General features: G+C 71.9%; 46 protein-coding genes (2 of these 46 only partly in view). 28 read left to right on the forward strand and 18 right to left on the reverse strand.

The genetic code is table 11. The features are described from left to right. On the reverse strand, nucleotides 1-65 hold the 5' portion of the coding sequence (locus BC793_RS28405; protein ID WP_109598027.1) for a TIGR00725 family protein. 430 nt of this gene lie to the left of the window's left edge; 65 of the gene's 495 nt are visible here — the first part of the coding sequence; the start codon lies at nucleotides 63-65; its stop codon lies off the left edge, out of view. Between the two features lie 129 nt (nucleotides 66-194). Here BC793_RS28405 and BC793_RS28410 point away from each other — a divergent pair, with 129 nt between their 5' ends. Genes BC793_RS28410 through BC793_RS28420 form a run of 3 tightly spaced genes read left to right on the forward strand, consistent with a single transcriptional unit; the run spans nucleotide 195 to nucleotide 3,617 of the window. Continuing rightward, nucleotides 195-2,234: an NADPH-dependent 2,4-dienoyl-CoA reductase gene (locus BC793_RS28410; RefSeq protein WP_109598034.1), complete on the forward strand. Its 2,040-nt coding sequence runs from the start codon at nucleotides 195-197 to the stop codon at nucleotides 2,232-2,234. Nucleotides 2,235-2,247: 13 nt separating this feature from the next. After that, nucleotides 2,248-3,045 (forward strand): crotonase/enoyl-CoA hydratase family protein, encoded by a 798-nt coding sequence (locus tag BC793_RS28415; RefSeq protein ID WP_109598041.1) that lies wholly within the window; start codon nucleotides 2,248-2,250, stop codon nucleotides 3,043-3,045. Between the two features lie 11 nt (nucleotides 3,046-3,056). Further along, nucleotides 3,057-3,617 (forward strand): PadR family transcriptional regulator, encoded by a 561-nt coding sequence (locus BC793_RS28420; RefSeq protein WP_109598043.1) that lies wholly within the window; start codon nucleotides 3,057-3,059, stop codon nucleotides 3,615-3,617. Here the strand turns inward: BC793_RS28420 and BC793_RS28425 are convergent. Next, nucleotides 3,614-4,378 (reverse strand): CDP-alcohol phosphatidyltransferase family protein, encoded by a 765-nt coding sequence (locus BC793_RS28425; RefSeq protein WP_109598045.1) that lies wholly within the window; start codon nucleotides 4,376-4,378, stop codon nucleotides 3,614-3,616. The two genes, BC793_RS28420 and BC793_RS28425, sit on opposite strands and share 4 nt — an antisense overlap. Before the next feature lie 86 nt (nucleotides 4,379-4,464). Between BC793_RS28425 and BC793_RS28430 the strand changes: the two genes are divergently transcribed. The 5 genes from BC793_RS28430 (at nucleotide 4,465) to BC793_RS28455 (ending at nucleotide 9,578) form a co-directional block, all read left to right on the forward strand. Further along, nucleotides 4,465-5,430, forward strand: coding sequence for a zinc-dependent alcohol dehydrogenase (locus tag BC793_RS28430; protein WP_109598047.1), 966 nt, complete (start codon nucleotides 4,465-4,467; stop codon nucleotides 5,428-5,430). A gap of 57 nt (nucleotides 5,431-5,487) precedes the next feature. Then, nucleotides 5,488-5,886: a 6-pyruvoyl trahydropterin synthase family protein gene (locus tag BC793_RS28435; RefSeq protein ID WP_106322853.1), complete on the forward strand. Its 399-nt coding sequence runs from the start codon at nucleotides 5,488-5,490 to the stop codon at nucleotides 5,884-5,886. A 317-nt stretch (nucleotides 5,887-6,203) separates the two neighbouring features. Beyond that, nucleotides 6,204-7,331, forward strand: coding sequence for a glycosyltransferase family 4 protein (locus BC793_RS51635; RefSeq protein ID WP_239169930.1), 1,128 nt, complete (start codon nucleotides 6,204-6,206; stop codon nucleotides 7,329-7,331). A gap of 168 nt (nucleotides 7,332-7,499) precedes the next feature. Beyond that, nucleotides 7,500-8,435 carry a class I SAM-dependent methyltransferase gene (locus tag BC793_RS28450; RefSeq protein ID WP_109598049.1) on the forward strand — a complete coding sequence of 312 codons (936 nt, stop codon included), beginning with the start codon at nucleotides 7,500-7,502 and terminating at the stop codon, nucleotides 8,433-8,435. 51 nt (nucleotides 8,436-8,486) lie between these two features. Next, complete coding sequence (locus tag BC793_RS28455; RefSeq protein WP_109598051.1) at nucleotides 8,487-9,578, forward strand: lysylphosphatidylglycerol synthase transmembrane domain-containing protein; 1,092 nt, start codon at nucleotides 8,487-8,489, stop codon at nucleotides 9,576-9,578. 53 nt (nucleotides 9,579-9,631) lie between these two features. Here BC793_RS28455 and BC793_RS28460 read toward each other — a convergent pair whose 3' ends face one another. Next, nucleotides 9,632-10,324 carry a RibD family protein gene (locus tag BC793_RS28460; RefSeq protein ID WP_109598053.1) on the reverse strand — a complete coding sequence of 231 codons (693 nt, stop codon included), beginning with the start codon at nucleotides 10,322-10,324 and terminating at the stop codon, nucleotides 9,632-9,634. A 125-nt stretch (nucleotides 10,325-10,449) separates the two neighbouring features. On the opposite strand from BC793_RS28460, the gene BC793_RS28465 reads away from it, so the two are divergent. Genes BC793_RS28465 through recQ form a run of 3 tightly spaced genes read left to right on the forward strand, consistent with a single transcriptional unit; the run spans nucleotide 10,450 to nucleotide 15,424 of the window. After that, the gene (locus tag BC793_RS28465; RefSeq protein ID WP_109598055.1) at nucleotides 10,450-11,097 is read left to right on the forward strand and encodes a GTP cyclohydrolase II; all 648 of its coding nucleotides are present in this window, start codon (nucleotides 10,450-10,452) and stop codon (nucleotides 11,095-11,097) included. Between the two features lie 50 nt (nucleotides 11,098-11,147). Beyond that, nucleotides 11,148-13,076 carry a SpoIIE family protein phosphatase gene (locus tag BC793_RS28470; protein WP_239169931.1) on the forward strand — a complete coding sequence of 643 codons (1,929 nt, stop codon included), beginning with the start codon at nucleotides 11,148-11,150 and terminating at the stop codon, nucleotides 13,074-13,076. A gap of 53 nt (nucleotides 13,077-13,129) precedes the next feature. Next, a complete protein-coding gene (gene recQ, locus BC793_RS28475) occupies nucleotides 13,130-15,424 on the forward strand; it encodes a DNA helicase RecQ (RefSeq protein WP_373871210.1) in 2,295 nt (764 codons plus the stop codon). Between the two features lie 320 nt (nucleotides 15,425-15,744). On the opposite strand, the gene BC793_RS28480 is transcribed toward recQ, so the two are convergent. Beyond that, the gene (locus BC793_RS28480) at nucleotides 15,745-16,416 is read right to left on the reverse strand and encodes a YceI family protein (RefSeq protein WP_239169932.1); all 672 of its coding nucleotides are present in this window, start codon (nucleotides 16,414-16,416) and stop codon (nucleotides 15,745-15,747) included. A gap of 783 nt (nucleotides 16,417-17,199) precedes the next feature. Here BC793_RS28480 and BC793_RS28485 point away from each other — a divergent pair. Then, nucleotides 17,200-17,613 carry a DUF4259 domain-containing protein gene (locus BC793_RS28485; RefSeq protein ID WP_109598057.1) on the forward strand — a complete coding sequence of 138 codons (414 nt, stop codon included), beginning with the start codon at nucleotides 17,200-17,202 and terminating at the stop codon, nucleotides 17,611-17,613. Between the two features lie 85 nt (nucleotides 17,614-17,698). Here BC793_RS28485 and BC793_RS28490 read toward each other — a convergent pair whose 3' ends face one another. Beyond that, nucleotides 17,699-18,103: a VOC family protein gene (locus BC793_RS28490; RefSeq protein ID WP_109598059.1), complete on the reverse strand. Its 405-nt coding sequence runs from the start codon at nucleotides 18,101-18,103 to the stop codon at nucleotides 17,699-17,701. A gap of 170 nt (nucleotides 18,104-18,273) precedes the next feature. Between BC793_RS28490 and BC793_RS28495 the strand changes: the two genes are divergently transcribed. Continuing rightward, complete coding sequence (locus BC793_RS28495; RefSeq protein ID WP_109598061.1) at nucleotides 18,274-20,097, forward strand: hypothetical protein; 1,824 nt, start codon at nucleotides 18,274-18,276, stop codon at nucleotides 20,095-20,097. Nucleotides 20,098-20,643: 546 nt separating this feature from the next. Here BC793_RS28495 and ppdK read toward each other — a convergent pair. Together ppdK and BC793_RS28505 are read right to left on the reverse strand one after the other, a co-directional pair. Beyond that, nucleotides 20,644-23,322, reverse strand: a complete 2,679-nt coding sequence (gene ppdK, locus BC793_RS28500) for a pyruvate, phosphate dikinase (RefSeq protein ID WP_109598063.1) — start codon at nucleotides 23,320-23,322, stop codon at nucleotides 20,644-20,646. A gap of 321 nt (nucleotides 23,323-23,643) precedes the next feature. After that, nucleotides 23,644-24,339 carry a hypothetical protein gene (locus tag BC793_RS28505; protein ID WP_109598065.1) on the reverse strand — a complete coding sequence of 232 codons (696 nt, stop codon included), beginning with the start codon at nucleotides 24,337-24,339 and terminating at the stop codon, nucleotides 23,644-23,646. Between the two features lie 80 nt (nucleotides 24,340-24,419). Between BC793_RS28505 and BC793_RS28510 the strand changes: the two genes are divergently transcribed. From BC793_RS28510 to BC793_RS28525, 4 genes are all read left to right on the forward strand, one after another. Then, nucleotides 24,420-25,868 (forward strand): FAD-linked oxidase C-terminal domain-containing protein, encoded by a 1,449-nt coding sequence (locus BC793_RS28510; RefSeq protein ID WP_109598066.1) that lies wholly within the window; start codon nucleotides 24,420-24,422, stop codon nucleotides 25,866-25,868. 40 nt (nucleotides 25,869-25,908) lie between these two features. Further along, nucleotides 25,909-27,168, forward strand: a complete 1,260-nt coding sequence (locus BC793_RS28515; protein WP_239169933.1) for an FAD-binding oxidoreductase — start codon at nucleotides 25,909-25,911, stop codon at nucleotides 27,166-27,168. Further along, entirely contained in the window at nucleotides 27,168-28,712 is a 1,545-nt protein-coding gene (locus tag BC793_RS28520) for a (Fe-S)-binding protein (RefSeq protein ID WP_239169934.1), read from the forward strand. Before BC793_RS28515 ends, BC793_RS28520 begins: the two co-directional genes overlap by 1 nt. Before the next feature lie 437 nt (nucleotides 28,713-29,149). Next, entirely contained in the window at nucleotides 29,150-30,217 is a 1,068-nt protein-coding gene (locus tag BC793_RS28525; RefSeq protein WP_109598068.1) for a cellulose binding domain-containing protein, read from the forward strand. Nucleotides 30,218-30,308: 91 nt separating this feature from the next. Here the strand turns inward: BC793_RS28525 and BC793_RS28530 are convergent, their stop codons facing one another. Beyond that, nucleotides 30,309-33,617: a hypothetical protein gene (locus BC793_RS28530; RefSeq protein WP_109598070.1), complete on the reverse strand. Its 3,309-nt coding sequence runs from the start codon at nucleotides 33,615-33,617 to the stop codon at nucleotides 30,309-30,311. Between the two features lie 271 nt (nucleotides 33,618-33,888). Here BC793_RS28530 and BC793_RS28540 point away from each other — a divergent pair, with 271 nt between their 5' ends. Genes BC793_RS28540 through BC793_RS28555 form a run of 4 tightly spaced genes read left to right on the forward strand, consistent with a single transcriptional unit; the run spans nucleotide 33,889 to nucleotide 36,124 of the window. Continuing rightward, nucleotides 33,889-34,326, forward strand: a complete 438-nt coding sequence (locus BC793_RS28540) for a DUF1801 domain-containing protein (protein WP_109598072.1) — start codon at nucleotides 33,889-33,891, stop codon at nucleotides 34,324-34,326. Nucleotides 34,327-34,347: 21 nt separating this feature from the next. Further along, complete coding sequence (locus BC793_RS28545) at nucleotides 34,348-34,641, forward strand: hypothetical protein (protein WP_109598074.1); 294 nt, start codon at nucleotides 34,348-34,350, stop codon at nucleotides 34,639-34,641. After that, a complete protein-coding gene (gene smpB / locus BC793_RS28550; protein WP_109598075.1) occupies nucleotides 34,634-35,113 on the forward strand; it encodes an SsrA-binding protein SmpB in 480 nt (159 codons plus the stop codon). The genes BC793_RS28545 and smpB overlap by 8 nt, the downstream gene beginning before the upstream one ends. 9 nt (nucleotides 35,114-35,122) lie before the next feature. Continuing rightward, nucleotides 35,123-36,124 (forward strand): LLM class flavin-dependent oxidoreductase, encoded by a 1,002-nt coding sequence (locus BC793_RS28555; RefSeq protein WP_109598077.1) that lies wholly within the window; start codon nucleotides 35,123-35,125, stop codon nucleotides 36,122-36,124. An 860-nt stretch (nucleotides 36,125-36,984) separates the two neighbouring features. On the opposite strand, the gene BC793_RS51640 is transcribed toward BC793_RS28555, so the two are convergent. After that, the gene (locus BC793_RS51640; RefSeq protein ID WP_239169935.1) at nucleotides 36,985-38,877 is read right to left on the reverse strand and encodes an MFS transporter; all 1,893 of its coding nucleotides are present in this window, start codon (nucleotides 38,875-38,877) and stop codon (nucleotides 36,985-36,987) included. Between the two features lie 66 nt (nucleotides 38,878-38,943). Between BC793_RS51640 and BC793_RS28565 the strand changes: the two genes are divergently transcribed. The 3 genes from BC793_RS28565 (at nucleotide 38,944) to BC793_RS28575 (ending at nucleotide 42,985) form a co-directional block, all read left to right on the forward strand. Then, nucleotides 38,944-39,924: an ArsR/SmtB family transcription factor gene (locus BC793_RS28565; RefSeq protein ID WP_109598079.1), complete on the forward strand. Its 981-nt coding sequence runs from the start codon at nucleotides 38,944-38,946 to the stop codon at nucleotides 39,922-39,924. Between the two features lie 203 nt (nucleotides 39,925-40,127). Then, a complete protein-coding gene (helR, locus tag BC793_RS28570) occupies nucleotides 40,128-42,248 on the forward strand; it encodes an RNA polymerase recycling motor ATPase HelR (protein ID WP_109598081.1) in 2,121 nt (706 codons plus the stop codon). A gap of 11 nt (nucleotides 42,249-42,259) precedes the next feature. Continuing rightward, nucleotides 42,260-42,985 (forward strand): alanyl-tRNA editing protein, encoded by a 726-nt coding sequence (locus tag BC793_RS28575; RefSeq protein ID WP_109598083.1) that lies wholly within the window; start codon nucleotides 42,260-42,262, stop codon nucleotides 42,983-42,985. Nucleotides 42,986-43,013: 28 nt separating this feature from the next. Here the strand turns inward: BC793_RS28575 and BC793_RS28580 are convergent, their stop codons facing one another. The 5 genes from BC793_RS28580 to BC793_RS28600 all read right to left on the reverse strand — a co-directional run bounded on the left by BC793_RS28580 (nucleotide 43,014) and on the right by BC793_RS28600 (nucleotide 48,953). Then, nucleotides 43,014-44,150 carry a sugar ABC transporter substrate-binding protein gene (locus BC793_RS28580; RefSeq protein ID WP_109598085.1) on the reverse strand — a complete coding sequence of 379 codons (1,137 nt, stop codon included), beginning with the start codon at nucleotides 44,148-44,150 and terminating at the stop codon, nucleotides 43,014-43,016. Nucleotides 44,151-44,312: 162 nt separating this feature from the next. Next, a complete protein-coding gene (locus BC793_RS28585; RefSeq protein ID WP_109598087.1) occupies nucleotides 44,313-45,179 on the reverse strand; it encodes a carbohydrate ABC transporter permease in 867 nt (288 codons plus the stop codon). Beyond that, nucleotides 45,179-46,078: a carbohydrate ABC transporter permease gene (locus BC793_RS28590; RefSeq protein WP_109598089.1), complete on the reverse strand. Its 900-nt coding sequence runs from the start codon at nucleotides 46,076-46,078 to the stop codon at nucleotides 45,179-45,181. The genes BC793_RS28585 and BC793_RS28590 overlap by 1 nt, the downstream gene beginning before the upstream one ends. Next, nucleotides 46,075-47,433, reverse strand: coding sequence for an ABC transporter substrate-binding protein (locus BC793_RS28595; protein WP_109598091.1), 1,359 nt, complete (start codon nucleotides 47,431-47,433; stop codon nucleotides 46,075-46,077). The genes BC793_RS28590 and BC793_RS28595 overlap by 4 nt, the downstream gene beginning before the upstream one ends. A gap of 92 nt (nucleotides 47,434-47,525) precedes the next feature. Next, a complete protein-coding gene (locus tag BC793_RS28600) occupies nucleotides 47,526-48,953 on the reverse strand; it encodes an NAD-dependent succinate-semialdehyde dehydrogenase (protein WP_109598093.1) in 1,428 nt (475 codons plus the stop codon). 151 nt (nucleotides 48,954-49,104) lie between these two features. Between BC793_RS28600 and BC793_RS50330 the strand changes: the two genes are divergently transcribed. From BC793_RS50330 to BC793_RS28610, 3 genes are read left to right on the forward strand one after another with little or no spacing between them, the layout of a single operon-like run. Next, on the forward strand, nucleotides 49,105-49,260 hold the full coding sequence (locus BC793_RS50330) for a hypothetical protein (protein ID WP_170167284.1): 156 nt from the start codon (nucleotides 49,105-49,107) through the stop codon (nucleotides 49,258-49,260). Nucleotides 49,261-49,263: 3 nt separating this feature from the next. Next, entirely contained in the window at nucleotides 49,264-50,718 is a 1,455-nt protein-coding gene (locus BC793_RS28605) for an alpha-amylase family glycosyl hydrolase (RefSeq protein WP_109598095.1), read from the forward strand. 45 nt (nucleotides 50,719-50,763) lie between these two features. Continuing rightward, on the forward strand, nucleotides 50,764-51,231 hold the full coding sequence (locus BC793_RS28610; protein WP_158319404.1) for an SWIM zinc finger family protein: 468 nt from the start codon (nucleotides 50,764-50,766) through the stop codon (nucleotides 51,229-51,231). Nucleotides 51,232-51,253: 22 nt separating this feature from the next. Here BC793_RS28610 and BC793_RS28615 read toward each other — a convergent pair whose 3' ends face one another. Next, nucleotides 51,254-51,706 carry an NUDIX hydrolase gene (locus tag BC793_RS28615; protein ID WP_109598099.1) on the reverse strand — a complete coding sequence of 151 codons (453 nt, stop codon included), beginning with the start codon at nucleotides 51,704-51,706 and terminating at the stop codon, nucleotides 51,254-51,256. A gap of 23 nt (nucleotides 51,707-51,729) precedes the next feature. On the opposite strand from BC793_RS28615, the gene BC793_RS28620 reads away from it, so the two are divergent. After that, on the forward strand, nucleotides 51,730-52,362 hold the full coding sequence (locus BC793_RS28620; RefSeq protein WP_109598101.1) for an L-threonylcarbamoyladenylate synthase: 633 nt from the start codon (nucleotides 51,730-51,732) through the stop codon (nucleotides 52,360-52,362). Here BC793_RS28620 and BC793_RS28625 read toward each other — a convergent pair. The 3 genes from BC793_RS28625 to BC793_RS28635 all read right to left on the reverse strand — a co-directional run. Beyond that, nucleotides 52,343-55,207, reverse strand: a complete 2,865-nt coding sequence (locus BC793_RS28625; protein ID WP_109598103.1) for an AfsR/SARP family transcriptional regulator — start codon at nucleotides 55,205-55,207, stop codon at nucleotides 52,343-52,345. The genes BC793_RS28620 and BC793_RS28625 overlap by 20 nt on opposite strands. Nucleotides 55,208-55,403: 196 nt before the next feature. Next, complete coding sequence (locus BC793_RS28630) at nucleotides 55,404-56,663, reverse strand: SGNH/GDSL hydrolase family protein (RefSeq protein ID WP_158319405.1); 1,260 nt, start codon at nucleotides 56,661-56,663, stop codon at nucleotides 55,404-55,406. 175 nt (nucleotides 56,664-56,838) lie between these two features. Next, a protein-coding gene (locus BC793_RS28635) for a lytic polysaccharide monooxygenase (protein ID WP_373871211.1) crosses the window boundary here: on the reverse strand, nucleotides 56,839-57,671 show its 3' portion. It continues 280 nt past the right edge of the window; the window shows 833 of its 1,113 coding nt (coding positions 281-1,113); its start codon lies off the right edge, out of view — the gene reads right to left on this strand; it ends in the stop codon at nucleotides 56,839-56,841.

Here is a 57,671-nt window from a genome sequence, read left to right on the forward strand (position 1 = left end):
CGGGCCTGCGCGGCCTCCTCATCGGTGCACTCCGCCGGCCCGCACACCGCAACCTGGGTCGCCATCCCCCGATGCTCGCAGCCCGGCGGCGAACCCTCGACCGCAAGCCGCCACCCGACTCATAGGCAACTTGTTGCATAGGTGATTTGTTGTCTATGCTGCGGCGAGGTGGTGGCTGCGAGGAGGCAGACGACATGGCCGGTGCTTTCCCGACGTTGCTCAGTCCGCTTGATCTGGGGCACACGACGCTGCGCAACCGCGTCGTCATGGGCTCGATGCACACCAAGCTCGAGGACCGGCGACGGGACCTGCCGAAACTCGCCGCCTTCTTCGCGGAGCGGGCCAAGGGCGGGACCGCCCTGATCGTCACCGGCGGTTACGCGCCGACGTGGCGGGGCTGGCTGCTCCCGTTCGGCAGCCAGATGACGACGACCACCCAGGCGAAGGCACACCGGGTGGTGACCGACGCGGTGCACCGGCACGACGGCAGGATCCTGTTGCAGGTGCTGCATGCCGGACGGTATGCCTACCACCCGTTCAGCACGGCGGCGACCGGGAAGAAGTCGCCGATCACGCCGTTCAAGCCGCGTGCCATGAGCACCCGTGAGGTGGACCGGACGGCGACCGCGTTCGCGAGGGCGGCGGCGCTGGCGAAACGGGCCGGCTACGACGGTGTGGAGATCATGGGCTCCGAGGGCTACCTGATCAACCAGTTCCTGGCGGGGCGTACGAACGACCGTACCGATGCGTGGGGTGGCAGTGCCGCGAAGCGGATGCGTTTCCCGCTGGAGATCGTGCGGCGGACCCGGGACCTGGTCGGCGACGACTTCATCGTGCAGTACCGGATCAGCCTGCTGGATCTCGTCGACGACGCCCAGTCGTGGGAGGAGACCGTCGAGCTGGCGCGTGGCCTCCAGGAACGGGGCGTGTCGATCCTGAACACCGGCATCGGCTGGCACGAGGCCCGGGTGCCGACGATCGTGACGTCGGTGCCGCCGGCCGCGTTCGCCTGGGTGACGGGCAAGCTGCGCCGCGAGGTGGACGTGCCGGTGATCGCGTCGAACCGGATCAACCGGCCGGAGATCGCCGAGCAGATCCTGGCCGCCGGGGACGCCGACCTGGTGTCGATGGCGCGCCCGCTGCTGGCCGACGCCGAGTTCGTGAACAAGGCGGCGAGCGGCCGGGACCGCGAGATCATCACGTGCATCGCGTGCAACCAGGCCTGCCTGGACCATACGTTCAGCAACAAGCGCGCGACCTGCATGCTGAACCCGCGGGCCGGGTACGAGACCGAACTGGTCCTTCTCCCCACCCGTACCCGAAAGAAGATCGCCGTCGTGGGGGCGGGCCCGGCCGGCCTCGCGGCGGCCGTGGAACTCGCCGGCCGCGGCCACGGGGTCGACCTGTTCGAGGCCGCCGACCGGATCGGCGGTCAGTTCACGCTGGCGGCGCGGATCCCCGGCAAGGAGGACTTCGCGCACACGCTGGCCTACTACCGGCACATGATCGAGACGCGCGGGGTCACGCTGCATCTGAACACCCGGGTCACCGCCGACGACCTGACCGATTTCGACGACGTGGTCGTGGCGACCGGGGTGACGCCGCGGGTGCCACCGATCCCGGGCATCGATCATCCGAAGGTGCTGACCTACCAGCAGGTGATCACCTCGGCGCAGGAGAAGGTCGGCGACCGGGTCGCGGTGATCGGGGCGGGCGGGATCGGCTTCGACGTGGCCGAGTTCCTGCTGCACGAACCGGGCGAGAGCACTGCTCACTGGATGGAACGCTGGGGCGTGACCGATCCGGAGCGGCAGCGCGGCGGGCTGGCGACGAAGGTGAAGGCCCCGCCGCGCCGCGAGGTGCACCTGCTGCAGCGCAAGGCGAGCGCCCTCGGCAAGGGGCTCGGCAAGACGACCGGCTGGGTGCACCGGGCGACCCTGCAGGACTCCGGCGTGCAGATGGTGGGCGGCGTCGAGTATGTCCGGGTCGACGACGAGGGCCTGCACATCACCGTGCCGGTGAACCCGAAGGACCCGAAGTCACCACGGGAGGCCCGCGTTCTGGCGGTGGACACCGTGGTCGTCTGCGCCGGTCAGGAATCGGTACGTGACCTGGTCGCGCCGCTCACCGCGCAGGGTGTGGACGTGCACGTGATCGGCGGCGCCGACGTGGCCGCCGAACTCGATGCGAAACGAGCGATCAAACAGGCGACCGAACTCGCCGCCCGGCTGTGAGGAACGAACGCGGATGACCCTGGTGACCACGCGGATCGACGGTGGGATCGCGCACGTGCGCCTGTCCCGGCCGGAGAAGCTGAACGCGCTGACCCTCGACACTCTCACCGAACTGGTCGCCGCGGCCCGCACGCTGCGCCGCGACCGGACGATCCGGGCCGTGGTGATCGCCGGCGACGGGCCGTCGTTCTGCTCCGGCCTGGACATCCCCGGCACGATGAAGAACCCGCGCCGGATCGTCGGTGCTTTCCTCCCGGCGCCGTGGCGGGGCACGAACCTGTTCCAGGAGGCGTGCTGGGCGTGGCGGCGGGTGCCGGTCCCGGTGATCGCGGCCGTGCACGGGCACTGCTTCGGCGGCGGGCTGCAGATCGCGCTCTCCGCCGACTTCCGGTTCGCCACCCCCGACTCGACGTGGTCGGTGCTCGAAGGCAAGTGGGGCATCATCCCGGACATGACCGGCGTCCGCAGCCTCACCGAGGTGGTCGGCCTGGACGTGGCGAAGCGGCTCACCATGACCGCCGAGCAGGTGTCCGGCAGCGAGGCCGCCCGCCTCGGGCTGGTCTCCGAGGTCCACGACGACCCGATCGAGGCGGCGACCGCCTTCGCTCAGCGGCTCTCCACCCGTTCGCCGGATGCGGTGGCCGCCGCGAAGAGGCTGTTCGACGGGGCGGTCACGTCCAGCGCCCGCCGCACGTTCGCCCGCGAGCGGCGTGAGCAACTGCGACTGCTGCTCCTGCGGCGCAACACCAAGATCCTCCAGAGGGCCGCCATGACGAAGACGGTTCCCGAGTTCCGGCCGCGCGGCTCGTAACCTTCAGTACCGTGTCGCTACGCAACGCCGTCCTGGCCGCCCTGATCAACCGCGAGGCCTCCGGATACGAGCTGGCCAAGCAGTTCCACGTGTCGGTCGCCAACTTCTGGACCGCCACGTCGCAGCAGCTCTACCGGGAGCTGGACAAGATGGAGACGGACGGCCTGCTGTCGGCCCGGGTGGTGGCGCAGGAGAAACGGCCCGACAAACGGCTCTTCTCCCTCACCGAGGCCGGCCGGGCGGCCCTCCAGGCCTTCACCCGGCAGGACCCGAAACCGACGACGGTACGCGACGAGCTGCTCGTGCAGATCGAGGCGCTGGCCCACGCCGACGTGGCCAGCGTCCGGTCCTCGATCGAGTCCCGCCTGGAGTCCAGCGCCCGCCGTCTCGACTCCTACGAGCAGCGCCTCGCCGAGATCCTGGGCGGCCGCAGCGAGGACGAGTTCCTGGCCACCGGCAACCGGATCGGCCCCTACCTGACGCTGCAACGGGGCATCATCTTCGAACGCGAGAACCTCACGTGGGGCCGGCTGGCCCTCGCCGTCCTGGCCCGCCGGTTCCCGGAGGTCTAGCCGACCAGCGCGTGCTCCCGGTGCGGGGCGGACCAGCGGCTGCGGGCCGCCGAGCGGATCCGGGAAGCCTGGTGGAGCCAGACGATGTCGCGGCCGAACGACCAGGTCAGCGAGCCCAGCGCGACGGCGAGAGCGACCACGGCCAGCCATCCCGGGAGCAGACCACTGCCGACGACGGCGAGCATGACGCCCTGCTGGGCGGCGACGACCTTGCGGCCGAACCGCGGGGGCAGCGCGGCGTTCAGCCAGGGCAGCGCCCACGAGGCGGCGACGAACACGTAGCGGAAGGCGCCGATCGCGAGAGCCCACCAGCCGTACTGGGTGGCGGCGAAGATGCTCAGCACCAGGATCAGGAACGCGTCGACCTCCATGTCGAAACGCGCGCCGAGCGTGGTGGTGGTGCCGGTACGGCGGGCTACCTGGCCGTCGACGCCGTCCATCGCGAGAGCGACCGCGGCGATGGCGACCAGCAGAAGCGCCGGAGCACCGGGGGTGAAGACCATGGCGGTGACCCCGCCGGTGAGGATCGCCCGGCCGAACGTGACCGCATTCGCCCACCCGAGCCGGTTCATCGCGGCACGCTGTAGGGCGAAGCTCAGCAGACCGCACAGGACGGCCCCGTACGCCACCCCGGCCAGCCAGCCCCACGTGCTCAGACCGACCGACACGGCGAGCACACCGAGTAGGAGGAGCTGGGCGGCGAACCCGGCCAGCGGAGTCCGGTACGGACTCGTCGTGGTCGTGGCGGTACTGAAGGTCACCGTTCCTCCTGGGCATAGGGTTTAGCGGCTGTCCCCGATCAACACGCTCTCCGGGGACTTTCGGTTCACCGACGGAAGGGAACACTTTGACGGCGCTTGCGTTCTGGTTGACTTGCCCGGGAACCGGCGAGATACGCCCCGTGGAGGTGCCGGATCCCGGTTCCGGTGAGGTGAGAGTGCGCACTCTGCACACCGGTGTGAGCCGCGGCACCGAGACGCTGGTGTTCCAGGGCCGCGTCCCGGAGAACCAGTGGGCGGCGATGCGCGCCCCCTTCCAGGATGGCGACTTCCCGGCCCCGGTGAAGTACGGCTACCTGAACGTGGGCGTCGTCGAGGCGGGCGTACCGGAGCTGGTCGGAAAGACGGTCTTCTGTCTCTACCCGCATCAGACCGCCTACGTGGTGCCGGCCGACGCGGTCACGGTGATCCCGGAAGACGTCCCGGCCGCCCGTGCGGTGCTGGCCGGCACGGTGGAGACCGCGGTGAACGCGGTCTGGGACGCCGCCCCGCAGATCGGCGACCGGATCACGGTGGTCGGCGGCGGCATGGTCGGCGCCTCGGTCGCGGCCGTCCTGGCCGGTCTGCCCGCCACGGACGTCGAGCTGATCGACATCGACCAGAGCCGTGCGGCGACCGCGGAGCGGCTGAACGTCGCCTTCGCGCACCCGGACGCCGCCCGTACCGGCCGTGACCTGGTCATCCACGCCAGCGCCACCGAAGCCGGCCTGGACCGGGGCCTGGAACTTCTGCGTACCGAGGGCACGCTCGTCGAGTTGAGCTGGTTCGGCGACCGGCGGATCACCGTGCCGCTGGGGGAGAACTTCCACAGCCGCCGCCTGACGATCCGCAGCAGCCAGGTCGGCGGCATCTCCCCCACCCGGCACCGCGATTACGCCGAACGCCTGCAGGTCGCCCTCGACCTGCTCAAGGACCCCCGGTTCGACGCGCTGATCACCGGGCACAGCGCCTTCGACGACCTCCCGCGGGTGCTGCCGCAACTCGCCGACGGCACGCTCCAGGCGCTGTGTCACGTCATCGATCACCCGATTTGATCTTTCCGGATCGGGTACCCGTATAACCGCACCGAACCACACCTGAGGAGTAGCCCCTTGTTCAGCGTCACCGTCCGCGACCACATCATGATCGCGCACAGCTTCAGCGGCGAGGTCTTCGGACCGGCGCAGCGCCTGCACGGCGCCACCTTCGTGGTGGATGCGACGTTCCGCCGCCCCGAGCTGGACGACGACAACATCGTGGTCGACATCGGCCGGGCGAGCGAGCAGTTGCACACCATCTGCTCCGGGCTCTCCTACCGCAACCTCGACGACGACCCGGAGTTCAGCGGCGTCAACACCTCCACCGAATTCCTGGCCAAGGTCATCGCCGACCGCCTCGCCGTCCGCGCGCAGGCCGGCGAACTCGGCCCCGGCGCCACCGGCCTGACCGGCCTCTCCGTCACCCTCCACGAGTCACACATCGCCTGGGCGACCTACGAGCGCGACCTGTGATTCTCCCGCTGTTCGCGGTGCTGCCGGCGTCGGTCGACGACCCGGCGGCACCCAGCGGCGGCAATCGCTACGACCGCGAGGTCCTCCGGCACCTGCAGCGACCCGGTGATCCCTCGCACCACCTCCGGCCGCCAGACGTTTCCGGTGGTCCTTCTCCCGACCTCCGGCCGCCAGACGTTTCCGGTGTTCCCTCTCCCGATCTCCGGCCGCCAGACGTTTCCGGTGGTCCTTCTTCGGGAGACCCCGCGGAGATACGGCCACTCCTCCCCGCCGCGCGCAAGAGGCAGGCCGGTGCCCTCACGAACGGCGAAGGCCCCGTGTTCGACGTGCGCGAGCACCTGCTCGACGGAAGCTGGCCGCGGCCCGCCGAACCCGACCGCCAGGCGCTGGCCGCCCTGCTCAGCGCCATCCCCGCCGGCTCGCTGGTACTGATCGACGGCCTGGTCGCCTGTGGCGTCCCCGACCTGCTCGAGCCGCACGCCACCCGCCTGCGCCTCGCCGTCCTGGTCCACCTGCCGCTCAGTGACGAGACCGGCCTCACCGACCGTGACGCCGCCGACCTGCGCGCTCTCGAAGCCCACGCCCTCAAACTGGCCACTGCGGTGATCGCCACCAGCGAGCCGGCCGCCCGCCGGGTGGAGGAACTGCACGGACTCACCGGCGTTCACGCGGTCGCACCGGGCGTGGACCCGGCCCCGCTCGCCGAACCCTCCCCCGGCGGTCACCGCCTGCTCAACGTGGCCTCACTGACCCCGCGCAAGGGCCAGGATCTCCTGCTCTCCGCCCTGCGGCAGCTGCCCGACCTGCCCTGGACCTGCACCATCGCGGGCGGCGGCCGGGTACCCACCCTCGCCGTTCCGCCCCCGGCAACGCTGACCCTCACCACGACCGGCGCTCTGGCCCCCACCTGGGAGATCCACCGCGGTCCCGGACCGGGCGGGCACATCGCCCGGCTCGCGGACACCCCGGACGCGAAGGCGCCGCACGAGAACGACGTGCCCGGTGCACAGGCGCTGGACGGGGGCAACCCGCTCGGCGCACAGACGCTGGACGAGCACACCGTCCGGTTCGTCGGGGCGCTGGGCGGGGCGGCGCTCGACGAGGCGTACGCGAGCGCTGATCTCTTCGTGTTGCCGTCCCGGGCCGAGACGTACGGCATGGTGGTGACGGAGGCTCTGGCCCGCGGCCTGCCGGTGGTGGCCGCGGACGTCGGCGGGGTGCCGGAGGCGCTCGGCGCCGCGCCCGGCGGCGGGCTGCCCGGAAGGCTGATCCCGCCGGACGACCAGGACGCCCTGGCGGCCGCCCTGCGCGACTGGCTCACCGACGGTGAGCTGCGAGAACAGTGGCGGGCGCACGCCCGCGCACGCCGCGCGACGCTGACCGGCTGGGCCGAGACCGCCCGCCGTCTGACGCAAGTGCTGACCGGCATCCGCCCGCCGGTGTGACGACGATGCCGGCGAAACGAATACGGCGGTAGGGAACGATGCCGGCAACGACCATGCCGGCGAGAAGACGATGGGGCCGGTGGCGACGCCGGAGAGAAGACGCTGTGGGCCGGCCGCGATGCCGGTGGGAAGACGATGCGGCGGGAATGACGACGCCGAGGAGGACACATGACCGAAGTGCACGGCAAGATCGAGAACGAGACGCCTCCGGTGGGTGGCACCGGCCGGACCGGTGGGCCGTTGCCCGGCGCCGGGCCCCGGGTCGGGCCGTTCAGCGAGACCGGGCCGTCCGGCCATACCGAGGCACACGGCGCTGACGGCGCCACCATCAGCGACGATGACACCGGCGAGTTCAGTGCCGCCTGGCTGTCGCTGCGGGAACCCGCCGACGCCGCCGCCCGGGCGCTCGACCTGGTGGATCTGCTGCCGGGGACGGTACGGACCGTGCGCGACCTGGGCTGCGGGACCGGATCGCTGGGCCGGTGGCTGTCGCCGCGGCTGGGCTCCGGACAGCACTGGATCATGACGGACCGGGATCCGGCGCTGCTGCTGCGCGCCGCCGCGGGCATGCCGGACGGGGTGACCGTCAGCACCCAGTGCCTCGACGTCGCCGACCTCACGCCCGCCGATCTGGCCGGCACCGATCTGGTGACCTGTTCGGCACTGCTGGACCTGCTGACCGCCGAGGAGGTGGCCCGGCTCGCCGGTGTGTGCGCGGAGGCCCGCGTGTCGGTGCTGTTCACCCTTTCGGTGACCGGTGAGGTGCAGCTGGCCCCGCAGGACCCACTGGACGCCGAGGTCGTGGCCGCGTTCAACGCCCACCAGCGGCGGGTGATCGACGGTCGGCGGCTGCTCGGCCCGGATGCCCCGGACGTCGCGGCGGAGGCGTTCACGAAGGTGGGAGCGGCCGTCACGGTCCGTCCGAGCCCCTGGCGGCTCGGTCCGGCGCTGCCGGCGCTGACCGGCGAATGGCTGCGCGGTTGGGTCGGTGCGGCCGCCGAAGAGCGCCCTGACCTGCCCGTCGGCGAGTATCTGGACCGGCGTCTGGCGGCTCTTCCGCATGCTTCCGTAGGTCACAAGGATGTTTTAGCGATCTTCGAGTGAACCCTGGGCCCTCGACCGGGCGTACTAGTCCTCGAAAGCTACGAGGGGACGATGGACGTGAACCGATCGATCTGGGCCTGGCTGCGCCTGATGGGTGGCGCCGGCATTCTGGCTCTGGTGATGTGGCGGCTCGGTACCGGAGCGTTCCTGGACGGGCTGCGGGTTCTCGACGCGGGTGCGCTGCTGGCGGCGCTGGGGATCGGTGCCGCCACCACGCTGCTCAGCGCATGGCGGTGGTGCCTGGTGGCCCGCGGCCTCGGGATGCGGCTGACGCTGAAGGACGCGACCGCCGACTACTACCAGGCGCTGTTCCTCAACGCCGCGCTGCCGGGCGGGATCCTCGGCGACGTCGGCCGGGCGGTGCGCCACGGCAAGGGTGAGGGCGACCTGGGCCGCGGCGTGCGGGCGGTGGTCCTGGAGCGCACGGCGGGACAGATCGTGCTGCTCCTGGTGGGTGTGGCGGTGCTCGTCTCCGTACCCTCGCCGGTCTTTGATCTCCTCGCCGCGCACGGGCCGCTGGCCGCCGCGGTCGCCGGTGGGATCGCGACGGCCGGCGTTCTGATCTTCTTCGGTCTCCGCCGGCTGCGGGCCGGGCGTTCGAAGGCCGCCGGCGCGGCCCGGACCGGGATGAGCGAGATCCGCGCGGGTCTGCTGTCGCGGCGCAACGGGCCCGGCGTGCTGCTGGCGTCGGCGGCGGTGCTGGCCGGGCATCTGGCGACGTTCATGGTGGCGGCGCGGGCCGCGGGCAGCGCCGCGTCGCTGGTGGAGCTGGCGCCGCTGCTGCTGCTCGCGCTGATCGCGATGGGCCTGCCGGTGAACATCGGCGGCTGGGGACCCCGCGAAGGGGTGATGGCCTGGGCGTTCGGCGCGGCCGGCCTGAGCGCGGCGCAGGGTCTGACGATCGCGGTGGCCTACGGCATCCTGGCCTTCGTGGCGGCCGCTCCCGGCGCCGCGGTGCTGGTGGCCCGGCTGGTGGCGCGCCGCGTCGAGCAGACGGCCCCGCAGCCGCGGCCGGCGCAGAACCCGGCACCGGCGATGGCCGCGGTCCCGGTGGTCGTGCCGGTTCCGGTCACCCGGACGATTCCCGCGATGGTACGCGTGGGCGCACGGCAGCCCGCCTACTCCGGTGGTGTCACGGCTTGACCGCAGCGTCAGGAGTCACCGGGCCGGCCCGCACCTCAGGGCCGGCCCGCCGCTCAACCGTCCCCGAACCGCTCGGACAGCGCGTACCGCAGCAGCACGACGTCGCCGAGCCGGCGGACCTCGGCCAGCCGGGCCCGGTTGTCGGGGCCCCACGGGAACACGCCGTCGTGGACGAACCGCGGCGCCCGCGAGTCACCGACGAAGAACGGCGCCACCACCAGCTGCAACTCGTCGGCGAGACCGGCCGTCAGGAACTGGGTGTGCATGTGACCGCCGCCCTCCACCATGAGCCGGCGCACTCCGCGGTCGCCCAGGTCACCGGCGACCACCCGGACGTCCACCGGGTCGCCGCCGGCGATGACGGTGGCGTGGTCGCCGAGAAGCTTCCGTGCGTCGTCCACCGTCGACGTGGCACAGTAGACCAACTTGTCGGCCGCGCCCGTGGTGAAGAACGACGCCTCCGGGTCGAGCCGGCAGCTGCTGGTCACGGTGACCTTCACCGGGTCGGGATCCTCTCCGCGGGCCACCCGGTCGGCGCGGCGGGCCGCGGAACGCACCAGCAGGCGGGGATTGTCCTGGCGGATCGTCCCGGCACCGACCAGGATCGCGTCACACCCCGCACGCACCGCGTCGACCCGATCGAAATCGGCGTCGTTGGAGAGGAGCAGCCGCTCCTCGGTGGCATCGTCGAGATAACCGTCGATGGACATGCCACAACTCAGCAAGATGTAAGGACGCTCAGCCACCGATGACGCCTCCAGGTATCGGCCCTCACCATAATCCCCGTGTGCGGGAACCGAACTCTGGGCAGAGGATCACCGGCGCGCCGAGTTCGGCGGGAACCACACGAGGAGGACCGATGTTCGAAGCCATGACCGTTACCAAGGCCAGCATCCGGCGGCAGGTGACTGTGCCGCTGCGGTTCCCCGACGGCTACGCCACCACCGCCCGGGTGATGACCTTCGACGGCCTGGCCGACGGCAAGGAGCATCTCGCGCTCGGCCTCGGCGACTGGCAACGGGCGCTCACCAAGTCCGCGGCCGGCGGGCGGGCCCCCCTGGTCCGGCCGCACAGTGAGTGCCTGACCGGCGACGTGTTCGGCAGTCAGCGCTGCGACTGCGGTCCACAGTTGCGCGAGGCGGTGGAGCGGATCGCCGAACAGGGCGGTTTCCTGCTCTACCTGCGCCAGGAGGGCCGCGGCATCGGGCTGTACGCGAAACTCGACGCCTACGCGCTGCAGGACGACGGCCTCGACACGTACGAGGCGAACGTGGCTCTGGGCCGCGGCGAGGACGAGCGGGACTACACCGCGGCCGCGCAGATGCTGCTCGGGCTGGGTGCGACCCGGATCCGGCTGCTCTCCAACAACCCGGACAAGGCCGGCCAGCTCGCCGACCTCGGCATCGACGTGACGCAGCAGATCCCGACCGGCGTGCACCTGTCGGCGGCCAACGTCCGCTACCTCAGCGTGAAGGCCTCGCACACCGCCCACACCATTGATCTGCCCCTGGCCGAGTGACGTTCGGCGCCAACGGTCGGTAGGTCCGGCACGATGGCAGGGTGACGGGCGTGGACATTCCGGAGGCGGGCGACCGGGCGGCGATGATCGCCGCGGTCGACCAGTTGCCGTTCATCGTCATCGTGTCCGAAGGGCCGGACCTTCGGGTGGTCGGCGGCAACGCGGCGACCCGGGCGGTCCTGCCCGGCCGGGAGCTGGTCGGCCGGACCATCCGCGAGGTCCTCAGCGACCTGTCCGGGCAGCAGTTCCTGGACGCGTTCTACGAGGTCTACCGGACCGGGGAGACGATCAGCGGCAAGCAGTGGCGGGTCCACCTGGACCAGCCGGACGGTTCCGTCGGCGAGATGTTCGCGACGTTCGCGCTGGTCCCGTGGCGGTACGCGGACGGCACCATGCGCGGCGTGATCGGGGCCGCCTTCGACGTCACCGAACTGACCCGGGAACGGCAGGCCGCCGAGGCCGAGGCGGACCGGCAGCGCCGTCGGTACGAGCAGACCCGGGACGTGATCGACGCCCTCCAGCGGGAGCTGCTGCCGGCCGGCCTGCCGGTGCTGCCCGGCCTCCAGGTGGCGGCCGCCTACCTGCTCGCCGACGCCGGCACCCGGGCCGGCGGCGACTGGTTCGACGCGGTCACCACCCCGGACGGGCGGATCGCCCTGGTCACCGGGGACGTCGTCGGGCACGGGGTGACCGCGTCCGGAGTGATGGGGCAGCTGCGGGCGGTCCTCCAGGAACGGCTCGACGCGGGAGCCGGCATCACCGAGGCGCTCGCCGCTGCGGACCGGCTCGCCGGGCGGGTGCGTGCGGCGTACGCGGCCACGGTCAGCCTGGTCGTTCTCGACCCGGGCAGCGGGGAGCTGTCGTACTGCACCGCCGGGCATCCGGCGCCGCTGCTCATCCCGGCGAATGGACCGGCCCGCTACCTGGTCGGCACCCGGGGCACCCCGCTCGGCACCGGCGGTTCCTTCCCGGTCCGCACCGAACGGCTCGGGCCCGGGGAGACGCTGCTGCTCTACACCGACGGGGTCCTCGAACGGCCGGGCGCCGCGAGCGATCCGGACGCCGAACTCGCCCACGTGGCCACCGACGCGGCGGCCGGGCGGGCCCTGCACGATCCGTCGGCCACCGCGGCGGAACGGGTCTGCACCCAGACGCTGGAGTTGCTGGTCCGCTCCGGTGGGCACGCCGACGACATCACCCTGCTGGCGGCTCAGCGCGTTCCGGCCGTACCCGAGCTGGCGGTGACTCTTGCGGCGCGGCCGCAGGCGCTGGGGGGCTCGCGCCGGGACATCGCCGCCTGGCTGGCCGCCGTGGGCGCGTCCGGCGAGGACGTCTTCGTGCTCCAGCATGCGCTCGGGGAGCTGTCCACCAACGCGATCGAGCACGCGGCCGGCGGCGACTCCGTCGAGATCCACGCCCGGCTGCTGGCGTCCGGGCTGGTCGAGGCGACCGTCACCGATCATGGCGGGTGGCGGGTGCCGGAGCGGCAGCCGACCCGCGGGCGCGGGCTGGCGCTCACCGCCCAACTGGTGCAGAGCCTGCGGGTGGATCCGGGCGTGGACGGGACGGTCGCCACCGTGCGGCATCCGCTGCTGCGCCCGGCACGTCTGCTGACCAGCGTCGACTCGCTTGTCGAGGCGGCCCCTGCCGCGACCGCCACCGGCCTCGCAACCGCCCTCGCGATCACCGAGCTTCCCGGGGGCGACGAGGCGCGGGTCCGGATCGACGGTCCGATCGACGCCTCAACCGCGATGGAGGTACGCGCGGAGCTGTTCCGCCGCAGTCGCGGCGGCACCGTGCCGATGACCGTCGACCTGTCCGGGGTGAGCCTGCTGGCCAGCGCCGGGGTGTCGGTGCTGCACGAGATCACCGCCCAGCACCTGACCGAGAAGGTGCCGCTGACACTGCTGTGCCACCCGGGCGGGCCGGCCCGGCGCATCCTCGACCTGGTCGGGCTGCGGTCGTCCACAGGCCTTTAGTTCATCCACAGGGCGTACGCCGGTCGTCCGTTCGGCTCTCTAGACTTCGCGGGGTGACTGAGGCCCCTCTGCTCTCCGTGTCCAGTGCCACCGACGCTCTCAACCGTGTGTTCGGCTACCCATCGTTCCGTGGGGAGCAGGGCGACATCGTCGAGCACGTGATCGGCGGTGGTGACGCGCTGGTGCTGATGCCGACCGGTGCCGGCAAGTCGCTGTGCTACCAGATCCCGGCGCTGGTCCGTCCCGGCACCGGCGTGGTGATCTCCCCGCTCATCGCGCTCATGCAGGACCAGGTCGACGCCTTGCGTACCCTCGGCGTGCGGGCCGACTTCATCAACTCCTCGCAGGACCTCGACGAGCGCCGCCTGGTCGAGGCCGAGTTCGTCGCCGGCGAGCTCGACCTGCTCTACGTCGCCCCCGAGGGCCTCGGCACCGCCGCCGTCCAGCGGCTGCTCGACCGGGGCAGGATCTCGCTGTTCGCCATCGACGAGGCACACTGTGTGTCGCAGTGGGGGCACGACTTCCGGCCCGACTATCTCGCCCTGTCGATGCTGCACGAGCGCTGGCCCGACGTGCCCCGGATCGCGCTGACCGCCACCGCCACCCCGGCCACCCGCGACGAGATCGCCACCCGGCTCCAGCTCACCGAGGCACGGCACTTCACCGCCAGCTTCGACCGGCCCAACATCCAGTACCGGATCGTCGGGAAGAACAACCCGGCCCGCCAGCTGCTCGACCTGCTGCGCACCGAGCACGCCGGCGACTCCGGGATCGTCTACTGCCTGTCCCGGGCGTCGGTGGAGAAACACGCCGAGTTCCTCTCCCAGAACGGGATTCCGGCTCTGCCGTACCACGCGGGGCTCGACGCCCGGACGCGCGCCGCCAACCAGAGCCGCTTCCTCCGTGAGGACGGGCTGGTCATGGTCGCGACCATCGCCTTCGGCATGGGCATCGACAAGCCTGACGTACGGTTCGTGGCCCACCTGGACCTGCCGAAATCCCTCGAGGGGTATTACCAGGAGACCGGGCGCGCCGGGCGGGACGGGCTGCCGTCGACCGCCTGGCTGGCGTACGGGTTGCAGGACGTCATGCAGCAGCGGCGCATGATCGAGGGCTCGGACGGTGACGCCGCGTACCGGCGCAACGCCGCCCGCCACCTCGACGCCATGCTGGCCCTGTGTGAGAGCGTCACCTGCCGGCGCGCCCAGATCCTCCAGTATTTCGGGCAGACCGCCCCCGACACCTGCGGCAACTGCGACAGCTGCCTCACCCCGCCGGAGTCCTGGGACGGCACGGTCCCCGCCCAGAAGCTGCTGTCCACCGTGTTCCGCCTGCACAAGGAACGCAACCAGCGATTCGGGGCACAGCAGTCCATCGACATCCTGCTCGGCAAACGCACCGACAAGGTCAGCCGGTTCCGGCACGACGAGCTGTCCGTCTTCGGGATCGGCAGCGACCTCAGCGAGACCGAGTGGCGCAACGTGGTCCGGCAGCTGCTCGCCGGCGACTTCCTCGCCGTCGAACCCAACCATCAGACGCTGGCGCTGACCGCCCGCAGCGGTGAGGTGCTGCGCGGGGAGCGGAAACTGCTGATGCGCCGCGAGGTGGCCACGCCGCGCAGCTCTCGCAGCGGGTCCCGCGGGTCCGGCTCCGGTTCCGCGGGCTCGTCCGGGACCAAGGGGGCCGCGCCCGTCGAGCTCTCGGGCGAGGCGGCGGCGCTCTTCGAGCGCCTGCGGAACTGGCGTGGCGCCACCGCCAAGGAGCAGGGCGTTCCCGCCTACGTGATCTTCCACGACGCGACGCTGCGGGCCATCGCCGCACTCGCGCCGGCGACACTGGCCCAATTGGGTACGGTCAGCGGCGTCGGCCAGAGCAAACTGACGAAATTCGGCGACGCCGTCCTGGCGACAGTCCGCGGCGAGGAACCCGCCGGTCAGTCCCCCGAGGTCTCCTCGGAGGAGCCGTCGGCGGGTCCGCCGGTCGCACCCACGGCTGCCGCCGGTTTCTCGGCCGACGTCCCGGCGTCGCTGTTCCCCTCCGCCTCGGAGCCCGGTGCCGCGCCTTCGTCCACGTCCCGGAGCGCGTCGCCGCCGCAATCCACGCCCCGGTCGTCGCCGTCCCGGCCGTCGGAGTCCCGGCCGTCGGAGTCCCGGCCGTCCACGTCCCGGCTGTCCGCGTCCCGGCCGTCCGCGTCCCGGCCGTCCGCGTCCCGGCCGTCCGCGTCCCGGTCCTCGGCTTCGGGGCCCTCCCGTCCCGGGTGGTCCGGGCCCGCGGCGTCCGATGACCCGGACCTTCCGCCCCTCCCGCCGGAGCCGGACGAGGACTACGACCCCTACTACGAAGGCTGATCCGGCGGTGCCGGCCGGCCGGCCGGCACCGCCGCTGCGGTTCACCCTGCCGCTACCCCGGTCGGGCGGGCCATCGCAAGGGCTCGTCCAGCACCGCCGCCCGGACTCGTCCAACACCGCCACCGCGGTTCGTCCCGCGCCGCCACCCTGGGCCTGGTCGGTATCCTGGGCCTGGTCGGCATCCTGGGCTGGTCGGCGCCCCGGGCTTGGCCGGCACCGCCACGCCGGTCGGGCCGGGTGACCCCACCTCGCCTCGGCCGGCACCGCCATCCCGGCTGCACCCGCCGAACACCGGCGGGCGGCGGACGGCGGACGGTTCGTCAGGCGTTGCGGATGGCTTCGCCGGCCAGTTCGATGCGGATCTTCTTGCCTACGAGGACGCCGCCGGACTCCAGGGCCACGTTCCAGAGGAGGCCGTAGTCCTCACGGTCGAGTTCGGCGGTGGCGCTGAAGCCGAAGATCTCCCGGCCGTAGGGGTCACGGCGGGCACCACCGAACTCCATGTGCATGTCGATCGGCCGGGTCACGGCCTTGACCGTCAGGTAGCCCTGGATCACGAAACGGCCCGAGGCGCGGGTGGCCGCGGCCGGCAGGTCGGCGACGGTCCCCCGTCGGCCCAGCGGATTGTTGCGCAGCCTCGCCCAGTTGAAGATCGGGTCGCTGTCGGCCTCCCAGGCGATACCGGTACTGCGGTACTCGATCGTCGGGTAACGCGCGACGTTCAGGAAGTCCGGACTGGACAGGTGCGCGTCCCGTTCCGGGTTGTGGGTGTTGATGCTGTCCGTACGAATCGAGGCACTGATCGATGAGCGCAGTGGATCGGTGGCCACCACGATCGTCGCCGTACCCCGCGCGAATTCCCCCCGAATCGGACTGACCATCATGTGCTGCGCCACGAAACCTATTCGTTTATGCGCCTCGTCCAGTGTGTAAACGCCTGGATCCGGAATGACCAGGCCGTTCCAGTCGCGAACCGGCCGTTCGACCGTCACGTAGCTCTCCCCCTCGGCAGCACCGCGCCGCACGACGGCGCACGAGCCCCCCGGCCCGCCTGATGCTGAATTCGCGAGGATTCTATGCACCACAATATTCAGACAGTTAACCCCCCGATTGCATTACGTGGTGACCGCCACACTGGATCGACCCACCTCAGATCGGCCGTTGCCTGACAAAGTGGTGCGCATTTTCCACCACCAAAACATGAACAGCGAAACATTTCCGGACGATCCAGCAGTGTCTGCGGAGCGTGTCGGAAGGACGACACGGAGCGTGAGCACTGCCACGGTGGACACAGAGCGTGACCCGCCTGCCAGGCCGGTGGCCGACCTCACCCGTTGGTGAACCGTCCAAGGACGTCCCCATCCGCGGGCAACCCACGACCGACGATCCACGACCGTCCGGTGGCCCGGTCGCGCCGCCGACGAGGCTCCCGGACGACGACCGGGCGGGCCACGACTGACCAACTGGCTGGCCAGAGGTCGGACCGAGTAGCCAGCGAGGCCCGTGCGCGGAACGGCTGAGGACAGACCTGGCCAGCGAGGGCCAGCTCGCGGGTCGCTGAGGACAGACCAGGCCAGCCCAGGGCCGGCTCGCGGTCGCTGAGGACAGACCACGAGCCGGCGAGGCCCGTTCGCGGACCGGCGGAGACAAACCACGGTCAGCGGAGGGCCGGCTCGCGGAACGGGTGAGGACGGACCAGGGCCCGGCGGAGGGCCGGCTCGCGGAACGACTTAAGGTCGACCGAGCGATGACGATGATCGACCGGAGGAAACGCAATGGGCACGTGGGACTTCGGGCCGTTCGACAACGATGACGCTGCCGACTGGAGTGGCGACCTTCAGGACACGGATCCGGCCCGGCGTGCCGTCCTCATCCGGGAGACGCTCGACGAAGTGCTGCACGAGGACGAGTACCTGGAGGCTGACGTCGCCAACCAGGCCATCGCGGCGGCGGCCGTGATCGCCTCGCAACTGCCCGGCGGTACGCCGCTGACGACCGCCTACGCCCCGGACTTCCTGACCGCCGGCGAGACTCTCGACCTGCCGGACGACCTGCCCGCACTGGCCCTGCGCGCGCTGGACCGGATCGCCGGCGACGACTCCGAGTGGAGCGAACTGTGGGAAGACGGCCTCCCCAAGGCCCTCGCCGCCCTGCGCCCCGTCCGCGAGGCACTGGAGTCCGCGGTCTGACCGCCGCCGCGACCGGAACCACCGGGACATGCGCGGGGCCACCGCAGCCTGAGTGGCCACCGCCCGCGCCCCGGCACCCCGGACGTCACTGGGTGATGTTGACCATCCATGGGATGCCGAACCGGTCGACCAACTGGCCGAACTCGTCACCCCACATCTGCTTCTCCAGAGGCACCCGGACCTGGCCGCCGACCGACAGCTTCTCCCAGGCGCTGCGCAGCGTGTCACCGTCGGGGCCGCTCAGGCTGACCGTGATGCTCTCGCCGGGCTTGTACTCCATGCCGGGCGGGCAGTCGGACGCCATCAGCGTGTAGCCCTGCGGTGTCTCCAGCTGCGCGTGCATGATCAGGTCGGCCGATGCCGGGTCGGGTGCCCCGAACTCACCGAACGTGTTGACCTTCAGCTCGCCGCCGAAAACCGAGTGATAGAACTCGATGGCCTCGCGCGCTTTGCCGTCGAACGTCAGATACGGGTTGAGCGTGGACGTCATGGGTCGCTCCATCGTCGTCGTTGACACGGTTCCTCGGACGTTAGACCCGGCCTACGACATTTTTCGGCGGATCCCGGTGCCACCACCCGCCCGGGGCACGACGGGCACGTTCGATGTCGTACCCCGGCGGTAGCATCCGGCGCAGTGAACTGAATCGATGGGGAGGCACGATGACGGCGACCGGTGAACCCGACGTCACCGTGCTCGACCGGCGGCTCCGGCTGGCTCTGCTCGACCGGACCGGATCCGACGTCCGGTTCGTCGGCCTCGTCGATCAGGCCCTGACCTCGGCCCTGCAAACCGGCACGGCGGGCCTGCCTCATGTGCTGTACCTGAGCCTCCTGCGAGCCGGCCTGAGCAGCCCGGCACCGAACGGTTCCGAGCCGGGCGGCCAAAACCCGAGCGACACCGGCCCCAGCAGCCGGCACCGGAGCGAGACCGGACCGAGCGTCCAGGTCCCGAGCTACACCGGACCGAGCGTCCAGGGCCCGAGCTACACCGGACCGAGCGGCCGGCACCCAGACGACACCGGACCGAGCGGCTGGCACCCGAGCAACACCGGACCGAACGGGGTCGGGCCGAGACAGGCCGGGCTGATCGGCGGCGGTCGGGGGTGGCGGCTGCTTCCGTTCGCGCCGGAGGGGGTGCCCGCGCCCGGGGACGAGTTGGAGGCCTGCCTGCGGGAGATCCGGGCCCAGTGGAGTGCGCACACCGCCCGGCATCTCTATCCGACACCGGCCGAGTGGCTACAGGCGCTGCTTCCGCCGGCGCCGCTGGCCGGGAACCCGTATTCGCTGGCCCGGCTGATGCGGGTGTTCGCCGTACATCTGGCGCCGACCGACTGTGGCACCGCTGCGTCCCTGGCCGACCTAATCGAGGATCCCGGCGAGGCGGCGATCGCCCAGGGTGCGCTGGTCGGGGCCGGTCTGGCGGCGCACGACCTCGATCGGGAGGAGCGGGCCTGGTCGCGGCAGCGCCATCTGCTGACCCGGATGCCGTCGTGGTCCTGGCCGGGCGGCCGGGACGTGCACGACCGGGATGTCCTGGCCTATCTGCGGCCCGATCACCGGGCCCGGTTCGATACCGCGGTCGGGGTGCTGCCGTTCTCCACGGGGCTGGGGCACGCTCTGCTCACCGGTCTGCCGGCGCTGAGCGAGGTGCATCGGGGTGCGTATGCGTGTCACCGTTCGGCGGTGTACACCGAGCAGCGGCTCTGCGGTCGCCGCCCGGATCCGGAGGCGGCGGCCGTGCACGACGAGGTGCGGCGTGACCCGATGGCGGCCGGGCCGATCGTCGCCGCTGTGGTGTCCGCGAACGAGCAGGTGCTCGGCGCCGCGGAGCTACCGGTGGGCGACCCGGTGTACCGGTTGTATGCCCGGATCACGGCCCGGACGACGCGGGCCCACCGGCTCGGTGCCGACGATCTTGCCCCGGAGCCGGTTCCCGCCGTCTTCGATCTGCGGCGCCTGCCGGCGTATGCCGAGATCGTCCGGCGGAACGCGGACACCCCGATCGTCGCCGCCCTGGCCGCCCGGGTCCGTGCCGAGGCGATCGCCCGTGACGACCGGGAGGCGCTGCTGATCCTGGCCGACGCCGGTTATGCCGACCCGGATCCGCTCCTCGACGAGCCGACGCGGCCGCGGCGACACCGCGAGCCGTTCGGCGGGCCGGGCCACGCCGAGCCGAAGCGCAGGCCGGGTCATGTCGAGCCGAAGCCCAGTCCGGGAAACGAACCGGAGATGTCGATTCTGCTCTTCCGGCATCGGCCGGATGAGGCCGTTCGGCGGGTCGCCGCCGCCGTCAGCGCCGACTGGACGGTGGCGGCCGCCATGCTGGAGCACGCGGCCGCGGAGTTGCTCGCCCTGGCCGGGCCGCGGATTGCCCACGACCTGCATGACGCCGTGGTGCGGGCGGTGGCGTGCGCCGCCCCACCGTGCGCCGCCCCACCGACGGTGGTCGACGGCACCCACCCACCTTCGGGCGCATCCGCCTGACCACCGGCCGGGACGGCGCACCACCCACGGTGATCAACGGCCGATGTGCCCGGAGCATCACCACGAGCGCGGCGCGAAGCCGCCGACCGGGCCCCGGCCCGATGGGGATGCGCCCACCCAACGCGCCCGCGCCATGGGGTGCGACCACCTGCCACGCCCCCGCAAAGCCGCCGAACGAATCCCGGCCGAAGGGATACGCCCACCGAACACGCTCGCGCGAAGCCGCCGACCGAACCCCCGCCCGATGGGATGCGACACCGGCCACGCCCCCGCGAACCCTCCGACCAAACCCCCGCCCGATGGGATGCGACACCGGCCACGCTCGTGCGAAGCCGCCGACCGAACGCGGGGCCGGTGGGATGCCGACCACCGGATACGCCCGTGAGGCGCCTTGCGGTCCGGGGTTGCAGCGGCTCGCGCCGTAGTCCGGGAGGGGTGGAAAGGCGGTAGTGCCCGGTCCGTACCGAAGAAGGATCTTGAAGGGGACCGGGAGTGGCGGGTGCGCAGCGAACCGCCCGCACCCACCACCCGGCTGAGAGAGCAAAGTCAGCGGTGGTCGGAGCCTTCGGCGGTGACGGCGGCCCGGCCGGCTTCGAGGCGGGCGATCGGTACGCGGAACGGGGAACAGGAGACGTAGTCGAGGCCTACCTCGTGGAAGAAGTGCACCGAGTCGGGGTCGCCGCCGTGTTCACCGCAGACGCCGAGTTTGAGGCCGGGGCGGGCGGCGCGGCCCTCTTCGGCGGCGATGCGGACCAGGCGGCCGACGCCGTCGGCGTCGATCGACTCGAACGGGGAGATGCCGAAGATGCCGAGTTCGAGGTAGCGCCAGAAGAATGCGCCTTCGACGTCGTCGCGGGAGAAACCCCAGGCCATCTGGGTGAGGTCGTTGGTGCCGAAGGAGAAGAACTCGGCGGCTTCGGCGATCTGGCCGGCGGTCAGGGCCGCTCGCGGGACCTCGATCATGGTGCCGATCAGGATGTCGACACCGGAGTCGCCGACGATCGAGGCGATGATCTTCTCGGCTTCGGTGCGGACGGTCTCGAGTTCCTGGACGGCGCCGACGAGCGGGACCATGATCTCGGGGCGCGGCCTGCCGCCCTCGGCGGCCAGGGCGACGGCGGCCTCGGCGATGGCCCGGACCTGCATGGCGAAGAGGCCGGGAATGACCAGGCCCAGCCGTACGCCGCGCAGGCCCAGCATCGGGTTCTGCTCGTGCATGCGCCGGACGGCGGCGAGCATCTGCTCGTCCTGTTCGACACGCTGGCCCTGCTCGTGGGCGACGGCCACCTTGACGGCCAGTTCCTCCAGCGACGGCAGGAATTCGTGCAGCGGCGGGTCGATGAGCCGGATGGTGACCGGCAGGCCGTTCATCTCCCGGAAGATGTCGAGGAAGTCGGCCCGCTGAAGTGGTTGCAGGGCGGCGAGGGCCTCGTTGCGGTCGGTCTCGGTGCGCGCCAGGATCAGGCGTTCGACGAGTTCACGGCGGTCGCCGAGGAACATGTGCTCGGTCCGGCACAGGCCGATGCCCTGGGCGCCGAAGCGGCGGGCGCGGGCGGCGTCGAGCCCGGTGTCGGCGTTGGTGCGCACCCGGAGGCGGCGCTTGCCGTCGGCGTGCGTGATGATCCGGTGCACCGCGGCGACCAGCGGATCGTTGGCGTTCGCCGGGTCGAGGTCGCCCTCGAAGTACTGCACGACCTCGCTGGGCCGGACCGGGACCTCGCCGAGGTAGACACGGCCGGTGGTGCCGTCGATGGAGATCATGTCGCCTTCACGGACGGTCTCCGCGCCGATCGTGAACGAGGACGCCGAGACCTCCATCTCGTCGGCGCCGCAGACGCAGGTCTTGCCCATGCCGCGGGCGACGACGGCGGCGTGTGACGTCTTGCCGCCGCGGCTGGTGAGGATGCCGTTGGCGGCGATCATGCCGGGCAGGTCGTCGGGGTTGGTCTCGCGCCGGACCAGGATGACCGGCTTTCCTTCGGCCGCCACCTCGACGGCGCGCTGCGAGGTGAAGACGACCTCGCCGTAGGCGGCGCCCGGGGACGCGCCGACTCCGCGTGTCAGCGACGACGGCGAGTCCGACAGGTCGAAGCGGGGGAACATCAGCTGGGCGAGCTGGGCGCCGGTGACCCGGTGCAGGGCCTCGTCGAGGTCGATGACGCCCTCGTCGACGAGCTGGGCCGCGATGGTGAACGCGGCGGCCGCGGTGCGCTTGCCGACCCGGGTCTGCAGCATCCACAGTTTGCCGCGCTCGATGGTGAACTCGATGTCGCACAGGTCCCGGTAGTGGCCCTCCAGAGTGGCCATGATCTGCATCAGCTCGTCGTAGGAACGCTTGTCGAGCTGTTCCAGGTCGGCCAGCGGCAGCGTGTTGCGGATGCCGGCGACCACGTCCTCGCCCTGCGCGTTGGACAGGTAGTCGCCGTAGACGCCCTGCTCGCCGGTGGCCGGGTCGCGGGTGAAGGCGACGCCGGTGCCGGAGTCGGCGCCCAGGTTGCCGAAGACCATGGCGACCACGTTGACGGCGGTGCCCAGGTCGGTCGGGATGCGTTCCTGACGACGGTAGAGGATGGCGCGGTCGGCGTTCCACGAGCGGAACACCGCCTCGGTGGCGAGGTCCAGCTGCTCACGCGGGTCCTGCGGGAACTCGTGACCGGTGTGCTTGGCGAACACCTTCTTGTACGCGGTGACCAGCGCCCGTAGGTCGTCGGCGTCGAGCTGCACGTCGTCGCGGACACCCTTGGCGGCCTTCGCGTCGTCGAGGGCCTTCTCGAACTCGTGGCCGGGCACGTCGCACACCGTCTTGCCGAACATCTGGATGAGACGCCGGTACGAGTCCCACGCGAACCGGTCGTTGCCGCCGGCCTGCCGGGACAGCCCGTCGACGGAGGCGTCGTTGAGGCCCACGTTGAGGACGGTCTCCATCATGCCGGGCATGGAGAACTTGGCTCCGGACCGCACCGACACGAGCAGCGGATCGGCCGGGTCGCCGAGGCGCCGGCCCATCTTCTCCTCGAGCGCGGCGAGGTGCTCGTCGATCTCGGCGGCCAGACCGTCGACGTGGGTGCCGTTGCGCAGGTACTGCTGACACGCCTCGGTGGTGATGGTGAAGCCGGGAGGCACGGGCAGGCCCAGGTTGGTCATCTCCGCGAGATTGGCGCCCTTGCCACCCAGCAGATCCTTGAGGTCCTTGTTGCCCTCGGCGAAGTCGTAGACGAACTTCATGCCTCTACCTCCGGTTAAGAATCCGCGGCGGATAACCACTCCTGCCCTGGGATTCGTAAGGCTAAGCGCGACCCGTGTGAATAGTTAACAGTCCCGTGGCTTTTTCCACACGGGTACGGGCATCACTGAGCGGTACACGCTCTCTCCGCGCAGTAATGAGCACCACGGTTGCCGGGCGACAAGGGGCCGGCTGCTGATCGGGTGGTGGGGAGGGTCCGCCGGCACGGTTCACGGCGGAAACTAAGCGCGCCGCTGCGAATTCCACGGGGGAAGAACTCGCAACGGCGCACCGCGAACATTAGACGACGATCGTCGCCGTGTCTATCCCACGCGCTGAACGACCGATCCGACGAGCCGCTGCCAGTCGCTCTCGAAGTTCGGCGCGGGGCTCGCGTTGTTGAGCTGGTAGATGGCGTAGCTGTCGACGAGCACCACATTGCGGGTGCGCAGCACGGCCACGGCGACGTCCGCGGTGCCGGGATGCGCCGCTTCATACTGCTTGTGGCGCACGATCACGAACCCCGACCAGGCACCCTCGTTGAGGTCGCGCACCTCGACCGTCTCGGTGTAGGCGGGCTCGTTGCGGTCGGCCGTCACGGTCGCCGGCACCTCGGAGGTCGGCGCGCACTGGTCGGCCACCGTCCGCAGCAGCGACTGACCGGCCGTGGCACTGGCCTCGTCGCCGTAGACGAGGGCGGACTGCTGGAGCGTCTGCGCGCCCTTCTCCCCCTCGTCGGCGGCGTTCGACCAGACCATCTCCGCGCCGGGCGGCGCCTGCGGAGGCGGCAGTGTGCCACCGCAGAAACTGACGAGCGTCTGCGGTGCGGCGCTCTCCACCGGGGCGGCCCACGCCGGGCCGATCTCAGCGGGTTGCAGGAACGCGCCGCGCATGGTGGTGACGGTGATCAGCCCGGCATCCGGATCGGGTTCGTCGGAGGAGCTGCACCCGGCCGCCATCATGACCAGGGCGCAGGCGGCGCCGAGGGCGGCACGGACGGGTCTGGCGGTCAGGAACATCCGGCCATCCTGCCAGACTGGCCCCTTCCCGCCGATCAGGGTTAGCGTGACCTCCTGGCAGTGTCGCCGAGGAGGATCCGATGACCCTTTTGTCGCGGCTGCGCTCCGAGCTGGCTCCGGAGCAGCTGATCACCGACCGGCAACGACTGCGGACGTACGAGTGCGACGGCCTCTCCCACTACCGGGTGGTCCCCGCGGTCGTCGTCCTCCCCCGTACCGCCGCCCAGGTCGCCGCCGTGGTCCGGGCCTGCGCCGAGGAGCGGGTGCCGTTCGTGGCCCGCGGGTCGGGTACCGGATTGTCCGGCGGGGCGCTGCCGCACGCCGACGGTGTCCTGATCGTCACCTCACAGCTGCGATCGGTCCTCGAGGTGCGGCCGGCGGACGAGCGGGCCGTGGTGCAGCCGGGCGTCATCAACCTCCACGTCAGCGCGGTCTCCAGGGAGCACGGCTACTACTACGCGCCCGACCCGTCGAGCCAGCAGATCTGCTCGATCGGCGGCAACGTGGCGGAGAACTCCGGTGGCGCGCACTGCCTGAAATACGGGTTCACCACCAACCACGTCACCGGCCTGCAGGTCGTCACCCCGGACGGCGACCTGGTCCGGCTCGGCGGGGCGGCGCCGGACACTCCGGGGTACGACCTGCTGGGCGCCTTCGTCGGCTCGGAGGGCACCCTGGGCGTCGCCACCGAGGTGACGGTGAAACTGACCAGACTGCCGGAGACGGTCCGCACCCTGCTCGCCGCGTTCACCGGCACCGACCAGGCCGGCGCCGCCACCTCGGCGATCATCGCCGCCGGGGTGGTGCCGGCCGCGATCGAGATGATGGACGCGCTTTCCATCGAGGCCGCCGAGGCCGCCGTGGACTGCGGGTATCCGGCCGGTGCGGGGGCCGTCCTGATCGTCGAGCTGGACGGCCCGGCCGCCGAGGTCGACGCGCAGTTCGACGAGGTCAGCCGGCTGTGCGCGGCGAACGGCGCCTTCGAGACCCGGGTCGCCGCCGACGACGAGGAACGCCGGCTGATCTGGCAGGGCCGCAAGTCGGCGTTCGCGGCGGTCGGCCGGATCAGTCCCGACTACATCGTGCAGGACGGGGTGATCCCGCGGACCGCACTGCCGACGGTGCTGCGCCGGATCAACGAGGTCGCCGCCGAGCACGGTGTCCGGGTCGCCAACGTGTTCCACGCCGGCGACGGCAACCTGCATCCGCTGGTCCTCTTCGACGACGGTGTGCCGGGCGAGGCGGACCGCGCGGAGGCCGTCTCCGGCGCCATCCTCGACCTGTGCATCGAGCACGGCGGCTCGATCACCGGCGAACACGGTGTCGGCGTCGACAAGGCCCGCTACATGCCCCGCATGTTCACCGACGACGACCTGGACACAATGCAGCTGGTCCGGTGCGCGTTCGACCCGGACGGCATCGCCAACCCGGGCAAGGTCTTCCCCACTCCACGGTTGTGCGGCGAACGGCCGGGCCGCCACCGCGGCGCCCACCCGCTGCAGGAGACCGGCGTGGCGGAGGTCTTCTGATGCCGCCGCCCGTCTCCCCGCACGTTCCCGGAGGCCGACGATGAGTGTGCTCGACGATCTCGCGGTCGAGGCCGGGGACGACGACGTGGTCGCCGGCGTGCCGGCGCGCCTGGTCGCCGCGCCCGCGACCACCGAGGAGGCGGCCGCGCTGGTCGCCGCGAGCCGCGATCTCACCGTGGTGGTCCGCGGCGGCGGCACGAAGATCCACCAGGGGCCGCCGCCGCGCGAACTCGACCTGATCATCGACACCCGGCGGCTGACCGGCATCGTCGAACACGCCGCCGGCGACCTGATCACGGTGGCCCGGGCCGGCACCCCGATGGCCGACCTGCACCGCCTGCCCGGCCAGCAACTCGCCCTCGACGCGCCACCGGCGGCGACGGCCGGCGGCACGGTCGCGGCGAACGCCAGCGGACCCCGGCGGCTGCGGTACGGCACGGCCCGCGACCTGCTGATCGGCATCACCGTCGTCCGGCCGGACGGCCGGATCACGAAATCCGGCGGCAAGGTGGTCAAGAACGTCGCCGGATACGACCTGGGCAAGCTCTACACCGGATCGCAGGGCACCCTCGGGCTGATCACCGAGTGCGTCTTCCGGTTGCATCCGGTCCCGCTCCACACCAATTTCGTACGGTCGAACGCCCCACCCACCCACGCGGCTAACGTCCTGGCCGGCCAGTTCGCAGCGAGCGCTCTCGAGATCAACGCCGCCCCCGGCTCCGATCCGGAGATCGCCGTCCTCCTGGAGGGCACCGCAGCCGGTGTCCGCGACCGCGCCGCCGCCCTGGCCCGCCTCCTCGACGGGGAGGTGACCGATACGCCGCCACCGTGGTGGGACACGCCCCCGTGGCCCGCCGGCGACGACGTTCTCGCCCTGAAGCTGACCGGCACCCTCTCCGGGGTTCCCGCCCTGGTCAGCGCCGCCGTCGACGCGGGCCTGACGATCCGCGGCTCCGCCGGAACCGGAGTCCTCTACGCCGGCGCCTCTTTCCCCACCGTGCCCCTCTCCCCCGCGTCTACCCACCCCGACTCCGACCAGCCCGCCTCTATCCGGTCCGCCTCCCCGGCCAGTGGCACCGCGCCGGGTCCGCGTGGCGACGCGGCTCGGGTGGTGGCACTGCTGCGGGCGGCGGCCGCGGCGGCCGGCGGGCACGCGGTGGTGCTGAACGCTCCGCCGACGGTGCGGGACCGGATCGACATGTGGGGTCCGGTGCCGGGGCTGGACCTCATGCGCCGGGTGAAGGACCAGTTCGACCCGGACCACCGCTTCGCGCCCGGCCGCTTCGTGGGAGGTATCTGATGTCCGGCACCACGCCCGACCGCGACCACTCCGGGCCGATCCCGGTCGGCGCCACCACATCCGGCCCCGACGCATCCGCGCCGATCCCGGTCGGCGCCACCCACGGAACGGGCACCCCACCGACTGAGGCCCTGCACGGGGCCGGCGGCCCGGCCATCACGCCTCCGGCGTCCACGGCGACTGCGGGGTCCACGGCGTCCGCGACTTCCACGGCGTCCGCGACGGACGTGCTCCGGGCCGCGGAGGATGGCACGGCCTTCGACGCGGACCATCCGCCGAGCGCCGACCTCGTGTCCGATTGTGTTCACTGTGGGTTCTGCCTGACGACGTGCCCCACCTATGTGCTGTGGGGCGAGGAGATGGACTCGCCGCGCGGGCGGATCCATCTCATCGGGCAGGGGCTGTCCGGTGAGCCGCTGAGCGACTCGATGGTCGGCCACTTCGACAACTGTCTCGGCTGCATGGCGTGTGTGACCGCGTGCCCGTCGGGAGTGCGGTACGACCGGCTGATCGAGGACACCCGCGCCCAGGTGGAGCGTCGGCACCGGCGGGGTGCACGGGACCGGGCGCTGCGGGCGGCGATCTTCGCGCTGTTCCCGTACCCGAGACGGCTCCGGCTGTTGCGGGGGCCGCTCCGGGCGTACCGCATGATCGGTCTGAAGAGGCTCGTCGAACGCACCGGACTGCTGCAACGTCTCGCGCCCACCCTGGCCACCCTCGATTCCCTCGCGCCGCCGCTGCGGAGCGTGCCGCGCCCACCGGCGCGGGTCCGGGCGCGCGGCGAACGGCGCGCGGTCGTCGGCATGCTGACCGGTTGTGTTCAGTCGGCGTTCTTTCCGGACGTCAATGCCGCGACGGTACGGATCCTGGCCGCTGAGGGCTGCGAGGTGCTGATCCCGCCGAGCCAGGGCTGCTGCGGGGCGCTGAGTGTGCACAACGGCCGCCGGGCCGAGGCGCAGCGGTTCGCCCGGCGGTTGATCGACACGTTCGAGCGGACCGGCATGGACTATTTCGTGGTCAACGCGGCCGGTTGTGGTTCGTCGCTGAAGGAGTACGGCGACCTGCTCGCCGACGACCCGGCCTGGGCCGCGAAGGCCGCCGCGTTCACCGCGAAGGTCCGTGACCTGTCCGAACTGCTCGTCGAACTCGGCCCGGTCGCCCGCCGCCACCCGCTGCCGATGTCGGTCGCCTACCACGACGCCTGCCATCTCGGGCACGCCCAGGGGGTCCGCGCCCAGCCGCGGGCGCTGCTGCGCGGCATCCCGGACCTCGAGGTGCGCCCGATCGCCGAGGCGGAGATCTGCTGCGGGTCGGCCGGGGTCTGGAACGTCCTCAACCCGGAGCCGGCCACCGAACTCGGCGACCGCAAGGCCCACGCGGTGCTGGCCACCAGTGCGGAACTCCTGGTAACCGCCAATCCGGGCTGCCTCATGCAGGTCGCCGCTGGGGTCCGCCGCCAGGGCGGGACGATCGCCCTGGCCCACACCGCCCACGTCCTCGACGCGTCGATCCGCAACCTCGGCCCGGACGCCCTGCTCTCCTGACGTCACCCCCGGCTGGTCGTGGGCGCTGTCTCACGACGCTTGAGACAGCGCCCACGACCAGCCGGAAAGATCGTTCGCGTCCGGCCGACAGGCCGACCGGGAAGTCGGCCGGGAGGCCGGGAACGCGGGGAGCCGGGCCCCGTAGCCGCCCGGTCTCCCCACGCTCTCCCGGCGGGCGACCGCCGTGCGATCGCGGCGCCCCCGCGCCATCGACCCCACTCCACCACGGCCGCTCGCCCATGCGGCACCCATCCCATTCGCGCCGCACGTCTCGCCCAGCACCAGCGCCTCTCCTTGCGCCTTCACTGCCTCTCCGGTGCGCGACGACGAATCGACGGATAGCCGTTCTCCCGATGCCCATAGATGTGCGTTAATTGGGAGCGCTCCCAGCGTGCTCCGTCCCCGCACGCCCGTCAAGCACATCCCCGGAGGCATCCGTGCAAAGACGAAAATGGACCGTCCTCAGTCTCGTCACCGCTCTGCTGACTCTCGGCGGTTTCGCCGTCGCCACCAGCGCCAGTGCCGCCGCCGGCTGCGCCGTCAAGTACACCGTCGGCAGCCAGTGGACCGGCGGCTTCGGCGCGGCCGTCGACATCACCAACCTCGGCGACCCGATCGCGGACTGGTCGCTGGTGTTCACGTTCCCGGCCGGGCAGAGCATCACCCAACTGTGGGGCGGCTCGGTCACCCAGTCCGGCACCACGGTCACGGTCCGCAACGCCGGCTGGAACGGGTCGGTGGCCACCAACGGCAAGGCCTCGTTCGGTTTCAACGGCTCGTGGACCGGCAGCAACCCGGTGCCGGCCGCCTTCACCCTCAACGGCGTGACCTGCACCGGAGGTGTCGTGCCCCAGCCCAGCGACGGCAGCGGACTACCGAGCCCGTCCACCAGCACCGGCGGCCCGGCCCGGATCATGGCCCTGGGCGACTCGATCACCGGCTCGCCGGGATGCTGGCGCGCTCTGCTCTGGCAGCAACTGCCCGCCACCAGGGTGGACTTCGTCGGCACTCTGCCCGGCGACGGCTGCGGCTTCCCCTACGACGGCGAGCACGAGGGCCACGGCGGATTCCTGGTCACCAACGTCGCGAGCCAGAACCAGCTCCCCGCCTGGCTCGCCGCCGCGCGGCCGGACGTGGTCCTGATGCACTTCGGCACGAACGACGCGTGGAGCAGCATCCCCGCCGCCACGATCCTCAACGCCTACACGACCCTGGTCGGTCAGATGCGCGCCGCCAATCCCCGTACCAAGATCATCGTGGCGCAGATCATCCCGCTCAACCCGCCGACCTGCGCCGATTGCGGTCAGCGCGTCGTCACCCTGAACGCCGCCATCCCCGCCTGGGCGGCGTCACTGAGCACCGCCGCCTCACCGATCACCGTGGTCGACCAGTGGACCGGCTTCAACACCGGCACCGACACGTACGACGGCGTCCACCCCAACGACGCCGGCAACGTCAAGATCGCCGCTCGCTGGCTCCCGGCCGTCAAGGCCGCCATCGGCTGATCCCCGCCCGGCCGGTGGGCCGTCAGAACGCCCACCGGCCGTCGCGGCATCCGTCACCCGGTGGACCGTCGTGGTGGTCGGCGGCGGCCGATCAGCTCGTCCAGTAGTACTTCGGGGCGGCCATGTCGACGCCGAGGGCCTCGTCCCGTACCTCGGTCTCCGGATGCCGGCGCAGTGCGTGCAGCAGGTCGCGCCACGGCGTCTTCCAGCCGAAGTCGTCGCCGAAGCCGGCCAGCGACAGCGCGAGCAGCCCGCCGGCGAGATCGCCGCGTTCCGCCAGCCGGGTGCCGGCGCCGATCAGGACCCCGGCGTCGGGCACGGTGCACAGGTCGCGCATCCGGTCGTCGAGGTGCCCGGCGGCACGTACCGCCAGGACCGGCCGGCCGGCGCACAAATCGGCGATCTCATCGAGGTTGCCCAGTCGGCCGAGGTCGATCAGCAGCCGGACGGCGGTCACGGTGAAGCCGGGCAGCCCGGCGAGCCACCGCGCCCGCTCGACGAAGTGGACCCGGTCGGCGCCGGCCGGGCGTGCGGCGGACCGGGCGGCCGCCGCCTGCGCGAGCATCTCGGCCCGGCGCCGGGCCGGGCGGTCGGTGTCCGGGCCGCCGGGCCGGTCGTCGGCGGCGTCGCGCTCCACGAGCCGGTCCAGAGCGGCACCGAAGGCCTCGTCGCCGCCGGCCTCCAGCAGTTCGGCGATCTCCAGGGCATGGGTCGTCTCGTCGAGGTCGGTGATCCGGTCGACCACCAGGCCGGTGATCCCGTCCAGCCACGGCGCCCACTCGTTGAGCCGCCCGAACGCGGCGCGGCGCACCTCCCGGTCGGTGGAGCGGCACGACGCGACGATCAGCTGTCCGTAGCGCGGGCGGTATCGCTCGGGGATCGTGTGCGCCTGCGCGTCCAGGACCGCCCGCCGTTCCTCCCGGCTGCCGGTGAGCGCGGTCTCCAGGATGCTCCAACCGGCATCGGACCGCAGCCGCTGCCGGGCGGCGGCGACGATCGCCGCACGCACGTCCCGGTGTGCGGCCGGATGCGTGTACGCGTCGAGCAGCATCGCCATCATGTGCGGCGGTCCGTAGCGGGCCAGCAGCCGCGCCGCCTCCTTCCGGCTGGTGATCTTCGCGTCGCCGGTGAGTACCGGGCCGAGCACCGCGGGCAGCCGGGACGGTGGCACGTGCTGGGCGGCGCGACCGGCCGCGTACAGCGCCACCCGGGCCCGGTCCCCACCGGCGTGCCCGAGCAGCACCGGCAGCGCGCCGGCCGGATCGCCGGTCCAGACGAGCGCACCCAGCGCCGCCTCCGCGATCGGCACCTCCGGTGCGTCGACGTGGCGCAGCGCCGACTCGCGGCCGCCCTCGGGCACCTCCGCGGCGGCCCTGACCGCGGCCGCGCGCTGCCACACGCCCTGCCCGGTGTCGGCGATGATCGACTCCTGGAGGGCCACGTACCGGGCCTGCTGTCGCGGGAGCCAGCGTTCGCAGTCACGTACCGGTCCCGGCACCCACCGGGTCCGCGCGTCGAGGAACCGGCCGCGCGGGGCGTGGTCGAGGACCCGGTCGAGCAGGTCGGTACGGGACCGGCAGAGTGTGGGCCACACCGGGTCGACGGTGACCGTGCTCGCGTCGATGTCGAGAACCTCGGCGACCCGGTCCGCCCGGGTGCGCGGATCGTCGAGCCAGAACCGGATCGCCGTCCGGGCGACCGACGGCAGCGTGTCCGGGCCGATCGCACCGCGCAGCAGCTCCTGTAGGGCCGGCACGTTACGGGCCCGGTCGCCGAGGGCGTGGACCAGTGCGAACAGCGGACCGTACCGGCCACGGGCGATGCCGGCCTCGACCCAGCCGCGCAGCCGCTCGACGACCGCCGTCTCGTCGCCGCGGCGCAGCACGCTGTCGAAGCGGCGCAGCACCGGCGTCTGCGACCCGCTGGTCACCAGGTCGATCGTGAGCAGCGCCCATTCGCGCAGTTCCGGCACCGCCACGTGATGTCGCAGGACGTCGGCGGCGAGCCCGCTCAGCGCCCGCATCGTGGCGACCGACCCGTCCCGGGCCTCGACCGCGTCGGTGGTCAGCTGTGTCAGGCCGGGTGCGGTGTCCGCGGTGAGCAGCCGTGCCGTTGCGGCCAGGGCGGTGAGCGCCGCCGCGCGTACCGGATCCTGCTCGTTGCGCAGCCGGTCCAGCCGGCCGATCGCCTCGGCGACCGTCCGCGGGTCGCGGGACCGGCGGGCGGCGTCCAGCAGGCGGGTGTAGCCGGTGGCGCGAATGCCCGCGTCGCCCGAACGCAGCGCGGCCGTCAGCGCGGCGGACGCCTCCGGCCACGCCAGGTGGGCACTCCACTGGAACACCGTGTCCTCCGACTCCCGGACCTCCGGCATCGCCAGCATGCGGGTCGCCTCGCGGATCCGGATCCCGGCGGGCAGCACCTCCATGATCACCTCAGCCGGAGCCCGCGCCGTCACGTCCACCTCGGCCATGGCCCGGTCGTAGAGCTCGCCCCGCCGGGACGGCGCGACCGCGCGGAGCAGGGCGGCCAGCGCCCGGTCGTTGTCGCGGAGCAGGGCGGCGAGCGGCGCCAGCTCATCGACGGAGAGCCCCGGCGTCCCCGCGGTGAGACGGCGCAGCAGCGCCCGCGGCAGCACGGTGCGGCGCAGCCAGGCGGCACGGCCGGGTGCGGTCAGCAGCCGTACGACACGGCGCGCGTCGTACGTCGCGAGGACGCCGTACGGTCGCAGCGATCCGGGCAGCGTGTCCTCGGGTCCATACCGTTCCAGCAGGTCCAGTGCCTGCGCCGGGTCGCAGCGCAGCACCGCGCCGGCGGCCTCGGCCCAGATCCGGTGACGCCGCCCGGCCGGTGCCGCCGCCAGCCGCTCACGGATCCGGTCCAGCAGCGGGCCGGGGTGCCGCCGGACGAGTCGCGCCGGGCTCAGCGCGTGTTCCAGCTCGGGCAGCAACGCCCGTACCGTCCCGGTGCCGCAGGCCGGCAGCAGGGCGGCGGCCTCCTCGTCCCCGAACTCGGCCCGGACCTGCTCGATCAGGGCGTCCGCGACCTCGGGCCGGGCATGGCGGCGCAACGCCTGATAGATCCGGCGCCGCTCGACCGCGGGCCGGTCGGCATGGTCACCGGCCGGAATGCCGGCACGCAGCGCCGCGGTCAGCGCGGCATGACGAATCGACGGCTGCGGATCGAGGACCGCGGCGGCGATGCCGTCGGCGTCCTCGGCGGCCATCGCCGCGACCAGCGCGAGCCGCCTCTCGTAGGGACCCTGCTCACGCAGCTCGGCACAGACCTGGACACGGTCGGGTGCGACCCGCGCCCACTGCACGAGGCGGTTCATCCGCGCGCGGTACGTCAGCGGGTCCAGCGAGGTCAGAAGGTCACGGGTAGTGGCGAGCACGCGGCTCATTGTGCCCGCCGGCCGGCCCGGATCAGATCGATTATCCGCCCGCGTCAGCGGTCGACGGCCATCTCACCGAGTTCGGACCAGTCGGACTGGTCGACGGACTGGCTGATGATCCGCGGGGTGGCGGCCAGGTAGGGCGGCAGGTCCCGCCGGGCGTGCCTGAAGTGCTCGGATCCGGCAGTCCGGTCACCCGCCGGCGGGGGTGGGCGGCCCCGCTACCAGATCGTGGTCCCGGCGGTCCGGCGATCTGCGCCGGAGGGCCTAGCCTGAGGGGATGGCGGAGCCGAAGACCACACGCAACGACACCGACGTGGCCGCTTTCCTGACGGCGGTGGCGGACCCGAAACGCCGGGCCGACGCGGAGGCGGCGTGCGCGCTGATGGCCGAGGCGACCGGCGCCCCGCCGGTCATGTGGGGCACGTCGATCATCGGGTTCGGCGCATACCACTACCGATACGCCTCCGGCCGCTCCGGCGACTGGCTGGCGGTCGGGCTGTCCCCGCGCAAGCAGGCGCTGACGCTCTACATCTCGGCCGGCTTCGACGGCTACCAGGACCTGCTGGACCGGCTCGGCCCGCACCGCACCGGCAAGTCGTGCCTCTATCTCAAGCGACTCGCCGACGTCGACCCGGACGTCCTGAAATCCCTGGTGGCAGCGGGTTTCCGGCATCTGGACGGTCAGACGCTCACCACCGAACAGCAACAGGCCTAATCGGACGGCATAATCATCGGCGTGGACAACTGGGAATTCGCGCGACTGGAGTACCGCGCGGCGGGCACGCTCGGCGCCGACCGTTTCATGGACTGGACGGCGACGTTCCACCATCCGGGCGGAGTGCTGCGCTGGGGCACCGACGAGCGCTTCGACGACCTGCGCCACCTGAACCGCGCGGGGCAGGCCGGCTGGCAGGCGTACGACCGGGCCGTCATCCACGTCAAGGACGAGCCGCACCGGCTGAGCAGCGTCACCTACTCCATGCGCCGGCCGATCCCGGCGGAGCTCAACGGGCTCGAGCCGGATGCCTAGGGAGACCGGCGTCAAGCTGATCGCGTCGAACAAGAAGGCGCGCCACGACTACGCCATTCTCCGAACGTACGAGGCGGGGCTGGTGCTGGCCGGCACCGAGGTCAAATCGCTGCGCCTGGGCCGGGCGTCGCTGGTGGACACGTTCGCGCAGGAGCACGAGGGCGAGCTCATGCTCTACGGGCTGCACATCGCCGAGTACGGCTTCGGCTCGTGGACCAACCACGCCCCGCGGCGCACCCGCAAACTGCTTCTCCACAAGGTCGAGATCATCAAGATCCTCAACCAGCTGAGGGACGGGTCGGGCCTCACCCTGGTGCCCCTGTCGCTCTACTTCAAGGACGGGTGGGCCAAGATCGAGCTGGGCCTGGCGCGCGGCCTCAAGTCGTACGACAAGAGGCAGGTCATGGCCGAGCGGGACGCCAAGAAGGAGATCGCCAGGGAGATGGGCCGGCGCCTGAAGGGCCGCCGATAGGATCCGTGGGTGGAATTCGGTCTCGACACCTTCGGTGATGTCAACGGCAAGCCCTACGCGCAGGTCATCCGGGACGTCGTCGAGCAGGGTGTGCTCGCCGACCGGCTCGGCGTCGACTTCTTCGGCGTCGGCGAGCATCACCGCGACGACTACGCGATCTCGTCACCGGAGATCGTCCTCGCGGCCATCGCCGCGAGAACCGAGCGGATCCGGCTGGGCACGGCGGTCACGGTCCTGAGTTCCGATGATCCGGTACGCGTTTTCGAGCGCTTCGCCACCCTGGACGCGGTCTCCGGCGGCCGTGCCGAGATCATGCTCGGCCGCGGGTCGTTCACCGAGTCGTTCCCCCTGTTCGGCTACGACCTGGCCGACTACGAACGGTTGTTCGCCGAGAAACTCGACCTGATGTCGTCGCTGCTCACCGAGGGCCCGATCACCTGGGAGGGCTCGATCCGGCCGCCGCTGCGCGACCAGCAGGTGTACCCGAAGACCGAGTCCGGGAGCATCCGCACCTGGATCGGCGTCGGCGGCAGTCCCGAGTCGGTGGTCCGCGCCGCCCAGTACGGCCTGCCCCTCGTCCTGGCGATCATCGGCGGAGCGCCGGCCCGGTTCGCGCCGTACACCGACCTGTACCGGCGGGCCCTCAAGGAACTGGACCAGGAACAGCAGCCGATCGCCGTGCACTGCCCCGGTTTCGTCGCCGCCACCGACCAGGAGGCCGTCGACATCCTCTGGCCGCACGCCCGCCGCAACCTCGACCGGATCGGCCGCGAACGGGGCTGGCCGCCGGCGACCCGCGACCGTTTCGAGGCCGACGTCACCGACGGCGCCTGGCACGTCGGCTCCCCGGAGACCGTCGCGCAGAAGATCGCCGCCACGGTCCGCGCCCTCGACATCGACCGTTTCGACCTGAAGTACTCCCACGGTCCGCTCCCCGCCGAACACCTGACCACCTGCGTCACCCTGTACGCCACGGAGGTCGTCCCCCGCGTCCGCGAACTACTCGCCTGAGCCCGTCTCCCCCGCCGCCTCGATCCGGCCGGCGAGACGGCCAGACCCAGCCCTCCGAAAGCCGGCTGGCTCTCACCGTCGTCTCGGGCCCGCCGAGACGACGGTGCGAGCCAGCCGGCGAACGCCGCTGGTGGTAGCGCCGCGAGAGCCGGTCGGTACACGCGGGCTCGTCGTCAGCGCGATCTCGGACGGGCCGCCATCTCGGACGGGCCGCCATCTCGGGCGAGCCGCCATCTCGGACGGGCCGCCATCTCGGACGGGCCGCCATCTCGGACGGACCCCCAACCCGGACGGACCCCCAACTCGGGCGGGCCGCCATCTCGGGCGGGCCGCCATCTCGGGCGGGCCGCCAGTGCCACCTCTGGCTGCCGAGACGACGGCGAGAACGAGCCGCTGATGCCCGCTGGGGGTCAGCGTTAGCTCGGGCGGGGCGACGGTGAGAACGTCCCCATACGCGCTGTGGTCCGTCACCTGCGGCGCGGGAAACTCGGGGAGCTCGGGGACCGGATTCGATGCGGTGGGTGGGGGCTTTCTCATCAAACCGGAGACCGGGCCCGGTTGGCCAGCGGCCGCTGACGATGCCCGACCACATCTGGTGCGACGATCGGCGGGCTTGTTGATCGCGCGCCTGCGGGCGAGGGATGCTAAAACGGCCGGGAGACAGCCATATCGCAACACTCACCGGTCAACAGGGCTTCGAAACAGGCTCGACCTGTGGCTTATTGCTGTTCTCGACCTGTGGCTTATTGCTGTTATCGCGATGCGCACCACCGACGGCGATCATCAACGCGGGCGACGGCTTGCGATGTCGGGGCCGGCGCGGCTGTCCATGTAACGTCGGGCCTGGCTTCGGGAACTCTTCAGCGGGGTTTTCTGGTGGTTACCGCTACCAGCATCGTCGCTGCGCCGGCGCAAGCGATCGCGGTGGCCGGAGTGGTGAGTTCAGCGAGAGCGCCGGCCAGCAGGGGTCCGACACCCTGGAGGGCCATCAGACCGGTGGAGAGCAGGGCGAACATCTGGCCTACCCGGTTCTCGGGTGCCGCTTCCAGGAAGGCTCGTTGCAGGCCGAGGCTGTAGGCGAAACCGAAGCCGGAAAGGACCAGCAGAGCAGCGGTCACCGGTAGCGGCGGGGCAGCCGGTAGTAGCAGCAGCGGGGCTCCGAGGAGGAGTACCAGTGGGCCGGAGAGGCGTTCGCGCCAGCTCGGGCGGACGAAACGGCCGATCACGAGGTCACCGATGAGCATGCCGACGGCTGGGCCGGCCATCAGGACCGCGCCTGCACCCGACGGGAAGCCGCGGTCCGCGCTGTAGGAGATGAGCAGTGCTTCCGCCCCGACCACCAGCGCGGACGGCAACCATTGCGCCAGCAGCAGGCGGCGGATCGTGGGGTCCGCGAGCATGGCGGTGGCGCCGGTCCAACTGTCTCGTACCGCGTTCGTTCGGCCTTCATCCGGCCGGCTCTCCGCCGTGTTGGCGAGCACGCGGCTCCCTGATCCACCGGAGACGGCCGGCCTATCGGAGACGGCCGGTGCGGGCTCCGCGGCTGACATCGGCGTTACCGCCGACGAACGCGATGCCGCCGACGCAGACAACCCGGGCGCTCCAGGCGGCCCGAACGCTTCCAGTGGCTCCGGCGATGACTTGGCCGATCCCCGTTGCGTCGGCGATACCGCCGACGCCAACAACCCGGGCACCTCCGGTGACCCCGGCGATTCAGGCGGCGCCGATGCTGCCAGCAACCCAATCGACTCCAGTCGCACCGACGATGCCGCCGACGCCAACAACCCGGGCACCTCCGGTGACCCCGGCGATTCAGACGGCGCCGATGCTGCCAGCAACCCAATCGACTCCAGTCGCACCGACGATGCCGCCGACGCCAACAAGCCGGGCGCTTCCGGTGACCTCGGCGATTCAGACGGCGCCGATGCTGCCGGCGACCCCAACGACTCCAGCGTCCCCGGCGCTGCCGATGACCCGACCGAAGCCAGTGGCACCGGCGATGCCGACAAGTCGGGTGCTTCGGGCGACTTCGAGGAGCCTGGCTCGGGTGAACGCGGTGGACCTGGTGGTCCCTCGGATCCCGGCGACTCGGGGTGTGTGGGTGGCGCGGCGTCGACAGGGAGGAGGGGGTCGGCGGGGACAAGGGGGTCGGTGGGGACGACGGGGTCGGTGGGGAGGAAGAGCCGGACTGTGGTGGCGGCCAGCAGGAAGAAGGCAGCGGCCAGGAGGAGGGCGTGGCGGGCGCCGAGTGCCGCGACCGCGACACCGCCGCCGGTGAGGCCGAGGAGTTGGGCGAAGGATGACGACATGCTGGAGACGGCGCGGCCGAGGACGTACGCGTCGCCGGTGAGGCGTTCGGCGATGAGTTTCGCGGCCGCGCCGGAGAAGACCGGGGTGAAGCAGGCGATCGCCGCTACCAGGGTGAGCGCGACGCCTACCGGGAGGTCGGCGAGGGCGAGGATGACGGAGAGCAGTGCTTCGACGGCGTAGCCGGTGACGATCAGTGGGCGCGGGCGGAGGCGGTCGGTGAGGGAGCCGAGGAGCAGGCCGCCGGCGAACTGCGGGAGGAATCCGGCGCCGAACGCGACGGCGCTGAGCAGCGGGGACTCGGTGGTCGTGTAGACGAGCACGGACAGCGCGAAGATCTGCAGCGAGGTGGCGCTGACGGCGGACGTGCGGGCGACGAACAGGGTGCGGAAACTCGGCTCCGCGAACACCTCGCGGTAGGTGGCCGGGCGGGCGGCTTCGGTCATGCGGTGAGGGTGCCGTGACGGGTTCGGCGGGCACGAATGTTTCGCCATGGGACGTAAGGTCAGGGCATGCGGTTCGAGGTGGATGCGGAGGATCTGCTGCGGACCCGGTTCGCGCTGTCACCGGTCTTCGAGTTGCAGAACGTGATGCGGGCGCTCGCCGGGCCGCACAATCGGGGCATCCCGGAGTCCTGGCTGCGGCGGTTGCGAGCGCCGTTCGCTGCGGTGCGGGCGGCGGATCCGGCGGTCGATGCGGTTCTCGCGCTGCATCTGCCGGGTTCGGGAGCGACGTTCCTGTGCCCGCCGCCGCGGCGGATCGGGCAGACCATCGACGACGATCTGGCGGCGCTGCGGGCGGCGCCGGCCGCGGCCGCACGGGCGGAGATCGACTTCTACCTGCAGCGGCGGGCGGACACCGGGGACGCGGCGCGAGCGGTGCTCACCGGGGTGGACGTGCTGAAGCGGCTGGCCGGGGCGTTCGCGGCGGCGTGGGCGGCGCTGTTGGCCGGTGACTGGCCGCGGATGCGTCTGCTGTGTGAGCGCGACGTCGTGTACCGGGCCGCCGAGCTGGGCCGTTCCGGATGGGCTGCTGCGCTGGCCGGGCTGCATCCGAAGGTGCGCTGGCGGGACGGCGGTATCGACATGGCCGGGCGCAGCCCGGAGACGATCGTGCTGGGCGGTCAGGGGCTGCTGCTGATCCCGTCGGTGTTCATCTGGCCGGAGATCGCCGTCTACGGCGACGAGCCGTGGCCGAAGGCGATCGTCTACCCGGCCCGCGGGGTGGCGACACTGTTGGAGAGCGAGCCGGCAGCGGCGCCGGAGCATCTGTCCGCACTGCTCGGCCGGTCGCGGGCGCTGCTGCTGGATTCGCTGGCCGACGCGGCCAGTACGAGCCAGCTGGCGCGGGCGTTCGGGATGGCGGTCGGCGCGGTCGGTGATCATCTGACGGTGCTGCGCCGGTCGGGGCTGGTGGAGCGGGCCCGGTCGGGGCGATCGGTGCTCTACCGGCGGACGCCCCTCGGTGATTCACTGATCGACGGCGGGCACTGAAGAAACCACCCAGGCGCTGATGAAGCCAAGGACCCCGCGCTGAAAAGCGCTGAAAGCCGAAGACCCAGGGCGCAAAAAGGGCGGACAGGAATTCCCTTCCCTCCGCCACTTCTAAGCTATAGCACATAGGGGGTCTTGCCGCAAGACCCCATCCCCGGCGCAGAATCGCTGCTCAAGCACACTTCTGCGGGAACGGGGATACCGTGACTCTCTCCACCACCAGCGCCTTCGCTCTGCCCGAGCGGCTCGCCGCCAAGGCCGCGCCGGCGCTGATAGCCGCGGACGAGGAGCATTTCGCGGGGTTGGCCGGGAGCCTGGCGCAGTCGATCGCCGAGCTGTCCGCACATCTCGACGCCGAACGGAAGGCGCCGGCCGGCAAGGGACGGCAGGCGGTGGACCGGGACGACGCGATCCACCGGCTGAGTTCCCGGCTGCGGGCGCTGCGGCGGTTCAGCCTCGACTCCTGTCTGGGGCGGATGGTGTACGCGAACGGCGACACCGTCTACGTGGGCCGGTTCGGGCTGACCGACGGTGCGAAGACCCGGCTGCTGGTGGACTGGCGGTCGCCGGCGGCCGAGCCGTTCTTCGGTGCCACCCACGCCAACCCGATGGGTCTGGTGTCGCGCCGCCGGTACCGGTGGGCGGACGGCCGGGTGAGCGACTACTGGGACGAGGTGTTCGACGCCGACGAGTTCGCGGGGCATGCGGCCGCACTGGACGATCAGTCGGCGTTCATCGCGAGCCTGGGCAGTAGCCGGTCGCCGCGGATGCGGGACGTGCTCGGCACCATCCAGGCCGACCAGGACGCGATCATCCGGGCCGGGGCGGCGGGGGTGCTGGTGGTCGACGGTGGGCCGGGCACCGGCAAGACGGTGGTGGCCCTGCACCGGACGGCGTACCTGCGTTATGCGGATCCGAGGCTGGCCCGCGGGCGGGGCGGGGTGCTGTTCGTCGGCCCGCACGAGCCGTATCTGGGGTACGTCGCCGACGTGCTGCCCCATCTGGGTGAGGAGGACGTGCAGACGTGCACGCTGCGGGATCTGGTCCCGGAGGGTGCGGGCGCGGCACGGGAGACCGATCCGGCGGTGGCCCGGCTGAAGTCGTCGGCGCGGTTGGTCGGGGCGATGGAGGCGGCGGTGCGGTTCTACGAGGAGCCGCCGACCACGGCGATGACCGTCGAGGACGTCACGGTGACGGCGGCGGACTGGGCGGAGGCGTTCGCCGTGCCGGATCCGGGCACCCCGCATCACGAGGCACGCGATCAGGTGTGGGCCGAACTGCTGGCCGTCCTGGCCGGGCGATCCGAGGTGGGTGAGGCCGAACTGGGCCGTGACCGGGATCTGCGGGCCGCGTTCGGCCGGGCCTGGCCGGTGTTGCAGGCGACCGACCTGGTGGCGGATCTGTGGTCGGTTCCGGCGTACCTGCGCAGGTGCGCGCCCTGGTTGAGCGCCGCCGAGATCCGCGCGTTGCAGCGACCGTATCCGCGGGCCTGGACGGTGGAGGACCTTCCGCTGCTGGATGCGGCGCGCCGGCTGCTCGGCGATCCCCGGGCGGCCGGACGGGAGCGCCGGCGGGCCGCCGCGGTCGCCGCCGGGCAGGCGGGCATGGACCGGGTGGTGGAGGACCTGATCGCGTCGAACGAGTACGACGACGGCGAGGGCCTGATGACCATGCTGCGCCAGCAGGATCTGCGGGAGGTGCTGGCCGAGGGGGGCGCGCCCCCGGCGGCCGGCCCGGATCTGCTGGCCGGCCCGTTCGCGCACGTGGTGGTGGACGAGGCGCAGGAGCTGACCGACGCCGAGTGGCAGATGCTGTTGTCGCGCTGTCCGTCCCGCAGTTTCACCGTGGTCGGCGATCGTGCGCAGGCGAGGCACGGGTTCACCGGGTCGTGGGCGGAGCGCCTGGGACGGGCCGGGCTGGACCGGATCACGCTGGCGTCGCTGACGGTCAACTACCGCACGCCGTCGGAGGTCATGGCGGAGGCGGAGCCGGTGATCCGGGCGGTGCTGCCGGACGCCAACGTGCCCACGTCGATCCGGTCCAGTGGCATCCCGGTGCGGCACGGCCGGGTCGCGGAGCTGGACGCGATTCTGGACGAGTGGCTGGCCGGGCACGCCGAGGGCACCGCGTGCGTGATCGGTCACCGGCCGTTCCGGTCGCGGGAGCGGATCCGGTCGCTGACGCCGGAGCTGGCGAAGGGCCTGGAGTTCGATCTGGTCGTGCTGATCGACCCGGCCTCGTTCGGCGACGGCGTCGAGGGTGCTGTCGACCGGTACGTGGCAATGACCCGCGCAACGCGGCAGTTGGTGGTTCTGACCGATTAGAGTTCCGGTTCGTGACCGAACGCCTGGACTGGAGCGACCCGACCGTACGTGAATGGGACTGCACGGTGGTGTGGTCCGACGCGGCCGACCCGGAGGCGGGCATCGTGCTCGACCGGTCCGCCTTCTACCCGGGTGGGGGCGGGCAGCCGCCGGACCACGGGGTGCTGCTGTGGGAGGGGGTGCGCACCCGCATCGTCGACACCCGCAAAGGCGACGAGCAGTACCTGATTCCGGCGCCGGGCGATCCGGTACCGGCGGCCGGGACGACGGTGCGGGGTGCGATCGACGACGACCGGCGGACCAGTCTGATGCGTACCCACTCGGGGTTGCACATTCTCTGCGGCACCGTGTTCCGTGACTTCGGGGCCCTGGTGACCGGCGGAAACATGCAGCCGGGTGAAGCCCGGATGGACTTCAACCTGCCGGAGGTGCCGCCCGGGTTCAAACTGGCGCTGGAGGACGCGGTGAACGCGGAGATCACCGCCGACCGCAAGATCGTGGCGCGGGTGCTGCCGCGGGCCGAGGCGCTGGAGATCCCGACGCTGGTGCGTACGCAGGACGCGCTGCCGCCGCTGGATCACCCGGAGATCCGGGTGATCGACATCGTGGGCCTGGACGTGCAGGCCGACGGCGGCACCCATGTGGCGTCGACCGCTCAGGTCGGCCGGGTCGAGGTGGTGAAGGTGGAGAGCAAGGGCCGGCAGAACCGCCGGGTCCGGATCAGGATCGCGGACTGAGGGCGGGTCTGCCGGCCACGAGACGTCGTTACTTGATGATCTTGGCGTCCTTGCACGCCGCCTTGTACTTGGCGGTGCACAGGGTGTTGGCGTCCACGAAGCCGGAGTCGACGACCGACTTGACGTTGGACTTGGTGATGGCCTGCGGCTCCAGCTTCACGAAGGGGATGTAGAGGCCGGACTCCGGGTCCTTCAGCTTGGCCGGCGCCGACACCTTCGCCTTCTGGAACAGCTTGACCGCCAGGTCGGCGGCGGCGTCCGCCTCCAGCTTCACGTCCTTGAAGATGGTCACGCACTGGTCGCCGGCGAGGACGTTCTGCAGGCCCTCGACGGTCGCGTCCTGGCCGGTGACCGGCACCCGGCCGTTGAGGCCCTTCTCCCGGAGCACCTCGATGGCCGCGTTGCCGAGGCCGTCGTTGGCGGCGAGCACACCGCCGATGTTCGGGTACTGCTTGAGCATCAGCGCGAACATCTCGCGGCCCTCGTCGTTGTCCCACTCGGGAACGTACTGGTCGGGGCCCTTGGAGAAGGTGCCGTTGTCGTACAGCGTGTTCAGCACGCCGTCGTAGCCGTCCTTGAACAGGTGCGCGTTGTTGTCGCTGAGCGAGCCGTTGAGCTCGGCGATCACCGGGGTCGCCGGGGCGTCCGGCATGTCCGCCAGGCACTTCTCGAGCGCCTTGGCCTGGAGGAAGCCGACCTTCTCGTTGTCGAAGCTGACGTACCAGTCGGCGTTGCCGTTCAGGGTCAGCCGGTCGTAGTCGATCACCGGGACGCCACGCGACTTGGCGTCGGCGATGACCGCCTTGCCGCTGGCCGCGTCCAGGTTCGCGATGATGAGAACCTTGGCGCCCTTGTCGAGCAGGGTGTCGGCGAGCCGCTTGAACTCTTCCTTGTCGCCCTCGGCGTTGACGATCTGCGCCGAGACGCCCGCCTTCTTGAACGCCGCCTGGAGGTACGCCGGGTCGGAGGTGCTCCAGCGTGCGGAGCTCTTGGTGTCGGGCAGGATCACCCCGATGTCGGCGGCGCCGGCGATCTCGGTGCCACCGTTCGACGTCGTCGCGCTATCGCTGCCGGTTTCCCCGGCGTCGCCCCCGTCATCACAGGCCGTGAGTGTGGCCGTCGTCAGCAGTCCGGCGGCGACCAGGGCGAGCAAAGACTTGCGCATGGCGATAGATGTCCTCTCAGGGTGACCCGAGCTGCGGTGGGCGCTGAACGGTCCGCCAAGTATCGGTCAACGCACAACGTGATCATCATCGGGTTGGGGGCCGGAGAACAAGATTATTCATTTCTCTGTGCTTACTGCCAACAATCACTGTCTGTGATCGCGTCATCCCTTATCCGCACCGGCCGTCAGTCCTTCGGTGAGTAACCGTTCGGCCGCGAAGAATATGATCAGGATCGGCAGGGTGAGCACCACGGAACCGGCCATCAGGACCGTCTTGCTCACCTCGATGCCGCCGGAGAGCTGCGCGAGGCCCAGCGAGACCGTCCAGTCGGCTCGATCTTCCACCAGGAAGAGCAGCGCGAACAGGAATTCGTTCCACGCGATCATGAATACGTACAGGGCATTCGCCATGACCGCCGGAGCGGCCAGCGGCAGCACCACCTTCCGCAGCGTCTGGAGCCGGCCGGATCCGTCCACCGCGGCCGCCTCCTCGAGACTGGCCGGAATCGTGGTGAGGTAGTTGCGCAGCATGTAGATCGAGACGGGGACGGTCTGCGCGATGTAGACCAGGGTCAGGCCACCCAGCGAACCGCGCAGTCCCAGCCGGGTGAAGAGCACGAACAGCGGGATCGCCAGCAGGATCGACGGGAACAGGTAGACCGCCAGGAACAGGAAGTGCACCTGCCGGCGGCCGAAGAAACGGAGCCGGGCCACCGCGTACGCCCCGGGGATCGACACCAGCAGGGTGAGCAGCGTCGCGGCCACCGAGACGATCGCCGAGTTCGTCAGCAGCCGCAGGAATCCCTGTCCGCCGTCCTCGGTCGGGGTGAGCACCTCGCGGTAGGTGCGCAGCGTCCACTCCGACGGCCCCAGCCACAACCGGCCCGGATGCTGGAGCAGCTCCTCGATCGGCCGGACCGAGAGCAGCAGCATGTAGAGGAACGGGAAGAGCGTGATCACCGCCAGCACCGTGATCACGATCGGCCGCAGCACCCGGAGCACCCGCATCTCCACCGAAGCGCGGTCCATCAGTCCTCCACTCTCGGAGCGAGAAAACGCAGATAGACGATCAGCAGCACGACCAGCCCGGCGGCCAGGACCAGCGCCTGGGCGGCCGCGGCGCCGATGTCGAACCGGGCGGTCAGGAACTCGTACACCCGCACGCTGACCACCTGCGTACCGGCGCTGCCGCCGGTGAGCAGATAGACGTCGTCGAACTTGTTGAACGTCATGATGAACCGCAGCACGCTCAGCAGGGCGATCACCGCCCCCAGCTGGGGCAGCAGGATGTGCCGGAAGATCTGGGTCGGGGCGGCGCCGTCGACCCGTGCCGCCTCCTCCAACTCGGCCGGCACCGCCTGGAGCCGGGCCAGCAGGAACAGGAACGCGAACGGGAAGTACCGCCACGTCTCGAACGCGATCACGGTGAACAGCGCGTACTCCCGCTGACTCAGGAACGCGATCGGCCGGTCCCAGTCCAGGAACCGCACGCCCCAGTCGTTGACCAGCCCGAACTGGGGACTGAGCAGGACGTTCCAGACGAACGCCACGGCCACCACCGGCGCCACGTAGGGCAGCAGCACCGAGGCGCGCACCATCGTCCGGCCCCGGAACCGGCCACGCAGGGCGAGCGCGGCGACCAGGCCGATGGCGATCGAGCCGAAGGTGGAGCCGACCGTGTAGACCAGGGTGGTCCACAGCGACGACCAGAACCCCGGCGACGTCAGGACGGTCTCCAGGTTCGCCCACGTCCAGTCGCCGAACACCCCGGCCCGGCGCAGGTTGATCAGCCGGATCCGCTGGAAGGCCAGCATGATCGTCCACAGGATCGGGAGGATCACCACGACCACGACGACGACCAGCGTCGGCGACAGGTAGGCCAGCCCGGCCCGGTTCTCCCGCTGCCGGGCGGTGAGCTGCCGGGTCATTCCAGCGACTTCTGGATGGCGCGGACGTCGTCGGCGGCCCGCTTGGCGGCGCCCGCGGCGTCCACCTCGCCGCCGGCCAGAGCACTCAGGGACTTGGGTACGGGCAACTCGCCCAGAGTGGCACCGACCAGCGCGCCCTGCTTCTCCGGGAATCCCCAGCGCTGGAACGTGCCGGGGCTGTCCCGTAGTGCCGTGAGCACGTCGGCCGGATAGACCTCGGCGAGCGGCTTCTTGGTGTCCACCCCGGCCGGCAGGCTGTTCCAGTCGGCCGCGCCCGGCCGGACCGGGATCTTGCCCTCCGGAGCGATGCCCAGCCAGTCGGCGTACCCCTCGTTCATCATGTACGCCACGAACCGCTTCGCCTGCTCCGAGCGCGGGCTGTCGCGGGTGATCGCCCAGCTGGTGATCTCGCCGTACTGCGCCGGCTGTCCGTCCGGGCCGGACACCGCGGTGACCACGCCGGTGTTCTTCGCCAACCACTGCGGGTCGCCGGCACACTGCGGGCAGGTCGGCAGGGCGTCGTTGCGCAGCCCGGCCAGTTCGTCCAGCAGGAACGACGACCAGACGATCATGGCCGCCTTCCCGGAGAAGTAGGTGGCCCGGGTGGTGTCGACGTCCTGCGCGCCCGGGACCGACCACTTCGTCACCAGGTCGGCGTAGAACTGGAACGACGCCACACAGGCCGGGGAGTCCAGCTGGACCGCCTTGGCGTCGTCGACCAGGCGGCAGCCGTTGCCGAGCGCCAGGTTCTCGAACGACTGCTGGGTGAAGGCGTCGTTGCCGACGGTGGCGAGCGTGATGCCGGCGACGTCCTTCGTGTTCAGTTTCTGCGCGGCGGCGCGGATCGCGTCGTAGGTGTCCGGGCGCGGCAGACCGGCCGCCTCGAACAGGTCCTTGCGGTAGAACAGCAGCTGCGCCCAGCCGTCCGACGGCACCGCCAGCTGGGCACCGTCCTGGCTGGTCAGCTCCAGCGCCCGGCCGGTGAACCCGTCCCGGCCCAGCTGGTCGACGACGGCACCGGCGGCGGCGGTGTCGACCAGCTCGTTGGTGTGCATCTGCGCCACCGCGGCCAGCGGCAGCGCGCCCACCACGTCGGGCAGCGTGCCGGCCGCCGCGGCGTTGGTGATCAGGCTGCTGAACTGGTTCTCGTCGGTGGCGACCAGTTTCACCGGGATCCCCGTCTCGGCCGTGAACCGGTCCACGATCCGCTGGGTGGCCTGCACCCGGTCGGTCAGGTTCTCCAGGCTCCACACCGTGAGCGTCGGATCATCCGGATCACTGCCGCCACCACCGCATCCGGCCAGCGCCAGGAGCAGCGCCGCCGACCCGGCTGTCCACCTCGACCACTTCGTCATGAGATGCCGTCCCCCGTCACCGATGGGCTATATCCATGACCGTAAGTCCGACGGCCGGGTCGCGCGACTCGACAGCGGCTACCGCCGGATACTCACCAGTCGACCGCGATGTACTTCGACTCCAGGTACTCCAGCAGGCCGTCGTGGCCACCCTCCCGGCCGATGCCGCTCTGCTTCACCCCGCCGAACGGTGCCGCCGGGTCACTGACCAGGCCACGGTTGATGCCCACCATGCCTGCCTCGATCGCCTCGCTCACCCGCAGGCCGCGCGCCAGGTCGCCGGTGTAGACGTACGCCACCAGGCCGTACTCGGTGTCGTTGGCCAGCCGCACGGCCTCGGCCTCACCGGTGAACGTCACGACCGGCGCCACCGGGCCGAAGATCTCCTGCCGCAGGATCGGCGCGTCCGCGGACACCCCGGTCAGCACCGTCGGCGGGTAGTAGAAACCCGGCCCGTCCGGCCGGCTGCCACCGGTCACCGCCTCCGCGCCGCCGTCCAGGGCGCCCCTGACCAACTCGTCCACCTTCGCCACGGTGTCCTCGTTGACCAGCGGGCCGACCTGCGTCTTCTCGTCCGTCCCCGGGCCCACCACCAGCGCCGACATGCGCTGCGCCAGCCGCCGGGCGAACTCGCCGGCGATCGGCGCCTCGACGAAGAACCGGTTGGCCGCCGTGCACGCCTCCCCGCCGTTGCGCATCTTCGCGATCATCGCCCCGTCCACCGCGGCGTCCAGGTCGGCGTCGGCGAACACCACGAACGGCGCGTTGCCGCCGAGCTCCATCGACGTGTTCACCACGTTCTCCGCGGCCTGCGCCAGCAGGATCCGGCCCACCTCGGTCGAGCCGGTGAACGACAGCTTGCGCACCCGGGCGTCGCGCAGCATCGCCGACACCACCCTGCCCGAGCTGCGGGACGGCACCACGTTCACCACGCCCTCGGGCACGCCGGCCTCGGCCAGGATCGCGGCCATGGCCAGCGCCGTCAGCGGGGTGTCGCTGGCCGGTTTCAGGATCACGGTGCAGCCCGCCGCCAGCGCCGGGCCGATCTTGCGGGTGGCCATCGCGGCCGGGAAGTTCCACGGCGTCACCAGCACACACACCCCGACCGGCTGCCGGACGACCAGGATCCGGTTGGCACCGGACGGGGCGGTGGCGATCGCCCCGTCGCCGCGGACCGCCTCCTCGGCGAACCAGCGGAAGAACTCGGCGGCGTACGTCACCTCGCCCTTCGCGTCGACGAGCGCCTTGCCGTTCTCCAGGCTGATCAGTTTCGCCAGCTCCGAGGCGCGGTCGGTCATCAGCTCGAAGGCCTTGCGGAGCACCTCCGACCGGACCCTCGGAGGGGTCGACGCCCACCCCGGGCCCGCCGCGGCCGCCGCCTCCACCGCGGCGATCGCCTCCGCCTCGCCGCCGTCGGCGACCGAGGCGATCGTGTCGCCGGTCGCCGGGTCGAGCACGTCGAACCGGGCACCCGACGACGCGGGCACCCACTTCCCGGCGATGAAAAGGTCGGTCTCCACAACGGCTCCTTCACGTTCGCGGCTCTGCTACGCCCCAGCATTCCCCGGTTCCCCGCCCCCTGCCACGCTTCCGGGGCGCCCGAGGCTGTGGGAAGGCTGAGCATCACGGCCGGGAAGTGTGATTCCGGTGCCCGCTGGGCACACTGGATGCATGGCAACCATCACGCAGCGCATCCAGGCCTTCCTGAGCAGTCCCCGCGGCCGTCAGCTCACCGAGCAGGGCCGTCGGCAGCTCGCCAAGCCGGAGAACCAGCAGCGGCTCCGCAACCTGTTCGCCCGCTTCCAGAACCGGTCCCACCGCCGCTGACCGGTGTGGTGGCGCGACGGCGTCGTCTACCAGGTCTATCCGCGTTCCTTCGCGGACGCCTCCGGAGACGGCGTCGGCGACCTCGCGGGCCTCACCGCCCGCCTCGGGCACATCGCCGCACTCGGCGCCGACGCGATCTGGCTGACGCCGTTCCAGCGGTCACCGCAGGCCGACCACGGGTACGACGTGAGCGACTACACCGACGTCGACCCGCTCTTCGGTGACCTGGCGGCCTTCGACGCCCTGGTGGCCCGTGCCCACGGCCTCGGTCTGCGGGTCATCGTCGACATCGTGCCCAACCACTGCTCCGACCGGCACCCGCTGTTCCGGGCCGCGCTGGCCGGCGATCCGTCGGCCCGCGCCCGTTTCCACTTCGCCCCGGCCCCGAACAACTGGCCCAGCGTGTTCGGCGGCCCCGCCTGGACACAGGTCGCCGACGGATCCTGGTACCTGCACCTGTACGCACCGGAACAGCCCGACTGGAACTGGCGCGACCCGCGTACCGCCCCGTTCTTCGACGACGTGCTCCGCTTCTGGCTGGACCGCGGCGTCGACGGCCTGCGCATCGACGTCGCCCACGGCCTGTTCAAGGCGCCCGGCCTGCCGTCGCTGCCGGCCGGCACGATCGGCGAGCCCGGCCGGCTGCGTGGTAACCCGTACGCCTGCGACCAGCCCGAGACGATCCAGGTCTACCGCCGATGGCGGACGATCACCGACGGGTACGATCCGCCGCGCGCCCTGATCGGCGAGGTCAACCTCGACCCGCACCGGGCCGCCCGCTACGTCGGCGAGGACCGTCTGCACCAGGCGTTCGCCTTCGAGTTCCTGCTGGCCCCGTGGGACGCCGGTGCCTGGCACGACACCGCCGCCCGCCTGCTCGCCCACCGCCCGGTGACCTGGGTCGTCGAGAACCACGACGTGGTACGCACGGCGACCCGCTACGGCAACGCGGCCCGCGCCCGCGCCGCCCTGCTGACCATCCTCGGCCTGCCCGGTGCCGCGTACCTCTACCAGGGCCAGGAGTACAGCCTGCCGGAGGCCGACGTGCCCGCCGCCGCCCGTCAGGACCCGGCCTGGAACCGGTCCGGCTTCTCCCGCGACGGCTGCCGGGTGCCGCTGCCCTGGCCGGACGGCTTCTCCCCACCCGGCTCGGCGCAGGAGTGGCTGCCGGTCCCGCCCGGCTGGTCCGCCCATCTCACGTCACCGACGCTGCCGCTGACCCGTGAGGCGATCGCCCTGCGCCGCCGCCTGCGCCTCTCCCCCGACGACCCGGTCGCCTGGTCGGTGGACCACGACGCCCGCCTGATCGCCCGCCGCCCGGCGTTCACGCTCACGGTCGCCATGGGCACCACCCCGGCCCCCCTGCCTCCGGGCCGCCTGCTGCTGACCAGCGGCCCGCTCACCGCCGGTGGCCTGCTGCCACCGGACACCGCCGCCTGGCTGACCCCGCCCACCTGATCACTCCCGCCCGGGGCCGCGCCGGCAGTCGGTAGGGTGTCGGCCGTGGCTGTTCTCATCGATGTGGCGGCGTTCCGCGGTTCCGTTCCCGCCGAGATCACCGAGGCCGCGGAGCGGCTGCTCGACCTGGGTGACGTCGCCGATCCCGAGCCGGTGGGCGGCGGGGCGCGGGCCGTGGTGACCGACGGCGCGAGCCGGTTCGAGCCGTGGGTGGGTGTGGTCGACCGGGCGTTCACCGGCGACTGCGACTGTCCGGCCGATCCGGGCGACGACGGCCTCTGCGTCCACGCGGTCGCGGTGGCGCTGGCCGCCTTCGAGGACGGCATCCGGTTCGCCGCGGCCGGGATCCCGCACGGCGAGGACACCACCGAGCCGGGACGCGCGGATCTGCGGCGGGCGGCCGAGGCTCTGGACCCGCGGGAGCTGACCGGGCTCGTGATCGAGCAGGCGCTGCGCGATCCCCTGTTCGCGGCGCGACTGCTCGATGCGGGCGCGGAACGGTCCGGCGACTGACGCGACGCGGCGTGACCGGCGGTCAGGACCAGGAGCGGAACTCCGGAAGCAGCTCGGGCAGGGCGGGCGGCTCCAGACGGTCGGGCAGCCCGGCCAGGTCGGCCGGGGCGACCCAGGCGTGGGTGAGCAGTTCGCTCTGCTCGTACGGCAGAAGGCCCTCCCGGACCACCGGCGGCCGTGCGGTGGGGAAGGACGCGGTGAAGAACTGCTCCGGCCCCACGAACCGGGTGCCCTTCCAGACCGTGTCGCGCTGCACCTCGAGGTACCGGGAGCCGATCGCCGCCGGGTCCAGGCCGGTCTCCTCGGCGAGCTCGCGCCGCGCCGCCTCCAACGGTGTCTCGCCGGGGTCGATCCCGCCGCCGGGCGGCTCCCACAGCCGGCCGCCGGAGACCGGATCCGCCCAGTTCATGAGCAGAATGCGACCGTCGGCGTCGAAACAGATCACCCGAACCGCCGGGCGGTGAACGCTCGTCATCGCCGAAGCCTAAGCTGTCGGGAGTGGCCAAGTACTTCGACGTGCACCCGGACAATCCGCAGGCGCGCAGCATCCACCAGATCGTCGAGCTGATCCGCTCCGACGGGCTGGTCGCCTACCCGACCGACTCGTGTTTCGCGCTCGGGTGCCGGCTGGGCAGCAAGGACGCGCTGGACCGGATCCGGTCGATCCGCAACCTCGACGACCGGCACCATTTCACGCTGATGTGTCACGACTTCGCCCAGCTGGGCCAGTTCGTGACGATCAACAATGCGCTGTTCCGGGCGGTGAAGGCCTCGACACCGGGGCCGTTCACGTTCATCCTCCCGGCGACGAAGGAGGTGCCGCGGCGGCTCCTGCATCCCAAGAAGAAGACGGTGGGGGTACGGATCACCGCGCACACCACGGCACAGGCGATCCTGGCCGAACTCGGTGAGCCGCTGGTCTCCTCGACGCTGCTGCTGCCGGGCGAGACCGAGCCGATGACGCAGGGCTGGGAGATCAAGGAGACCCTGGACCACGCGATCGACGCGGTGATCGACTCCGGGGACTGCGGTACCGAGCCGACCACGGTGATCGACCTGTCCGAGGGCGAGCCGGAGATCCTGCGGATCGGTGCGGGCGACCCCGGCCGGTTCAGTTCAGCCGCAGTTTGACACGCAGCCCGGCCGCGCCCGGGTGGTCGAGCCGCTCCAGCAGCGCCAGGGCCTGCCGCCACTCGGCGACGGCGGCCGCGCTGTCACCGGCCGCGGCGTGGGCGTCGCCGAGGTGTTCGCGGATGTCGGCCTCGTTGGCGAGGTCCCCGGCGGACCGGTAGAGGTCCAGCGACCGCTGGTAGGCCTGTACCGCCCGGTCGTGGTCACCGAGGTGATGGTGTGCCCAGCCGATGCTGTCCCAGGTGGCGGCCTGCCCGTGCCGGTCACCGAGCGCGTCGTGCAGGGCCAGGGCCTCCCGGCAGTAGCGCAGGGTCAGGTCGTGGTGGCCGTCGCGGCCCAGTGACCAGCCCAGAGCGCTGAGGGCGCGGGCCTCGCCGACCACGTCGCCGGCTGCCCGGTAGAGCGGCCGGGCCTGGCGGATCAGATCCTGGCAGTCGGCGTTGCGGCCCTGCCGGTCGCGCATCCAGGCGATACCGAACAGGATGTTGGCGTGACCGCCCGGGTCGTCGAGCCGCTCGTAGAGACCGGCCGCCTCGGCGTAGTGGCCTTCGGCCTCGCCGTACCGGCCGACCTGCACGTAGCCGCGGGCCAGGGACTGGTGGGCGCCGGCTTCGGCACGGGTCTCGCCGCGGCGGCGGGCGGCGGTGACGGCGATCCGCTCGGCGGCCGCCCAGTCGTCCCAGTGGCCCTGCCGGTCCAGGAAGTCGTTCATCGCCCACGGCAGCTGCCAGCCGTAGTCGTCCAGGTCGGCGGCGTGGCGCAGCGCCGCCATCAGGCCGGCGTGCTCGGCGGTGAACCAGCGCAGGGCCTCGGCCTCGCCGCTCAGCGGCTCGGGGCGGACCCCGGCGGCCGGCGGCCGGACCGTCAACGGCCGCCGTTTGGCGTCCAGGTTCAGCGCGGCGGTGCGCGCGGTGTGCAGTAGGTGGTCCAGGAGGCGGCGCACGGCCGCGTCCCGTTCGGTCCCGGTCAGCAGATCCGCGGCGTACGCCCGGAGCAGATCGTGCATCACGTAGCGGCCGGGCCGGTGCTCGGCGAGCAGGCTGGCCCGCACCAGCTCACCGAGAGCCTCACCGACCCGGCCGTCAGCGGCTCCGCCAGACCGGCCGTCAACAGTCCCGCTAGACCGGCCGTCAGCGGTTCCGTCCGGCCGACCGTCAGCGGTTTCGTCCGGCCGGCCGTCAGCGGTTTCGCCCGGCCGGCCGTCAGCGGCTTCGTCCGGCCGGCCGTCAGCGGCGAGGGATGCCGCGGCGGCGGCCGAGATGTCGGGTCCCGGGTTGGCGCCGAGCAGCCGGAACAGCCGGGCCGCGGCCGGGCTCAGCGACCGGTAGGACCAGGAGAACACGGTCCGCGGATCGGTCTCGTCATCGTCGCCGAGGCCGTCGAGACGGGACCCGGCGAGTTCCGCGGCCAGGTCGCCGAGTGTCTCGCCGGAGCGGATGGCGGCCCGTGCCGCGACCGTGACCAGCGCGAGCGGCAGGCCGGCGGTGGCGGCGACCAGGGCGGCGGCGGTGCACGGCTCGGCGGCGAGACGGGCCGCGCCGAGCCGCCCGGCGAGCAGTTCACCGGCGGCGCCGGGGTCGAGGGCGTCGAGCGGCACCGGGGCGGCACCGTGCGAGGCGATCAGGCCGGTGAGCCGGTCCCGGCTGGTGACGACGGCGACGGTCGCACCGGCGCCGGGCAGCAGCGGCCGCACGTGGGCGGCGTCGCGGACGTTGTCGAGCACCAGCAGCAGCCGCCGCCCGGCGAGCAGGCCGCGCAGCAGACCGGTGCGGACGTCGAGGCCGTGCGGGACGGGCCGCCCGGGGTCGAGGGCGGCGATCAGGGTGCGGGCCGCCTCGTCGGCACCCATCACCTCGTCACTCCGGTCGAAGCCGCGCAGGTTGAGGTAGAGCTGCCCGTCTGGGAAACGGTGCCGGGCCCGGTGCCCCCAGTGCACGGCGAGGGCGGTCTTGCCGACACCGGGCGGACCGGTGACGACGGCGACGCGCAGCCCGCCGGCCAGCGCGCGGTCGAGTTCGCCGAGCTCGGCGCGGCGGCCGGTGAAGGCGATGGCGTCGGCGGGCAGCTGCGACAGCTCGCCGGCACGGCGGCCGGGCACCGCCACGGACGGCGCGTCGCCGCGCAGGATCCGGGTGTGCAGGGCGGTCAGTTCGGGTCCGGGTTCGCTGCCCAGACGGTCGGCGATGGCATCCCTGGTACGCGCGAACGCCTCCAGCGCCTGCGCCGGCCGCCCGGCCGCGACCAGGGCACTCATCTGCACCGCGACCAGACCCTCGACGGTGGGGTGCTCGGCGGCGAACGGGGCGAGCCGTTCGGCGGCCTCCTCCGCGCGGCCCAGGCGCAGGGTGCTGCGGCCGAGGCGGGTGAGCACGTCGAGCCGTTCCCGGGCCAGGGCGTCACGGACCCGGGCCGCCCAGTCGCCGGGTACTCCGGCGAGGGCCTCGTCGCCCCAGCCGTCGAGGGCGTCGAGCAGCAGCCGGCCGGCGAGTTCGTCGTCGCCGGCCTCCTCGGCGGCGCGGGCCTCGATCACCAGGCGGCGGGCCCGGTGCAGGTCGACCAGGTCGGGCTCGCAGTCGATCAGGTAGCCACCGGCGGTGAACCGGAGGCTGCCGGCGCCGGGGACGGGGTCGAGGATCCGCCGCAGCCGGGTGGCGTACGGCGCGAGCGGGGTGGCCGAGCGTGGCGGCGAGTCGCCCCAGATCCGGTCGATGAGGGTGCCGGACGGGACCACCTGGCGTGGAGTGAGCAGGAGCGCGGCGAGCAGGCAACGCTGTTTGCCGGGTCCGGGATCGACCTCGTGTGCGCCGTGCGACAGGCGCATCGGCCCCAGCAGCCGCCAGTGCATCTCGGTTGGTCTCCCGGTCGTTCCCCGCTCCGAGCCTAGAACAATTGCCGACGTGCAAGCGTTTTGCAAACGGGGATCGACACCATGGTCCGGCGTCCACGGGCCACGGGGGGTCGTGGGCGCCCGATCACGTCCACTGTGGACGAATCGCCGGGGGTGGCCGAGGCCTCCCCCGGTTGTCCGTTTCCGGCCCCGGTCAAACCTCCCGGGTCTCGAAGATCTCCAGGGGCACGGCCGCGGCCAGCGCCGCCGTGCCGAGATCGTTCGGGTGCAGGCCGTCGCCGCAGTCGTACCGCGCCCGCATCCGGCGCGGGGACCTCGGGTCGCGGACGGCGGCGTCGAAGTCGATCACCGCGTCGTACTGGCCGGCGGTCCGGATCCAGTGGTTGAGCTCCTGCCGCTTGGTCTCGTTGGCCCGGGTGTCGTAGCGGCGGGCCGATCCGCCGAACGGGAGCAGCGTCCCGCCGTACACCCGCAGGCCGTTGATCTTCGCCTTGTCGATCAGCTCCCGGTGGCCGGCGATCAGCTGGGCGGCGGTCAGACGGGGGTTGTTGCCCAGGTCGTTCACGCCGATCAGGGTGACGACGTGGCGGACGCCGGGGTGGGCGAGCACGTCCCGCTCGAAGCGGCGCAGCGCGGCCGGGCCGATCGACGCCTTCGCGTGGGCGTGGCCGGTCGGGTCCTCGTAGCCGAAGAGCAGCCGGTTGCCGCTGAGACCGGCGTTGAGCAGGCCGCGCGGCCGGTGCTCGCCGCGGAGCCGGCGGGACAGCAGGTCGGGCCAGCGGTGGTTGGCGCTGTCGGTGGTCCGGGTGCCGCAGGTGATCGAGTCGCCGAGCGCGACGATCGCGGTGGCGTCGCCGGTCGCGCGGACGCTGATGCCGGTGAGCCAGAGGTAGCGGGTGGTGCGGCGGCCGCCGCCCGGCTCGTCGGTGAAGGTGGCGTCGCCGTCGACGATCAGGTTGGACTGCTTGGCGCGGGGGCTGACGGTGCCGGCCCGGACGGTGCCCGGCAGGTGGAGGCTGATGACCAGGTCGGCACCGGGCGCGACGAGCAGGTCGGCCGGGTCGCTGAACAGGACGCCGCCGGGCGCCAGGACGGCCCCGGCCGAGCCGCCGAAGGTCAGCGGCCGGATACTGCCGGGAACGGTGTCGCAGGATCCCCGGGTGCCGGCGCGTAGCCCGATCGTGGCGGCACCGATGCGCACCGGCTCGGTGCCGAACTCGTTGGACAGGGTGACGCGTGGCAGGTCACCGCCGACGCTGGTGTGGACCACCTGACGTACCGTCTTGCCGGCGAGCGTGAGAACCTTGCGGGCCGGGACGGCGGTGGGCGCGGCCGCCCAGGTGCCGACCCGGGCCGGGCGGCGGTAGATGGGGTCGCCCTCGCCGGCCTCGCCGGGGGTGCCCATCACCACGGTCGCCCCGGCGCCTGCCAGGAGCAGGCCACGACGGGTCACGGCCCGGTGGAACGCCGGCTGGCGGACGGCATCGGGCAGACCGATAAGAGAGCTTTTCGCGGAGATGCGGTTAAAGTACGTATCCTTGCGGTTCGTCGTCAAGCCACCCTCCGGTGTACAGCGCCCCCGACAGCGCGACATCAGTCACACTGCCGGGGGAACCGTCACCTGGGCGTCACGCCGTGGTGCACGCCAGGTTCTGCACCGTCGGCGCCGAGGTGCCGGAGGCGAGGAATCCGAACGTGACGTGGCCGTTGGCCGGCACGGTCGCGTTCCAGCCCTCCGGCGTCACGGAGACCAGCGACCCGCTGCTGCTCCCCTTGGCGCTCCAGACCTGGGCGAGCTGCTGCCCGCCGGGCCAGGTCCAGTTGATCTTCCAGTTGCTCACCGGGGTGGTTCCCGCATGCACCATGATCTCGCCCTGGAAGCCGCCGGTCCACGCCGACACGATCGAGTACATCGCGGTGCAGCCGCCCGGGGTGCCGGGCGACGGGCTGCCCGGGTTGCTCGGCGACGGGCTGCCGGGGTTGCTGGGTGACGGGCTGCCGGGGTTGCTCGGCGACGGGGTGGTGCCGCCGCCGATGCCGGTGACCTCGCCGTTACCGCCGTCGAAGACCACGTCGGAGCAGCCGTAGAAGGTCTCCTGGCTGTCCGAGCGCGACCACACCGAGTAGATCAGGTGCTTGCCGGTCTTGTTCGCCGGCAGCCGCCCGGTCCAGTAGTAGTGCCCGTCGTCGGTGCCCGGCCCGCCGTTGGCCGCCGGGTTGGTCACCTGGTCGAACGGCGTCGGCTCCAGGTCGCCCCAGGCGAGCGGCTTGTTCGGGTTGTAGCCGTCCTTGGTGATGTAGAGGGAGAACGTGCCCGGGTGCTTGGCCCAGTTGTTGTACTTGAACTGCACGCTCGCCCCTGCGGTCAGGTGCGTCGTCGGCCAGTCGGTGCGGGCCAGGTTGAAACCGGTGAAGTTGTACGGCCCCCCGGTCCCACCACTGCAGAGCTGACCGTCCGGAA

The sequence above is a fragment of the Actinoplanes xinjiangensis genome (assembly GCF_003148685.1).
GTDB lineage: Bacteria > Actinomycetota > Actinomycetes > Mycobacteriales > Micromonosporaceae > Actinoplanes > Actinoplanes xinjiangensis.

Excerpts from the sequence above, each read along its gene's own strand:
- BC793_RS28540 (WP_109598072.1), top strand. The coding sequence starts at position 33,889 with ATGGCGGAGCCGAAGACCACACGCAACGACACCGACGTGGCCGCTTTC.
- BC793_RS28465 (WP_109598055.1), top strand. The coding sequence starts at position 10,450 with ATGACCGTTACCAAGGCCAGCATCCGGCGGCAGGTGACTGTGCCGCTG.
- BC793_RS50330 (WP_170167284.1), top strand. The coding sequence starts at position 49,105 with ATGGCAACCATCACGCAGCGCATCCAGGCCTTCCTGAGCAGTCCCCGC.
- BC793_RS28625 (WP_109598103.1), bottom strand. The coding sequence starts at position 55,207 with ATGCACTGGCGGCTGCTGGGGCCGATGCGCCTGTCGCACGGCGCACAC.
- BC793_RS28530 (WP_109598070.1), bottom strand. The coding sequence starts at position 33,617 with ATGAGCCGCGTGCTCGCCACTACCCGTGACCTTCTGACCTCGCTGGAC.
- ppdK (WP_109598063.1), bottom strand. The coding sequence starts at position 23,322 with ATGAAGTTCGTCTACGACTTCGCCGAGGGCAACAAGGACCTCAAGGAT.
- BC793_RS28490 (WP_109598059.1), bottom strand. The coding sequence starts at position 18,103 with ATGACGTCCACGCTCAACCCGTATCTGACGTTCGACGGCAAAGCGCGC.
- BC793_RS28415 (WP_109598041.1), top strand. The coding sequence starts at position 2,248 with ATGACCCTGGTGACCACGCGGATCGACGGTGGGATCGCGCACGTGCGC.
- BC793_RS28580 (WP_109598085.1), bottom strand. The coding sequence starts at position 44,150 with ATGCGCAAGTCTTTGCTCGCCCTGGTCGCCGCCGGACTGCTGACGACG.
- BC793_RS28485 (WP_109598057.1), top strand. The coding sequence starts at position 17,200 with ATGGGCACGTGGGACTTCGGGCCGTTCGACAACGATGACGCTGCCGAC.
- BC793_RS28455 (WP_109598051.1), top strand. The coding sequence starts at position 8,487 with ATGGACGTGAACCGATCGATCTGGGCCTGGCTGCGCCTGATGGGTGGC.
- BC793_RS28495 (WP_109598061.1), top strand. The coding sequence starts at position 18,274 with ATGACGGCGACCGGTGAACCCGACGTCACCGTGCTCGACCGGCGGCTC.
- BC793_RS51640 (WP_239169935.1), bottom strand. The coding sequence starts at position 38,877 with ATGACCGAAGCCGCCCGCCCGGCCACCTACCGCGAGGTGTTCGCGGAG.
- smpB (WP_109598075.1), top strand. The coding sequence starts at position 34,634 with ATGCCTAGGGAGACCGGCGTCAAGCTGATCGCGTCGAACAAGAAGGCG.
- BC793_RS28510 (WP_109598066.1), top strand. The coding sequence starts at position 24,420 with ATGACCCTTTTGTCGCGGCTGCGCTCCGAGCTGGCTCCGGAGCAGCTG.
- BC793_RS28585 (WP_109598087.1), bottom strand. The coding sequence starts at position 45,179 with ATGGACCGCGCTTCGGTGGAGATGCGGGTGCTCCGGGTGCTGCGGCCG.
- BC793_RS28595 (WP_109598091.1), bottom strand. The coding sequence starts at position 47,433 with ATGACGAAGTGGTCGAGGTGGACAGCCGGGTCGGCGGCGCTGCTCCTG.
- BC793_RS28450 (WP_109598049.1), top strand. The coding sequence starts at position 7,500 with ATGACCGAAGTGCACGGCAAGATCGAGAACGAGACGCCTCCGGTGGGT.
- BC793_RS28590 (WP_109598089.1), bottom strand. The coding sequence starts at position 46,078 with ATGACCCGGCAGCTCACCGCCCGGCAGCGGGAGAACCGGGCCGGGCTG.
- BC793_RS28615 (WP_109598099.1), bottom strand. The coding sequence starts at position 51,706 with ATGACGAGCGTTCACCGCCCGGCGGTTCGGGTGATCTGTTTCGACGCC.
- BC793_RS28565 (WP_109598079.1), top strand. The coding sequence starts at position 38,944 with ATGCGGTTCGAGGTGGATGCGGAGGATCTGCTGCGGACCCGGTTCGCG.
- BC793_RS28410 (WP_109598034.1), top strand. The coding sequence starts at position 195 with ATGGCCGGTGCTTTCCCGACGTTGCTCAGTCCGCTTGATCTGGGGCAC.
- BC793_RS28520 (WP_239169934.1), top strand. The coding sequence starts at position 27,168 with ATGTCCGGCACCACGCCCGACCGCGACCACTCCGGGCCGATCCCGGTC.
- BC793_RS28505 (WP_109598065.1), bottom strand. The coding sequence starts at position 24,339 with ATGTTCCTGACCGCCAGACCCGTCCGTGCCGCCCTCGGCGCCGCCTGC.
- BC793_RS28515 (WP_239169933.1), top strand. The coding sequence starts at position 25,909 with ATGAGTGTGCTCGACGATCTCGCGGTCGAGGCCGGGGACGACGACGTG.